This window comes from Verrucosispora sp. WMMA2044 (assembly GCF_027497155.1).
In the GTDB taxonomy this organism is placed as follows: domain Bacteria; phylum Actinomycetota; class Actinomycetes; order Mycobacteriales; family Micromonosporaceae; genus Micromonospora; species Micromonospora palythoicola.
In genome coordinates, this window is record NZ_CP114913.1 from 1 (window position 1) to 57,671 (window position 57,671).

A 57,671-nucleotide genomic window follows, 5' to 3' on the forward strand; every position below is an offset into this window, starting at 1 on the left:
TACGACCTGCGGCCACCGGCGCAGACCACCGAGGAGATCTTCGGTCAGTCCTGGGCGAGCCTGCGCAAGGAGTGCGCCGCGTACGTCCGCAAGGCCGTGCGCTGACCTGGGGCCCTGGCAGGGCCGACATCGACAGCGACTCGTAGCATGTGTCGCGTGCGCCGCTCCGACTCGCCGCGGCTGCCAGCCATGCGGCTCCGTCTGCCCACCGTCCTGCTCGCCGTCACCGTGCTGACCGTCACCACCGCCGCCTCCTGCGGTGGCGACGAACCGTCGATCACCCTCGCCGCCGCTGGCCGAGCGGCCGTGGCGGAGGAGATCGACGCCCCCGCCACCGTCGTCGCGCGTGCGGCGGCCACCCTCACCGCCCCGGCGGACGGCACGCTGGCCCGACTCCGGGTCAAGCCGGGGCAGCAGGTCAAGCGGGGCCAGGTGCTCGCCGTGATCAGCTCACCGTCGGCGCGGGAACGGCTCCGCCAGGCGCGTGACGCGTTGAACGCCGCGAAGCGCGCCGGTGGTGGCGGTGGCGGCGGTGACCTCGTCGGTTCCCTGCGCGGCACCGACCGGGCCGCCGAGCAGACCCACGCCGCCGCCCGCGCCGCCGCGGCGAGGATCGACGACCCGGAGCTGCGTAAGGCGCTGCTCACCCAGGTCGAGGCGGCACAGCGGCGGTACGACGCGGCGGCCCGGGCCGCCGACCGGGCGGTACGGGAGGTGCAGCGCGGCGTGCGCAACCTGAACTCCGCCGTCAGCGCGCTCGCCACCGCCCAGCGACTCCAGGCTCAGCAGGCGTACGACCTGGCCAAGGCGACCGTCGACGCGTTGACCCTGCGCGCCCCGATCGCCGGGGTGGTGCAACCGGGCGGCGTCAGCAGCGGCGGCGGCTCGGCGGGGGCGCTCGCCGGGTTGCTGGAGTCCGGTGGGATGCCGGCGGGCGTCGGTGCGGAGGCCCTCGGCGCGCCGGCCGGCCCGCCGCCCGGGGTGGACACCGCGATACCGGTGGGTGGTCGGGTCACCGCCGGCACCGCGGTGCTGACCGTGGTCGACACCCGCGACCTGGGTCTGCTCGCCGAGGTCGACGAGACGGACGTGCTGCTGGTCCGGCCCGGGCTGACCGGCACCGTCGAACTGGACGCCGTCACCGGTGCCAGCTACCCGGCGACGGTCCGCTCGATCGACGTGCTGCCCAGCACCTCCGCCCGGGGCGGGGTGAGTTACCGGGTACGACTCGCGCTCGGCGCCGGCAGCTTCGGTGAGGCCGAGCCGGCGCCCACCCCGCGCCCCGGAATGAACGCGGTGCTGCGACTGCGGGTCCGGGAGGAGGCGGACGCGGTGACCGTGCCCGCGTCGGCGCTCTTCTCGGTCGACGGCAGGGACACCGTCTGGCTGGTCCGCGACGGCCGTGCCGACCAGGCGGTGGTCACCGTCGGCGTGCAGGGCCAGGACCTGGTGCAGATCGTCGACGGAGTGCAGGCCGGGGACCGGATCGTCGTCCGGGGTACCGACCAGGTCCGCGAGGGCCAGGAGATCGGGTGAGCCGGGGTCCGGCCATCGAGGCGTTCGACGTGTCCCGGACGTACGAGTTGGACGGGGTCTCGGTGCCCGCCCTGCGGGGTGTGTCGCTGACCGTCGGAGCCGGCGACTACGTGGCGCTGATCGGGCCCTCCGGGTCCGGCAAGTCCACGCTGATGCACCTGCTCGGCGGCCTGGACCGGCCCAGCGGCGGCCGGCTGGTGATCGGTGGCCGGGAGGTGGGCAGCCTGTCCGCTCCGGAGCTGGCCCGGCTGCGCAACGAGACGATCGGCTTCGTGTTCCAGGCGTTCCACCTGCTGCCGCGTACCTCGGCGGTGGACAACGTGGCGCTGCCGCTGGTGTACCGGGGGGTGGGCGCGCGCCAGCGGCGGGAGCGCGCCGCCGCGATGCTCGGCCGGGTCGGCCTGGGGCACCGGCTGCACCACCGGCCCAACCAACTCTCCGGCGGCGAGCAGCAGCGGGTGGCGATCGCCCGGGCCCTGGTCACCGACCCGACCGTGCTGCTGGCCGACGAGCCGACCGGGAACCTGGACAGCACCACCGGCGCGGCCGTGCTGGAACTGCTGGAACGACTCAACGTCGAGTCCGGGGTGGCGCTGGTGATGGTCACCCACGACGCGGAGGTGGCGGCCCGGGCCCGGCGGCGCATCGCGATGCGGGACGGTGTGGTCGTCGCCGACAGCGCGGCGGACGGCGGGGCCGGCACATGAGGCTGGCCGAGGCGTGGCGGGTGGCCTGGGACGCGCTGCGGGCGAACCGGATGCGCAGCGCGCTGACCATGCTCGGGGTGGTCATCGGGGTGGCCTCCGTGGTGCTGCTGGTGGCCATCGGCACCGGCACCAAGCAGCGGGTGGAACAGCAGGTGGAGGGGCTCGGCTCCAATCTGCTGCTGGTGGTTCCGGGACGGCTGGACGTGGGCAGCGCGCCGGCGCTGTCCCCACTCACCCTGCAGGACGTGGACGCGGTCGGGCGGGTGGTCGGTGATCCGAACCGGGTGGCCGTGACGGTCGCCTCGGGCGCGACCGTGCGGGCCGGGAACCGGGAGGATTTCACGACCGTCCAGGGGGTGCTGGAGACGACCCCGACGGTCTTCGCCCGGGAACTGGGCCGGGGCCGTTACCTGACCCGTGCCGATGTCGACACCGGCCGGCGGGTGGCGGTGCTCGGCGACGCGGTGGCCCGGTCCCTCTTCCCGGACCGGGAGGCGGTCGGCCAGCAGATCAACGTGGCGGGTGTCCGCTTCCGGGTGATCGGTGTCTTCACCCCGCTCGGGCAGAGCCTCGGGGTCGACCGGGACGACGAGGTGCACGTGCCGGTGACGGCGGCGCAGCGGCTCTACGGCACCCAGCGGGTCGACGCCATCGCGGTGAAGGCGCCGGACCGGGAACGGATCGACGAGTTGGGTGACCGGATTGTGGCCGAACTCAACGGCCGACACCCGGGTACGGAGTTCAGCGCCGTCACCCAGGAGCAGATCCTCGGTGTGCTGGGTGACATCCTCGGCATCCTGACCGGCGTGCTGGCCGCCATCGCGGGCATCTCGCTGCTGGTCGGCGGGGTCGGCGTCTCGAACATCATGCTCGTCTCGGTTCGTGAGCGGACCCGGGAGATCGGGCTCCGCAAGGCGGTCGGGGCCCGACCCCGGGACATCGGCGTGCAGTTCCTGCTGGAGGCGGTGCTGCTGACCTCCGTCGGTGGGCTCACCGGGATGGCCCTCGGGGTGGGCGGCGCGCTGCTGGTGGCCGCGCTCTCACCCATCCCGGCGGCGGTGACCTGGTGGTCGCTGGTCCTGGCCTTCGGCGTCTCGGCGGCGGTCGGCATCGTCTTCGGGGTGGTACCCGCCCAGCGGGCCGGTCGGCTCGATCCGGTGGTGGCCCTGCGCGCCGAGTGACCTCCCCGATACCCGCGGCCGAGGTTGATCGTCGCCAGAATCTTGAGGACGCTACCCGACCAGGGGTTTTTCGCCGCCGCACCGGCACGATCCATGATCAGTTGCAGGAAGGGATCGCGCCGGTCACAGCCGTCCCGCTACCGTACTGGTAACACGCGCGTCGCCGGCCGCGCGGGAGGACCCGTGTGGCGGCACGCGCCGGGCATGGGATGGGTCGGGTGAGCCATGGCCGGGTCGCAGTCCGACGGTCGGCTGTCGGAGGTCAAGTTCCTGACCGTCGCCGAGGTGGCAACGGTCATGCGGGTGTCGAAGATGACGGTCTACCGCCTGGTGCACAGCGGCGAGCTGACCGCGGTGCGGGTGGGCAGGTCGTTCCGGGTGCCGGAACACGCGGTCCACGAGTACCTGCGCGGCGCCTTCCAGGAGACCGCCTGACCCTGGTGCGGCCGGGTCACGCGGGCCCGGTGGAACGGGCATCGAGCGGGGGCGCGTTGGTCCTGCTGACGCAGTTTCGCTACGCTGGACTCCGATCGTGACCGCTGGTGCGCTCCGCCGCCCTTCCCGCCGGTCCGGTCCCTGTCCGCAAGCGGTCGCCGACGCCACGGGTTCGTGGTGTCCTCCCGGTCGCGCCGCACGTTGCATCGAAAGGCTGTCGTATGGGCTCGGTGGTCAAGAAGCGCCGCAAGCGCATGGCTAAGAAGAAGCACCGCAAGCTGCTGCGCAAGACCCGCGTCCAGCGTCGCCGTCTCGGCAAGTGACCGACGCCGGGCCTGGTCCCGGCGTCCGTCCCTTGCCAACTGTCGACCCTCGGAGGCTCAGGTGATCAGGCCGTGGCTGCCCCGGCTCGGTCCCACCTGCCGGGGTGGGTGCGAGACATGACCCCCGGTGGCTCCCAGAGCCCTCCGGGGGTCGTCGTCGTGACCGGGGTCAGTCGCTATCTCGGCGCGCACGTCGCCGCCCGGCTCGCCGCCGACCCGCGGATCGACCGGGTCATCGGCATCGACCAGTCGGAGCCCGGGCCCGAGGTCGACGCACTGCTCGACCAGGTGGAGCGGATCCGGGTCGACGCCGGCTCGGTCGGTGGCCTCCTCGCCGACCTCGACGTGGACACCGTGGTGCACCTGGCCCTGGTCAGCTCCCCTGATCCGCAACACGGTGGCCGGGCGGCGATGAAGGAGCAGAACGTCATCGGCACCATGCAGCTGCTCGCCGCGTGCCAACGGGCACCACGGCTACGCAAGATCGTGGTCCGCTCCTCCACCGCGGCGTACGGCGCCTCGTTCCGCGATCCGGCCGTCTTCACCGAGGAGACCGAGCCGCGTGAGGTGCCGCGGGGCGGCTTCGGCCGCGACATCCTCGACATCGAGGGGTACGTCCGAGGCTTTCGTCGTCGACGCGGTGACGTCACCGCCACCGTGCTGCGCTTCGCACCGTTCATCGGCTCGACGGCGGACACCACGCTCACCCGCTACTTCGCGCAGCCGGTGGTGCCGACCATCTTCGGCCGGGACGCCCGGTTGCAGTTCCTGCACTTCGACGACGCGCTGGAGGTGCTGCACCGGTCGGTCGTCGGTGATCATCCCGGCACCTTCAACGTCGCCGGGCCCGGCGTGCTCGCGCTGTCGCAGGCGATCCGTCGAGCCGGTCGGGTCGCCGTGCCGGTGCTGGAGCCGGGCCTGTCCGGTGCCGTCGCGCTGGCCCGGGTCATGGGCTTCGGTCGCTACGGCCTCGACCAGGTCGACCTCTTCGTGCACGGACGGGTGGTGGACATCTCCCGGCTGGAGCGGGAGTACGCCTTCACGCCCCGCTCGACCGCCGCCGCCTTCGACGATTTCATCCGGGCACATCACGGGCGCGCCGTGGTGACCCGGGACCAACTGGCCGCCGCCGAGCAGCTGGTGCTGGACCAGATCCGGCAGGTTCGGGCCGCCGTCCGGGAGCGGTCGTGACCGGGCCCGAGGAACGACACGACGAGGCACGCCTCGACGGCCGGTACGCCGTGCCGGCGCCGTTGGCTCTCGACCCGACGCGACGCAACGGGCACCGTCCGGCCGCTTCCGACCAGGCGGGCGATGTCTGGGACCGCCGGGTCGCCGCCGGGCTGGCCTTCCTGCGCCGCCGGCTGGCGGGCGACTACGAGGTGGACGAGTTCGGCTTCGACCGCGACCTGACCGGAGCGGTCTTCCATCCCCTGCTGCGCCGGCTCTACCGGGACTGGTTCCGTACCGAGGTCACCGGCCTGGAGAACGTACCCACGGACGGGGCAGGGCTGATCGTCGGCAACCACTCCGGCACCGTGGCACTGGACGCGTTGATCCTCTCCACCGCGCTGCACCACGAGCACCCGGACCACCGCTACCTGCGGCTGCTCGGTGCGGATCTGGTCTTCCGGATGCCGGTGGTCTCCGAGATCGCCCGCAAGACCGGCGGCACGATGGCCTGCAACCCGGACGCCGAGCGGCTGATGCGCCACGGCGAGCTGGTGGGTGTCTTCCCGGAGGGCTTCAAGGGCGTCGGCAAGCTGTACGCGCAACGCTACAAGCTGCAACGCTTCGGTCGGGGAGGCTTCGTCTCGGCGGCACTGCGCACCGGCACTCCGATCATCCCGGTGGCCATCGTCGGCGGCGAGGAGATCTATCCGATGCTCGCCGACATCAAACCACTGGCCCGACTGCTCAAGCTGCCGTACTTCCCGGTGACCCCGACCTTCCCCTGGCTCGGGCCGCTGGGCATGGTGCCGTTGCCGAGCAAGTGGCTCATCGAGTTCTGCCCGCCGATCCCGACGGAGCACCTGATGGACTCCGCGGACGATCCGCTTGTCGTGTTCAACCTCGCCGACCAGGTACGGGAGACTATCCAGCAGACCCTGCACCAGTTGCTGGAGCGTCGGCCTGACCCGTTCGGCCCTTAGACCTCAGGTGCAGGGAGAAGCTGCCCCGCACGGCCGTCACCGTCGCGTCGAACCGGGTGAGCGGTAGTTCCTCATAGACGTCGGCCGAATAGTCCTGCTGGGCCAGCCAGGACAGCAGAGCCGCCGGCTCCTCCGACCGTAGGGCGGGAGCGAGACAGGCGTCGACCACAGCCTTGAGGAACCGCTCGTTGATGTCCACTTTGCTGTCAGGGACCAGGCAGAACAGGGTGGCGACCGACTCGCCGTCGCCGGTTGGACTCTTGAGCACGCCGTAGCGGGTGCGGAGGCCGGTGCCGGGCATCGGCGCGGTGGTGTCGTAGCCACGGCTGGAAGCCTTCGGTGGGGTGTCCCAGCGTTTGCGCCATCCGGCTGCGACGGATTCCACAGTGGTGCCCGGGATGGGCGGCAGCGGCGCGGCGGACGGCGGGTCGCTCGCCTCGCCGCTGGGTGCCGGCTCCGGCACCTGCGGCGTATCGCCTGTCGGTGCGACGGGTGTGAGCCCCGCCGGCCCGGCGGTGCCGGCCGGTTCGCGCTCGTCGTTCCACATTGCCCCGCCGAGGCCGGCCGCGACCACGACCAACAGGGTCAGCCCTGCCAGCAGGATCCATCCGCGCCGGCCAAACCGCGGTGACGGGCGCGCTTCAGCTCCGTCCCGGTCCGTCATGCGTGTCCCCCGTCGTCGTGCACCGTGGCCACATCGGACCCCGTGCGACCGGGCCAAGCTAGCACTGCGTCTGGGTGGGGTCAACGTTGTGTCACGGAGTCAAAGCTGTAAGACTTTCGATGTCTTGTCGGTAGTCACCACACGGGGGAAACGTGAGCGACTTTCGCGCGCACTTATCCTATTTGTCCATTCTTGTCCTTGGGATGTTGTTCCTGCTACCGCCCGCTCCGGCAGCGGCCGCACCCGGCTGTGTCGGAGCCGGGTGCCGCGGCAAGATGGCGGCGGCCGAGGGCTGCCGGGACGGCGCCTTTGCCATCAACGGCTTCACTCTCGTCGATCCGGACGTGACCCAGCCAACGCGCGGCGACCTGTGGTACAGCCCGGCCTGCAAGGCCATGTGGGGTGAGCTGAACGCCCCCGAACTCATCAGCTTCCTGTACGCGCAGCTCTGGACGCAGAGCGAGTACGGCGGCGTCAACGAGGCAGCGGACTTCTTCCAGATGGGCAACGAGGGAAACTACACCACGCCGATGGTCGACTGGCAGCAGTCGGTCAAGTTCTGCGGCAGCCACAAGGGCGTCGACCCGGACATGGACTTTCCCTCCGGCGGCTACAACGCGTGCACCTCGTGGCGCTGACCCGCACCGGCCGTAAGAAGATGACCATCCACAGTGTAATGACGGGGGAATCGTGCGTTCACTGAAGAGGAAACTGCGGCGCCTGATCGCCGCCGCGACCGCTCTGGTCGTGATACCGGCCGCAGGAGTGCAGGTGTCGGCTCCGGCCGGCGCGGCCGAGCCGGAGCGGCAAGCTGCGCCGGCGGCCTTCACCGCACCGGACGAGGCGCTGGGCAAGGCCTGGCGGAAGTCCACCGACGTGCTGGTGACCGGGGCCGGTGACACCGACGGATACCACCTTTACGTGGCCCGGGAGTCCGATGCGTTCGGGTGGTCCACCCTGGCCATCCTGACGTCCAGCTCACTCGCCGTCGGTCCGTGGACGGGTGCCGTCTGCGTCACCGGGTCCGGTCGGTACGCCGTCGCCGTCTTCGCGCCCAAGAAGGCCGCCAACAAGCCGGAGTTGTCCCGCGCGGGTGCCCTCGCGGCGGTGGTGGAGATCGCCACCGGCAAGGCCACCCACGTGGCGACCGGCGTCGAGCTGGCCTACTTCAACCCGGCCTGCGGGCCAGGTGACCGGGCCCTGCTCACCCGATCCGTGGGTGACGACTTCGCGCTCACCACCGAACTGCTCACCGTCGACGCCGCCGAGGGCCGGGTGACCAAGACCCGTCGCGTCGACGGCCAACTCACCACGCCCACCCCGGCGCCTGACGGCGACTACGGCATCCTCGGCGGTCAGCTGGTGCGCGTCGAGGCCACCGGCAAGACCACCCGACTGGCCCGGCCGCAGGGCCAACCGTTCGCCGTGCAGGCCACCGCCGGCAGCGGCATCGACCTGGTGAGCGCGGACGGTGAACAGGCGGTCGCCCAGCGGTTCCGGAACGGCCGGCTGACCGTCACCGCGACCGGCCCCCGAGAGCGGCTCCAGCTCTTCGGGCAGCGCGGCGGTCGCAACGCCCTGGTCGGGCAGGTGAGCATGCGCGGCAGCCAGTCGGAGCTGAGCGTCCTCCCGGCGGTCCGCCAGGTGCGCGCACTCTCCGCCGAGGGGCACCTCCTCGCCGAGGAGGTGGTCACGCAGCAGAGCATGCGCGCGGTCGGCCAGCCGTTGCGGCCCGCGGACCCGGCCGACGCCGGCGACGTACGGGTGGCGGTGCGGGCCACGGTCAGCGGGCAGGGTGCCGTCCACACGCTGGACACCACCCTGGCACCGAAGCTCGACGTCGAACTGGGCGCCGGCACCGCGTCAGGCCGCGCCGCCGCGAGTGCGGCCGACGTCGGCAGCCCGACGTGCGCGATCCCGCGCAACGACCCCCGGGTGCAGCCCCTGCAACCCAGCCCGGACATGGTCGAGTGGGCTGTCAACCAGGCGGTACACGGACGGCTCAACGTCACCCGGCCGGCGAACTACCTGAAGGCCGGCCTGCCCGCGTACCAACCCCAGGGTCTGTTCCCGCTGCGCCAGCTCGTCGGCGGCGGTCGGGTGCCGGCTCAGATCATGCTCGCCGTCCTGGCCCAGGAGACGAACCTGTCCCAGGCGTCGTGGCGGGTCGTACCCGGTGACACCGGCAACCCGTTGATCGCCAGCTACTACGGCAACCATGACAATCTCGACGTCATCGACTACAGCAAGACCGACTGCGGGTACGGCATCGGTCAGGTCACCGACGGGATGCGGGTGGACAGCAACGTGTTCACCGACACGCAGCGCCGGGCGATCGCCGTTGACTACGCGGCAAACCTCGCCGCCGGGCTCAACATCCTGATCGAAAAGTGGAACCAGATGAACACCGAGCTCAACGCGTACAAGAGCTACATGAACAACAACGACCCGACCTGGGTCGAGAACTGGTTCCTCGCCGTCTGGGCGTACAACAGCGGCTACTACCCGTACGACCGTCGCAACACCGACCTCCAGAAGGGCTATTTCGGGATCGGGTGGTTCAACAACCCGGCCAACCCGAGGTACCCGGCCAACCGGGAGCCGTTCCTGCGCGCGACCATGGCCGACGCCGAGCGGCCCAACGACTGGGCGTACCCAGAGCGGATCATGGGCTGGGTGGAGACGCCGCAGATGAAGGGCTTCCCGATCATGACTGAGGCGTACTCGCATCCGGAGTACAGCTCCAACTCGCCCATCTACCCGGACCGCTTCACCAAGGTGCTGTCCATCCCGGACCGCTACGCGTTCTGCTCCGAGGTCAACAGCTGCTCGCCGGCCACCAACGGCTGCCCGGCGGACTCCGAAGCCTGTTGGTGGCACGGCCACGCGACGTCGGGCAACTGCCTGATGGAGGAGTGCGCCCGGGAAAAACTCAGTTACGGGTCCGGCGCCGCCGAGCCGGGAGTGAAGCGCATCTACCCACGCAACTGCGAGACGTTCACCGGCGACAAGAACGGCAACCGCAACCGGAACAAGCGGATGTCGATGGTCTACTCGCTGAACGACACCGGGCAGTACAACCTCGGGTGCGACATCGGCGCGACTGACGGCAAGTTCACCATCCGCCGTGGGTTTCCGGCCGGCGGCGGCACGGCCCCGTACGCCGAGATCGACCTGCACCAGATCGGCGCGGGCTACAAGGGCCACATCTGGTTCACGTATGTCAACAGCAGCAACCCGAAGCGCCGTATCGTCGGCTCCTGGACGCCGAACCTGGATCTGGTACCCGGGGAACGCGCCCGCTACGACATCGTCGCCCACGTGCCCAGCCACGGCGCGGACTACCACAACGCCGAGTACCTGATCACCACGGGCACGATCGGCGAACAGCGAACCTGTGCGCTCGATCTCGCCGAGGAAGCCGGCTGGGCGCTGCCCGGCGGTATCCCGAACCCGAACCCCGCCAACCTCGGCGAGGACAAGTGGGTCTACCTGGGCTCGTACGAGTTGGGTCGGGGAGCGCAGGTGCAACTGAACAATGTCGGGACGGCACACACGCAGAACTTCGACGCGGTCGCGTTCGACACCATCGCGTTCGTGCCGATCGGCAGCAACGCCGGTCACTCCTGCGGCGACGACTACTGACGGCAGCCGGAAAAACCGCTCCGCCGTCTCTCCCGCCTCGGGCATCAGCTCTGGTGTCCGAGGCGGGACCGGTCGGTGGGGTGAGGTCGCCAGGCGAACAGCCGCACCGGTCCGGTGCCTGGCGGGCCATGAGCGCCTGACCGGTCAGGAGCAGGCGGCGGGGATCGGGCCGAGCGTGTCGCTGCTGACGGTGAACTCCCGGCCGCAGCCGATGGCGGCCCGTACGGCGTCAGCCCGCTCGGCGACGGATTCGAGCAGCGCCAGCGACTCGCCGGTGCGCGCCCGGTCGATCCGGGAGCCCCGACCCTCCAGCGCGCTCAGCGAACGCCGCTGGTCGGTGAGGAACGCGTCGACCGCGGCCAGCGCCGCGGGATCCGAGCGCTGCGCGGCCGCCCCGGTGAGCAGGCGTACGCCCTGCCGGGTGTCCGCGTCCATGTCGTCGAGCACCGCCCGGTATCCACCGGGGCTGCCTTTCACCGTGGCCGCCTCGGCCAATCGGGTGCGGGCGAAGTCGAGAAAGAGCTGACCCCGGCTGATGTCGGAGCTGGTGAGCGCGAGCTGCGCCCGTTCGGTGCCACGCTTCATGCCGTACAGCGCGTCACCGGGCACCGCGTCCTCGCTGGCGGCCGAGATGCCGGAAACGGCCACGGCACCGGCGGCGATGCCGATGAGAATCGCACCGCGAGCGCGGGCCCGACGGGCGGTCACCGGGGGCAGCAGCGACCCACGACCGGAAGACGCCTTCTCGGCCGGGCGGGCGGGGGCCGGCGCGCCGACACCCTCCCGAACGGCGGTGGCCAGCAACATCGCCCGCAGGCCGGTGCGGAATTCCGGGTCGACCCCGGCGTCCGGCGCGTTGGCACCGAGCTGCCGGCCGAGCGTGACGAGTGGTGCGAGCTGGTCGTCGTCCCTGGATCGCACGTGATGACGTCTGCCGCCGTTGGCTTCGTCGAGAAGCTGCGCGAAGCGCTCGGCGCGCCGACGGGAGAAGAGGGCGTTGTCCACCGTGGCACCTCCTCTCGCTGGTCACGGCCGGTCGGCCGCGTTTACCGCCAGCGACCGATGACCTCGTGACATCACGGCGGAGGGCCCTCGTCGGCACCGTCGCAGGTCATCCGGAGGCCCCCGAGGGCTCCCGGCCTGTCACCGGTCGCACCCGGAGAAACGCGCCGTGCCGGGGGCGGGTTACGGCCCGGCCGGTGCCGAAATTACGCAAAGTGATCGCTGTCAGGTCTGGGTGCCCAGCAGCCGACCAGGGCGGGCGACCCTCGTGACGGTGCCGGAAGGTCACGGCTGGAAGCCGTCCGGGAGCAGCCGTGCCAGGGCCCGGACCGCCCGGTACTGCAGCGCCTTGATCGCACCCTCGTTCTTGCCCATCGCCCGGGCGGTCTCGGCTACCGAGAAGCCCTGGAGAAAGCGGAGCACGATGCACTCCTGCTGTTCGGGGTTGAGGCGTTTCACCGCACTCAACAGGGCGACGTTCGTGATGTGCTCCACCACCGCCGCCTCCGGGCTGCCCTCCGGGCCTCGATCCTCCCGATCGGCGTCGAGGACGTCGCCGGTGGTGACCTCCAGCCGGTACCGGCCGGACTTGAAGTGGTCGGCGACCAGGTTGCGGGCGATGGTGACCAGCCAGGCGCCGAGGTCGCGCCCCTGCCACGTGAAGCTGCCGATCCGCTTGAGGGCGCGCAGGAAGGTGTCCGAGGTGAGGTCCTCGGCGAGTTGCCGGTTGCCGACCCGGAAGTAGACGAAGCGGAACACCGTGTCCACGTAGCGGTCGTAGATCAGCCCGAACGCCTCGGCCTCGCCGGCCTGGGCGCGTTCGACGAGGGCCCAGACCTCGGTGGCCGGATCGGAGGGATCCGGGCGGCTCGGGAACCCGGTCGAGGTGCCGGTCGTCGCGGGCACCGCGGGAAGGACCGCGGTCTCGGTGGTGGACACCTCGGTGACCGGTGCGTCCCCACTGCGCCGAGCCTGAGCCGGCATCGTCGGGCGGTTCGGGGAGGCGACCCGACCGCCGGCGGGTTTGGCGTTCCCACCGGGCACGGGTGGTCGATGTGGCGGCTCGTTCTGGTGGGGCCGACTGCCCACCCGTCGCGCGGCGCCGTCACCCCGGACGGCGAGATTGGCCGACGCGTCCGGTGCGCCGTGGGCACCGCCGCGTTCGTTGATCGGAGCGCGGGCGGCCGGTCCGGTCAGGCCGACCGGACGCTCGGCGAAGCCGAAGGTGGTCATCGCGCCGCCTCCGTTCCGCCGGTGGCCGCCGGGCTGGCGACGACCGGTCGACCGGTCGGCGCCGCGTCGGGCAGGGGGGCTCCGGGGCGTGCCGACGGGCGGCAGATCCCCTTGAGGTGCTGGTCCAATGCGCTCAACGGCACGGGGGCCTCCTCGGGCTGAGGGGTGTCGACTCACGGCAAATGGGGTGAGCCGACCCGAGTGATGATAGGGCCAACGTCACCCGCGCGTGGCAAGTCCGTTACACAGGGCCGAAGTATTTCCTGACGTGTCGTCGACCCGGCGGACCGGTTGTCCGTCGGGTGTGGTTGACAACAGACGACTCACATGATCCCCATTGGAACCGCTGTTCGTGCAGGTAGCGGGCGGGATCGATGTCGAGTGCCGGGGTCTGGTGGAGACCGGCGACAGCACCGGGCCGGGCACCCGCGGTGCGTCGCCGTCGCACCTGTACCGCACCGTCGGTGACGCGGTCCGGTTCCGTGGACGGGACTCGCGGGCGTGGCCGTGCGGGTCGGGCTGTGCCAGACTCAGCCACCGTGCAGGATCCTGACTCGGTCTCCGGTCCCAACCTCGCCGACCGTCTTCGCCGGGCGGCGGCGCGGTACCCGGGCAAGCCCGCCCTGCATTGGCAGGATCGGACGATCACCTGGTCCGAACTGGACGAGGCGGTGAGCGGTGCGGCCCGGGCACTGGTCGCCGTGCCGGGGGCCGACGCGACCCGGCCCGGGGCGCGGGTCGCCGTGGCGCTGCCGAACGTGCCGGATTTCGTGATCAGCCTGCTCGGCGCGCTGCGCGCCGGGCTGACCGCGGTACCGGTGAACCCCGGCCTGACCGCGCGCGAGTTGCGACACGTCCTGGCCGACTCGGGCGCGTCGGTGTTGATCGGCACCGAGCGGATCCGGGACCTGGCCGGGGAGTTGGACCTGCCCGCGCTGGTCGCGGTGCACACCAGCGCACCGACGGCGGAAGGCGACCGGACGTTTCCGGCCCAACGCGCCGACGACCTTGCGATGCTGCTCTACACCTCGGGCACCTCGGGCTGGCCGAAGGGAGCCATGCTCTCCCACGGTGCGTTGGCGGCCAACCACGAACAGATCGGCCGGATCGACCCGCCGGTGGTCGGCCCGGACGACACCGTGCTGCTGGCCCTGCCGCTGTTCCACGCCTACGGGCTGAACTCCGGGCTGGGTGCGGTGCTCCACCATGGTGCGACCGGGGTACTTGTCGACGACGCGGGCCCCGACGCGGCGCTCGCCGAGATCGCCCGGCACCGGGTGAGCGTCCTGGTGGGCGTACCGTCGATGGTGCAGGCCTGGGCCCGGGCGGGCACCGACACCCTCGCCGAGGCGATGGCCGCGGTGCGGATCGTGGTGTGCGGCGCGGCGCCGCTGGAGCCGGCCGACGCGGCGCGCTTCACCGAGGCCGCCGGGCGTCCGGTACACGTCGGGTACGGCCTGACCGAGACCGCCCCGGTGCTCACCTCGACCCTGGTCGGCGGCGAACCCCGGCCCGGCTCGATCGGCCGTCCCTTGCCCGGCGTGCAGGTGCGGCTGGTCGGTGCGGACGGTACGGAGCTGTGGCGCGACGGAGTCGCCGCGCTCGACGACGATCCGGACGAGATGGACCTCACCGACCCGGCCTCGGGCACCGATCCCGGACAGCTGGTGGTGCGTGGTCCGAACCTGTTCTCCGGTTACTGGCCGGACGGCGCGGGCGGACCGGACGCGGACGGCTGGTGGCCCACCGGCGACGTGGCGTACGCCGACGCCGACGGCGACCTCTTCCTGGTCGACCGGATCGGCGAGCTGATCCTGGTCAACGGCTTCAACGTGTATCCGCACGAGGTGGAGCTGGTGTTGTCGGCCCATCCGGCGGTGGCGGAGTCCGCCGTAGTGGGTGTGCCGCACCCGAGGACCGGGGAGACTGTGCGGGCGTACGTGGTGCCGAGGCCGCAGGCCGCGGTGGCACGTACCGAGCTGATCGCGCACTGCACACGTAACCTGGCCAGATTCAAGTGCCCGACCGAGGTCGAGTTCGTCGACGTGCTGCCGCGCTCGGTGATCGGGAAGGTACGCAAGACCCTGCTCGGTACGACGGAGGAGACCGATGCGTGAACCCCGCCTGACGCTGATCACCCGCCCCGGCTGTCACCTGTGTGAGGACGCCAAGGCGGCGCTCGACCGGGTGGTCGCGGTCACCGGCGACCGGTGGACCGAGCGGGACGTCAGCGGCGACGTGGAGCTGGAACGCGAGTACGGCGACCGGCTGCCGGTGGTGCTGCTCGACGGCAGGGAACACGGCTACTGGCGGGTCGAGGAGGAACGGCTGCTGCGCGACCTGACCACCCCGCAGCTCTGAGGCCGCCGCGCGGGGGTGCGGCCGGATAGGGTGCGGCGATGACCCCTGCGAGCGCTCATCTGGTGTGGGACTGGAACGGCACCCTGCTCAACGACCTCAGCCTCGTGGTGGCCTGCACCAACGCGGTGTTTACCAGCGAGGGCGGGCCGAGCGTCACCCCCGACGAGCACCGGGTGAGGTTCCGCCGACCGATCGCCGACTACTACGCGGAGATCCTCGGCCGAGCGGTGGACGACGACGCCTTCGGTCGGCTGGACAAGATCTTCCACGAGGCGTACCGGGTGGGTCTGACCAGTTGTGAGATGGCGCACGACGCCGTGGACGCGATGGCGGCCTGGTCAGGCAGCCAGTCCCTGTTGTCGATGTGGTTCCACGACGAGCTGATACCCACCGTCGAGACGTACGGCCTGACCGGCCGGTTCGCCCGGGTCGACGGGCTGCGGGCGCAGATCGGTGGCGACCGCAAGGCGGAGTCGCTGGCGCGGCATCTCGACGCGTTGGGTGTCGACGGCCGGTCGGTGGTGCTGATCGGCGACTCGCTCGACGACGCTGACGCGGCCCGGTCCGTCGGCGCCCGCGCCGTCCTCTACAGCGGCGGCTTCACCGATCGCGCCCGGTTGCTCGCCTCCGGCCACCCCGTCGCCGACTCGCTTACCGAGGCCGTGACCCTCGCCACCAGTTCCACCGACCCACTGCGCCGTTCATGACGTTGTCGCGCGGGAAATCCGGCGTGTCGGGGCGACAACTTCATGATCGGCGAATTGGAAGGGGAGTCGGGGCTACGTGTGATTGGTCAGAGAAGTCGGGATTGAGCGATAATCGCGCGGGCGCCGATGGCGAGGTGGTGATCGATCTTGTGGGATGGAGGGGCCGGTGGGGACGCGGGCCGTGCCAGCAAGATCGCGATTTGTGCACGTCTTCACAAGCGCCTACTCTGTAATTCCGACGCGCCCCGCTAGCACAGCCGGCACCATCGGTCGCCGGCGGGAGTCCCGAAACGGCCGACCGGTGGAGTTGGTCGAGGATCGCACCGCACGGAGTCTCATGAGTCAGCACCGTCACCCTGGCGCGCCCGGCCGCGCAGGTGCCGTACCGGCGCTCCCGGACCTGCCCGAGGCGACGGTGGCCCGGCTCCCCGAGTACCTCCGTGCCCTGCACAACCTCGCGGAAACCGGTCACGAGACGGTTTCCAGCGAAGGGCTGGCCAATGCCGCCGGGGTGAACTCGGCAAAGCTCCGTAAGGACCTGTCCCAGCTCGGCTCGTACGGCACCCGGGGCGTGGGCTACGACGTCGGGCTGCTGATCGATCAGATCGAGTACGTGCTCGGGCTCACCCAGCGCCGGGCGGTCGCCCTGGTGGGCGTGGGTAACCTCGGTCACGCCCTGGCCGGCTACGACGGCTTCGCCAGCCGTGGGTTCCGGATCGCCGCCCTCCTCGACGCCGATCAGGAGCGGGTCGGCGAAGAGATCAACGGGCTGGTCGTGCAGCACATCGACGAACTGCCCCGGGTGGCCGCCGAGGAATCCATCGCGATCGGTGTCATCGCCACCCCGGCCGCCGCCGCGCAACGGGTGGCGGACCAGCTGGTCGCCGTCGGCGTGACGAGCATCCTGAACTTCGCGCCGTGCGTACTCTCGGTCCCCGAAGGGGTCGACGTGCGCAAGGTCGACCTGGCCATCGAGTTGCAGATCCTGTCGTTCCACGAGCACCGCAAGGCATCCCTGACCGCGCTGCCCGCCGCCGGTGGGTCCGCCCTGACCGCCCTTCCCGGTGGTCTCGCGGTCACCGAGAGCCAGGAGGCGATCGGCACGTGAAACTCCTCGTCGTGGGCGCGTCCTACCGCACCGCACCGGTCGCCACCCTGGAACGACTCGCGGTGTCACCCAGCGGGCTCGACCGCACGCTGGGTCGGCTGATCGCGCAGCCGTACGTGAGCGAGGCCGTCCTCGTCTCCACCTGTAACCGGGTGGAGGTCTACGCGGCGGTCTCCGGCTTCCACGGCGGCCTCGGCGACATCTGTGCCGTGCTCGCCGAGCAGGCGGGTTGCCAGCCCGCCGCGCTGGCCAACCACCTCTACGTGCACTTCGACTCGGCTGCGGTGGATCACATCTTCCGGGTGGCCGCCGGTCTGGACTCGATGGTGATCGGCGAGGCGCAGATCCTCGGGCAGCTACGTGACGCCTACCACTGGGCCAGTGCGGCCGACACCGCCGGGCGGCTGCTGCACGAGCTGATGCAGCAGGCGCTGCGGGTGGGTAAGCGGGCCCACTCGGAGACCGGCATCGACCGCGCCGGTCAGAGCGTGGTGACCGCCGCGCTGGGACTCGCCGCCGGTCACCTCGACGACGACCTCACGGGTCGACCCGCGCTGATCGTCGGCGCCGGGGCGATGGGCTCGCTGGGCGTGGCGACGCTGTCCCGGCTCGGTGCCGGACCGCTGACCGTGACGAACCGGAGCACCGACCGCGCCGTCCGGCTGGCCGAGTCCTACGGAGCCGGCGCGCGACCGATGGCCGAGTTGGCCGACACACTTGCCACGGTGGACGTCGTGGTGGCCGCCACCGCCTCGCCCGAGCCGGTCCTCACCCGCGAGGTGGTCGCCGCCGCGACCGCCGACCGCGCCCCTGGGCGTGGCCCACTGGTCCTGCTCGACCTCGCGGTGCCGCGAGACGTCGGCCCCGGCGTCGCCGAGCTGCCCGGCGTCGAGGTGATCGACATCGACCGGATGGCGGCGCTGCTCGCCGACGGCCCGGTCGCCGCCGACGCCGCAGCCGTCGAGCGCATCGTGGCCGGCGAGGTCGAGTCCTTCCTCTGCTGGCTGCGCGGTGCCGACGTGGCGCCGACCGTCGCTGCGCTGCGCGGCCGGGCCGACGACGTGGTCACCGCCGAGCTGCGCCGGCTCGCGCAACGCCGTCCCGACCTAAGCGACGACCAGCGCGCCGAGGTGGCCCGTACGGTTCACCGGGTGGTCCAGCGGTTGCTGCACCAGCCGACCGTCCGGGTCCGTCAGCTCGCCGCCGAACCCGGCGGCGACCAGTACACGGCCCTGCTGCGGGAACTGTTCGACCTCCAGGTCCCGCAGACCTCGCCGGTGGACACCGTGCCCGACATCACCCCACCCACCGGAGGCGAGCGATGAACGAGGCCCCACTGCGCCTCGGTACCCGGGGCAGCAAGCTGGCGATGGCCCAGTCGGGGCAGGTCGCCGAGGCGTTGACGGCGCGTACCGGACGTCCCGTGGAACTGGTCGAGGTGGTGACCGCCGGCGACCGGTCCAACGCGCCGGTGCACCGCCTCGGGGTGGGCGTGTTCGTCTCCGCGCTACGTGACGCACTGGTCGCCGGGACGATCGACTTCGCGGTCCACTCCTACAAGGACCTGCCCACGGCGACCGCGGCGGGGCTGCACATCGCCGCGGTGCCGCCGCGCCAGGATCCGCGCGACGCGCTCGTCGCCCGCGACGGCAGGACGCTTGCCGAACTTCCGCCCGGCGCGGTCGTCGGCACCGGCGCGCTGCGCCGGATCGCCCAGCTGCACGCGCTGGGTATGCCACTGTCGGTCACCCCGATCCGGGGCAACATCGACACCCGGCTGGCCCGGGTGCTCGGCCCGGAGGCCGACCTGGACGCCGTCGTCCTGGCCCGGGCGGGCCTGACCCGCATCGACCGCGCCGACGCCGTCACCGAGACGCTCGACCCGATGCTGATGCTGCCGGCCCCGGCGCAGGGGGCCCTGGCGGTGGAGTGCCGGCTCGACGACACCGACCTGGTCGAGTTGCTCGCCCTGCTCGACCACGCACCGTCCCGCGCCGCGGTCACCGCGGAGCGGGCGATGTTGGCCACCCTGGAGGCCGGATGCTCCGCTCCGGTCGCCGCCTACGCCGAACTCGCCGAGGGCGAGCACGGTGATGAGATCTACCTGCGCGGGGCGGTGATCAGCCCGGACGGTACGCACGAGGTCCGGCTGTCCCGCACCGGTACGCCCGCCGACGCGGCGGAGATCGGTAAGGCACTCGCCGCCGAACTCCTCGACCTCGGCGCCGACTCGATCCTCGGCCCGCAAGGACACGACGGCCCGGGGACCCAGCAATTTGGGAGCACAGAATGACCCGCACCCGTAAGCCCGTAGGCCGTATCGCGTTCGTCGGGGCAGGACCCGGCGACCCGGGCCTGCTGACCCGCCGGGCGCACGACGCCCTGGTCGGCGCCGACCAGGTGGTGTACGACCGGGGAGTACCCGAGTCGCTGCTCGACGTCGTCCGGGCCGAGGCCAGCTCCGACGCCCAGTTCACCCCGGCCGAGGGCGCGCCGGGCGACGTGGCCAAGATCCTGATCTCGGCGGCCCGCTCCGGGCAGAACGCGGTGCACCTGGTGGCCGGCGATCCGTTCGGCCACGACTCGGTGGTCAAGGAGGTGCAGGCGGTGGCGCGTACCGCCGCGCACTTCGAGGTGGTTCCGGGAGTCGGCCAGGCCGAGGGGGTGGCCACCTACGCGGGCGTGCCGCTGCCGGGCGTACGCACCGCCGCCGACGTCGAGGACGTCAGCGTCCTGGACTTCGACGCGCTGGCGGCGGCCGTGCAACGCGGTTCGCTGGCGCTGGCGGTCGACGCCGGTGACCTGGCCGCGATCCGGGACGGGCTGCTGGCCGCCGGCGTGAACGGCGCCACCGACGTCGGAGTGACCGGGGACGGCACCGGGGAGACGCAGTACACCACCACGTCGACCGTGGACTCCTTCGTCGCGGCGGCACTCGGTTTCACCGGCCGGGTCGTGCTGACCGTCGGCGACGGTGTGGGTCAGCGGGACAAGCTCAGCTGGTGGGAGAACCGCCCGCTGTACGGCTGGAAGGTGCTGGTGCCCCGCACCAAGGAGCAGGCCGGCGCGATGAGTGCCCGGCTGCGTGCGTACGGAGCGATTCCCTGTGAGGTGCCGACCATCGCGGTGGAGCCGCCGCGTACCCCCGCCCAGATGGAGCGGGCGGTCAAGGGCCTGGTCGACGGCAGGTACGCCTGGGTGATCTTCACGTCGGTCAACGCGGTGCGGGCGGTCTGGGAGAAGTTCGCCGAGCACGGGCTGGACGCCCGGCACTTCGGCGGCGTCAAGATCGCCTGTATCGGCGACGCCACCGCCGACGCCGTCCGGGCCTTCGGCATCCAGCCGGAGCTGATTCCCTCCGGTGAGCAGTCCTCCGAGGGGCTGCTGGCCGAGTTCTCGCCGCATGACGAGGTGCTCGACCCGGTCGGCCGGGTGCTGCTGCCGCGTGCCGACATCGCCACCGAGACACTCGCCGCCGGGCTCACCGAGCGCGGCTGGGAGGTCGACGACGTGACCGCGTACCGGACGGTCCGGGCCGCTCCGCCGCCCGCCGAGATCCGGGACGCGATCAAGTCGGGCGGGTTCGACGCGGTGCTGTTCACCTCGTCCTCCACGGTCCGGAACCTGGTCGGCATCGCCGGCAAGCCGCACACGCGTACCGTTGTGGCTGTCATCGGGCCCAAGACGGCGGAGACCGCGACGGAGTTCGGCCTGCGGGTCGACGTCCAGCCGCCGCACGCGTCGGTGCCCGATCTGGTGGAGGCGCTCGCCGGCTACGCCGTCGAGCTGCGGGAGAAGCTCGCCGCGATGCCGGCGAAGCAGCGCCGCGGTTCGAAGGTCCAGGGGCCGACCGCGCTGAGGTTCCGGTAGCCGGTCCGGCTCCGGCTGGTCGTCAGGGAGGGTTCATGCCGTACCCAGAGATGCGGCCCCGTCGGCTGCGCCGCACCGCGGCGATGCGTCGGCTGGTCTCCGAGACCCGCGTCGACCCGGCCGAGCTGGTCGTGCCGATGTTCGTCAAGGAAGGGCTGACCGAGCCGCGCGCCATCGCCTCGCTGCCGGGGGTGCTCCAGCACTCGCGCGACTCGCTGCGTAAGGCGGCGGTGGAAGCGGTGCAGGCCGGCGTCGGCGGGATCATGCTGTTCGGCGTGCCCGCGTCGCGCGACGAACGTGGCTCCGGCGGCATCGACCCGAACGGCATCCTCAACGTCGCGATCCGGGACGTGGTCGCCGAGGTGGGCGACGCGACGGTGGTGATGAGTGACCTCTGCCTGGACGAGTTCACCTCGCACGGGCACTGCGGGCTGCTCACCCCGGCCGGCGAGGTCGACAACGACGCCACCCTCGCCGCGTACGCCGAGATGGCCGTGGCCCAGGCCGCCGCCGGGGTCGGGGTGGTCGGGCCGTCCGGCATGATGGACGGCCAGGTCGGGGCGGTACGCGCGGCACTCGACGCGGCCGGTCACACCGACGTGGCCGTCCTCGCGTACGCCGTGAAGTACGCATCGGCCTTCTTCGGCCCCTTCCGGGACGCGGTGGAGTCGGCGCTTGAGGGGGACCGACGGGCCTACCAGCAGGATCCGGCGAACCTGCGCGAGTCGCTGCGCGAGGTCGCGTTGGACGTCGCCGAGGGTGCCGACATGGTGATGGTCAAGCCGGCGTTGCCGTACCTCGACGTGGTGTCGGCGGTCCGCGCCGCCGTGGACGTGCCCGTGGCGGCCTACCAGGTCTCCGGCGAGTACGCGATGGTCGAGGCGGCCGCCGCGAACGGCTGGATCGACCGGGAGCGGGTGATGCTGGAAACCCTCACCTCGATCCGCCGCGCCGGTGCCCAGATCATCCTCACCTACTGGGCCGTCGAGGCCGCCCAACTGCTCCGCCAGCGTTACTGACCCTGCTTCGACCCCGAGCACCCGACAAGGCTGACGGCTGACGGCTGCGCTGTTGCGGCGGCCTGTTCACGCGCCAACCCGTCTGCACTGGTGCGACCATCGACCGAACCAGTGTCATCACCCTGAGTATTTTTCCTCCACCTCTGCCCATGTCCTCCCCCCGTCCTTTGCTCTGCTTCAACCCACGCACAGCTTGCGGAGGGTAGTTGCCGGCGTGCGATAGACCGCGATCTTGACTTCCTTCGCCGCTGGTCAGAGCCTGTTGCGCGGGTTGAAGCAGAGCAAAGGGCGCGGAGGTGTTGTGGGAAGGGTCGGAGGGAGATGACACGTCCGCCACTCACCGTGATTGTTGCTGAGGGTAGCGGACCGCTAGCCCTGCCAGGGTCGGGTCGGGTGGGCTGTGAGGGGGTGGGCGGTGCGGAGGGCTCGGGTTATCCACAGGTTTTTCCACAGGGGTTGCCGCGTCGGCTTGGGCAGCGGCAGGGTCGGGTGCATGTCCATCGTCTTCGAGCCGCCGGGCCTCGGCCCCACGGTCGGTCCCTTTCCCATCGCCGGTCTGGTGCGACGTGCCCGCCGGATCGTCGGGCTCAGCCAGCTGCGGATGGCCCGGTTCGCCAAGGTCGCCCCGTCGACCGTCGCGCGGGTCGAGGCGGGCAGCCTGACGCCGAGCCTGGCCGTGCTGGAGCGGCTGCTCGGTGCGGCCGGGCTCTATCTCGTGGTCGTCGACCAGGAGGGGCGGGTCGTGCTGCCGATGAAGGTCTGGGACGACACCCGGGACGGCGCGGACCGGCGCTACCCGGCGCATCTGAACACGATTCTCGACCCCGAACCAGGCGAATGGTGGGCGGACATCTACGGGCTGGCTCGACCGCCGGAGACCTACCACCGTTCCCGGGCCGACCGGGAGGCACGCCGGCGCCGCAGTCAGTGGGAGGTGCGGGTGGCCAAGTACCGTAACGTGCCGCCTCCGCCGGACCCGAGCACCTGGTACCGGAACTGACGGGCGGGCAGCCGACCGGTCAGCGTGTGGCGTCGAGGCGATGGACCAGCTCGGCGACGTCGACGCTGTATTCGCACCAGTCTCGGTCGGTGCGGTAGCCCAGCTCGGCGTTGACCTTGAGCATGGCCTCGTTGGCCTGCGCGTTCCAGGTCTGCACCTCGGTCAGTTGCGGCTCGGCCGAGCGCAGCTCCAACAGCATCCGAGCCTTTATCGCCCGGTCGATGCCGTAGCCCCGGTGATCCTGTACCACGATCGTGTCGTACTGGTCGGCACGGGTCGGATGCTGGGCCGGCACGACCACCTCGGTCAGGCCGGCCACCTCACCGGTCTGCTCGTGCAGGGCGAGCACGATGTACGGCTTCATGCCCCGCCGGTGCAGGCAGTCGAGGCTGTCCCGGAGCCGCTGCGGATCGTACGAGCTGGGTCGTAGCTCGCCGTCCTCGATGTCCCGGATCTCGGCCTTGGCCCGCGCGTACGCCTCGATCAGCTCGTCCGGCGGGCCGCCGGGGTGGAACTGGACGCGGTAACCGGCGCCGAGCCCGGTCGACATCTCCGCCAACTCGGCCCAGTCGACACCGGAGAGGTCGAGGACACTGCGGGTCTCCACGTACTCCCGAATGAAACCGAGTGATTCGTAGAAGGCGACGGCGGGAGTGTCGCCGACCACCTCCACCCCGATCGACTCAAAGCCCTCCTGATAGACCCGGCGGGCTGCGCGCAGGACGAGATCACGGCCCAGACCACTGCGCCGCGCGGACGGATGGACCAGGACCTCCAGCACACCGATGTTGCCGAGCAGCAGCACGTGCACCTGACCGAGGATGGCTCCCGGAGCGCCGTCGACATCTGGATCCTCCTGCGCGATCCAGGAGATCCGCCGTTCGCCCGGCATCACCTCGGCGAGGTATTCCCGCAGGGAACTCTCCCGCCACGGCGGATCCTGCGGAAGATCGGCCGCCAGGACCGCGTTCAGCGTGTCCAGCAGCGACGCGATCTCGGCGGACGACGCGGTCCTGGGGTCCCACTCGCGCACCATCACCCGTCTAGCTTGCCGTCATCCGCAGCCGGGGGGAAGTGTCCAGTTCTCCAATGTATGCGGACGATCACTTCACGTGCGACTGGCCTGTCCGTACCGGTTGGCGGCGTCGAAGACGTCCTGGGCGTACCTTCGGACATCGTTGTACGACAGGATCGCGTTCCACCAGTCGCCCGGAATGGTGAGGTTCCGGCCGCCCTTGCACAGGTACATCCCGGCCGCGAGCGCGGCGTCGTGGATGTTGTGCGGGTCCTTGCGGCCGTCGTTGTCCGCATCGGCGCCGATCTCCTCCCAGGTGGTCGGGATGAACTGCATCGGCCCGATCGCCCGGTCATAGGTGGTGTCGCGGTCCAGCTCGCCCCGGTCGGTGTCGGCGATCCGCATCCGGTTGCCCTGGCCGTCCAACGGCAGACCAATGATCTCCGGGACAGCCCGGCCGTCCGCGCCGAGCTGGGCGTTGTTGGCCTGTCCGTGGCGGGACTCGACCAGGCCGATCGCGGCCAACGTGGTCCAGCTCAGGCCGCAGGCGCGGTCGGTCTCGGCGAGCACCAGCTCGGCGTAGCCGTACGCCTGCATGGCGATCGGGTCGATGCCGACCTTGGCACCGGTGTCTCGGGCCCAGCCGGCCAGGGCGTCGGACGGGCGTCCACCGGCCGGCCCGGCGGTGCCCGGTGGGGTCACGCCGGGCGGGAGGGTCGCGGTGGGGGGCGGGAACTGCCCCGGTGGCGGCACCTGACCGGACGGCGGCAGGTCGCTGGGCAGCGGGTCGGCGGTGGCGTCGACCGCCACCGGACGCGGAGCGCCCAGGGTGGCGGGCACCAGCAGCGCACCGGCCGTGGCGGTCGCGGCGACCAGGACGAGCAGGAACACACCCGGCAGGGTCAGTCGGCCACTCGGCCGGCGCGACCAGGCGCGGGTCGCCCGGGCCGCGGCCCGAGGCCCCGGCAGGCGTACGGCGTGCCCGAAGCGCACCCGGCGGCGCCGGGCTGCCGGTGCGCCGGACTCCGGAGTGGACTCCTCGACAGTGGTCTTCGGCGTCGATTCCGCTGCGGTGGCATCCGTCCTGTCGGGAGTCGTAGCGTCGCTCGTGGTGCCGGCGGCGTTGTCGATGGCCTCCGCCGGAACCGGGTCGGTGGGGGGTGGGTCCGGTGCCGCGTCGTCGGCCGGCTTGCCCGAACTCAGCCAGGGGCGGCGGGGACGGGGCAGCCCGGTTGCCGGCCCGTCCGGGCCGCCGCCGGAGTCGGTGCGCGGCGTGGCCGGTCGCAGGGGCCGCAGGGTGGTGCGCTCTTCGCCGTCTGCCACTCGTCGAGTATCACCCATGTCTTCGCCGACGTCAGGTCCGGTCGTAGGCTGACGGCATGCCCCGGTACGAGTTCCGTTGTCGCGCCTGCGGCGCCACCTTCGAGGTCAACCGTCCGATGGCGCGAGCCGGTGAGCCGGCGCCCTGCCCGCAGGGGCACGCCGACACGGTGAAACTGCTATCCACGGTCGCGGTCACCGGCCGTGGTGGTGGCGGGTCCGGTGCCTCGTCCGCACCCGCCGGCGGCGGCTGCTGCGGTGGTGGCTGCGGCTGCTGACCACGCCGCGACGGTGGTCGAAGGGTGGTACGGGTGGCTGCCGGCCTTGCCCGGACGCAGGGTCCGATGGCACCTTGGGTCGGAGTCTCGGCCGACCGTTCTCACGATGCGTGATGATCCGGTCTCGGGAAGTATGGTGCCGAGACCAGGGGGGAGGTTCCACGCATGCCGCCACGGATCAACCTCCCGACCGGTTGGGTGACATTCGTCTTCACCGACATCGAGGGCTCCACCCGGTTGGCCCAGCTACTCGGGTCCGGCTACCGGCCGGTGCTCGCCGAGCACCGGCGGCTGCTGCGCCGGACGATCGCGGCGGCCGAGGGCGCGGAGCTGCTGACCGAGGGCGACTCGTTCTTCCTGGCCTTCGATGACGCGGGAGCGGCGTTGACCGCCTGTCTGACCGCGCAGCGGGCGCTCGGTGAGCACGAGTGGCCGACGCCCGAGGCGGCCCCCCGGGTCCGGATGGGACTGCACACCGGTTGGGCGGAGCCACGCGACGGCGAGTACGCCAGCCCCGAGGTGCACCGGGCCGCCCGGGTCGCCGCCGCCGCGCACGGCGGGCAGATCCTCTGCTCCGGTGCCACGGCGCGGCGGGCCCGGCCACTGCCGGCCGGTGCCTCCCTGCTCGACCTCGGGCTGCACCGGCTGCGTGGTTTCGACGACCGGGAACGGCTCTTCCAGCTCGTCGCACCCGGCCTGGAACGGCAGTTCCCGCGGCCGCGTACCGCCGACGTGGTGGCGCACAACCTACCGATCCAGGTCACCACGTTCGTCGGGCGGCAGACCGAACGCGCCGAGCTGGCGCGACTCGTGAATCGGCACCGGCTGGTCACCGTGCTCGGCGCGGGTGGCAGCGGCAAGACGCGGCTGGCCGTGGAGTTCGCCACCGACCTGGTGGACGAGTACCCGGACGGGGTGTGGTTCGTCGACATCGCCACGGTCACCGACCCCGGACTTGTCGCCTTCGCCGTCGCCGCGGTGCTCGGCCTGCGCCCGGAGCCGGGCCGCCCGATGGTCGACACGCTTGTGGAGTACGCCGCTCCCCGCCGGATGCTGATCGTGCTCGACACCTGCGACGCCCAGCCGGCGTCCTGCGCCGACGCGGTCTCCCGACTGCTGGCCGGCGGCGGAGGGGTGCGGGTGCTGGCCACGACCCGGGAACCACTGGGGCTGCCGGGTGAGGTGGTGTGGCGGATCCCGCCGTTGAGCGTCGATCCGGCGCCCGACGGCACCGAGAGCGACGCGGTGGCGCTGCTGTTGGATCGTACGGCGGCGGCGCGGGGCGGGCGCCAGCCCGACCCCTCCGAGTCGGCCGACGTACGGCGGGTGGTGCGGCGACTTGACGGTTTGCCGCTCGCCATCGAGCTGGCCGCGGCCCGACTGCGGGTGCTCTCGGTGGGGCAGCTCGCCGAGCGGCTCGACGACGTGCTCGGCACGCTCGACGCCGGCCGTGAGATTCCGTTGCCACCACCGACCGATCGGGGGAACACCGGTAACCAGCGGGACACCGTCGACCTGGCCGCGGCGGCCACCGGCGTGAGTTCCTCGACCCCGGCCACCCGAGCGGCGGCCCGCTCGGCGGTCGAACGGCACCTGACCATGCAGGCGACGGTGACCTGGTCCTACCGGACGCTCGGGCCGCGTGCCGCGCGACTGCTGCGTTGGCTGGCGGTCTTCGCCGGCCCGGTCGACCTGCCGACGGTGGAGTGGCTGCTCGACGACGACCCGCTCGATCCGCTGTCGGTGCTTGTCGACAAGTCGATGGTGCTGGCGGAACCGCACGTGACCGGCTGCACCTACCGGATGCTCGACCCCATCCGGGCGTACGCGGCGCGGCGGCTCGCCGACGCCGGGGAGGAGCAGGCGGCCCGTGACCGGCACGTGGCCTGGTCGGCGCACGCCCTCGAGCGGGCTCACCTCGGCCCGGACGGGCAGCCGGTGACACTGTCGCTGTACGCGCTTGATCCACTCGCCGGTGAGCTGCGCGCCGCGCTGCGCTGGTGCGCCACGGGTGGGAGTGCCCGGGCCGGCCTGCGGCTGGCCGGCGGGCTGGACCAGTGGTGGCGGGAGCGCGGGCTGGCCCGGGAAGGGCGGCTCTGGTTGTTCCGGTTGTACGGCCGGCTGGCCGAGACCGGCGAGGCGGTCCCGGAGGACGAACTGGCGGCGGCCTACCACATGCATTCGCTGCACGCCGGTGGCGACGGCGAGTTCGGCGAGGAGCTGCGCTACTCGCAGCGGGCCGAGGCGGCGGCCCGTCAGGCCGGAGACGCCGGTCTGCTGGCCCGGGTGCTCGCCGGCCGCGCCGCGCCGCTTGTCGACATGGGCCAGTTCGCCGAGGCGGAGCGGGTCTGTCGGGAGGTCATCGACTGGGCGCAGGACCAGGGGGTCGAGTCGGAGGCGCTGTTCGCCGTGCTCCGGTTGGCCGAGCTGCTGTGGCGGCGGGGCGCGCTGGACGAGGCGGCGGAGCTGCTCGGTGCGGCCCGGCCGGTGGAGGCGGCCCGACCGGCCGACCGGGGGCGTCGCTCGGTGGACATGCTGCTCGGCATGGTCGCGCTGGCTCGGGGTGACCTGGTGGCCGCGCACGAGCACCTGCTGGCGGCGCTCCGGTCCCGGATGAATCACGGTTTTCACGGGCGGGCCTGCGACACGTTGAACGCGGTCGCGGTGCGCTGCGCGCTCGGTGACCAGCCGCTGACCGCGGCCCGGCTCTTCGGTGCCGCCCAGGCGACCCGGGCGGGCCTGCGGTCGACGCCGGGCATCTACGAGGCGTACTGGACGCAGCGGCAGGCCGCGCTGCGGCGGGCGCTTGGCGACGCCGCCTTCGACGAGGCGTACGGCGAGGGTGCCGAACTGGGGTTGGACGAGGCGGTCGCGTTGGCGCTCGGGGTCGAGCATCCCGACCTGGCGGCCGATTCAGGGCGGTTCGCCACCGGCACGGGTCGTTCCGCCCCACGTCAGCCCAGCACCGTCGACCGCCACACCGAGCACGCCTGAGCGACGGTCGCCGACCGGCAGGACGCCCGGCCGCGGGTGCTGCCGGGCGTCCGCCGCTGCTCGTCAGGCGCGAGCGCGTCGTTCCGCGTCGGCCTTCATCCGGGCGGCCCGGTCGATGTCGGACTGCTGCACGGCGGCTACCGAGCCGAAGATGGCGACCGCCTGGTAGTACGTCCATGCCAGGCTCAGGCAGGCCGGCCGGACGACGGAGTTGTAGGTGGCGCAGGACCGCTTCAGATCCTCGTAGAAGGCGCTGTCGAGGCGCGGCTTGTTGGCGCTGAACTGGCCGACCGCCTTGTAGTTGCGGTAGCCGAAGTCGTGGCGGGCGCAGGACAGGGTGAACTTGAACCCGAGCGGGTTGTCCGGACTGGACGAGCAGTAGTCGGTGGACCAGTCGAAGTTGTACTCGGCCCAGGGTGCGCGATTCTGGCGGGCGGAGTACCAGGCGTTGTAGCTGCTGACGCTGGTCTGGGTCCAACTGGACAGGACGGACAGCTTCTGCTGCGGGGTGACGGCAGCCGTGGCGGGAGAGGCCACGGCGAGGGCGGTGAGCAGCGCGAGCAAGCCCGAGGCGAGGGTGGTGGCGAGACGTCTGGGCACGGTCATACCTCCGCGGGGGTGTGCGGCAGAGCAGGTTGTTACCGGCGAGTTACCGGGGTTCGATAAGTCTCGATCAATGGCGCGGCCTGCCGGTGTTACCCGCGAGAAATATTGGTGACCGGTGCCGAAACAGACGAATGCCCTGGACACCGTCGGTGTCCAGGGCGCTGGCCGGGCGGCCTAGTCGAAGAAGCGGGCCAGGTGGGTGGCGGAGGGGCCGTCGTCAGCCGGTCCCAGCGGGGTGAGGTCGGCGAAGATGGAGGCGCCGTCGCTGCCGGCGTGCAGGGGGTACCAGCGCGGGGTGCCCGGCGGTCGCATCACGCAGATGCCCTTGACGGTCTGCACGTCCAGCAGCCGCACGTGGGTCGGGTCGGCCACCGCGTTGACATGCCCCCACCAAGGGCTCATCACGTGCAGTACGCCTCCGGGACGGAGTACCCGGTGGCACTCGTCCAGCAGCGGGAGGAAGTCGATCAGGTGTTCCAGGATGTGCACCGCGAACAGCACGTCCACCGAGTCGTCGGCCAGCGGCAGGGAGCCAGACAGGTCGGCGACCGCGTCCACTCCGGGGGCGGGAAAGATGTCGAGCCCGAGATTGCCCGGCCACTGCTTGGTGGCACCGCAACCCAGGTCGACCACCACCGGGTCGCGTCCGCCGACCCGTACCCGACACCAGACGCCGAAGACCCCGGCCAGCCGGCCGACCTGCTCGCGTACCAGTCGCAGCTGGGCCTGCTCGTCGACCTCGCCGGTCAGGTGGGCGACACCCCGGTCGAAGCGGACCTCGACACCGAGCGGGCGCAGCCGCTCGTCGTGGCGGACCTGGTCCGCCCATGCCTCGGTGAGGAACCCGTCCACCGCCCGCAGTCGCTCGGCCGAGGACGGAGAATGTGCCAACGCGACCATGCCGGGCCACCTCCGGCCGGCCGTTACCCGGATAATCGCCCGGTATGCGCAGGTTGTGGCGCAAATTCGCGCGGGGTCAGCGCGGGATGGGCCGCCGGGGACGTCCCGAACGCATCCGCTGCCGCGGCGCGGCCGCCGTCCGGGGCCGCTTCAGGTGGTAGCGGTGCAACTCGTTGTTGCCCGGCAGGGACGGGTCCTCGCTCATCGCGACCAACTCCCAGCCCTGGTCGCCGGCCCGGTTGAGGTGAGCCAGCGCGGTGTCGCCGTACGGCGTGACGTCGATCATGGATCCGTCCGGGCCGTACCAGGAGAAGACGACCTCGAAGCCGAGGTCGTTGGTGGCGGCCTGGCGGCGGCGCACCAACAGGGCGTACTCCCACCTGAGCATGGTGTCATTGTCGCCCCGCCGTCCGGATTCCGCTGGATCAAAACTCGGTGATCCGCCCGGCGTCCACCCGCAACCGCCGGTCGAGACGCACCGCCTCCAGCATCCGTCGGTCATGGGTCACCAGCAGCAGCGTGCCCGGAAAACTGGCCAGTGCCGACTCCAGTTGCTCGATCGCCGGCAAATCGAGGTGGTTCGTCGGCTCGTCCAGCACCAGCAGGTTGACGCCGCGCCCCTGCAACAGGGCCAACGCGGCCCGGGTTCGTTCGCCCGGGGAGAGCGTCGCGGCCGGTCGCAGCACGTGCTGCGCGCGCAGGCCGAACTTGGCCAGCAGCGTCCGCGCGTCCGCCGGGGAGATGTCCGGCACCGCGGCCCGGAACGCGTCCAGCAACGGCGCGTCACCCAGGAACAGCCCACGGGCCTGGTCCACCTCACCGACCACCACGCCCGGACCGAGCGCGGCCTGGCCGGCGTCCAGTGGCAAGCGGCCGAGCAGGGCGGCCAGCAGGGTCGACTTGCCGGAACCGTTCGCCCCGGTCACCGCCACCCGGTCGGCCCAGTCGATCTGAAGGTGCACCGGGCCGAGGGTGAAGTCGCCCCGGCGTACCACGGCGTCGCGGAGGGTGGCCACGACGGCGCCGGCGCGGGGCGCGGCGGCGATCTCCATCCGCAGCTCCCACTCCTTGCGTGGCTCCTCGACCACCTCTAGGCGTTCGATCAGCCGCTCGGTCTGTCGGGCCTTCGCCGCCTGCTTCTCGGACGCCTCGGATCGGAACTTCCGACCGATCTTGTCGTTGTCGGTGGCCTTGCGCCGGGCGTTGCGGACCCCCTTCTCCATCCAGGCCCGCTGGGTACGCGCTCGTGCCTGGAGTCCGGCCCGGGTGTCGGCGTACTCCTCGTAGTCGGCGCGCGCCTGGCGGCGGGCCACCTCCCGCTCCTCCAGGTACGCCGCGTAGCCACCGCCGAAGTGGTTCACCTGCTGCTGGTGCAGGTCCAGCTCCAGCACCGAGGTGACCGTGCGGGCCAGGAACTCCCGGTCGTGGCTGACCAGCACCGTGCCGGCGCGCAGCCCGGTGACGAAGCCCTCCAGCCGATCCAGGCCGGCCAGGTCGAGATCGTTCGTCGGCTCGTCGAGCAGGAAGATGTCGTACCGGCTGAGCAGCAGCGACGCCAGCCCGGCGCGGGCGGCCTGGCCACCGGAGAGGCTGGTCATCTCCAGGTCGAGATCGACGGCGAGGCCCAGTTCGGCGGCCACCTCCTCGGCCCGCTCGTCCAGATCGGCCCCGCCGAGCCCGAGCCAGCTCTCCAGGGCGGCGGCGTACGCGTCGTCCGCGCCCGGTCGGCTGGCGGCCAGCGCCTCCGTCGCCGCGTCAAGGGCGGCCTGCGCCCCGGTCACGCCGGTGCGGCGGGCGAGGAACGCCCGCACCGTCTCCCCGGGCCGGCGCTCCGGCTCCTGGGGCAGGTGCCCGACGCTCGCGCCGGGCGGGCTCACCGCGACGCTGCCGGCCTCGACCGGCAACAGACCGGCGAGCGTACGCAGCAGCGTCGACTTGCCGGCCCCGTTGGCCCCGACCAGGCCGACCACGTCACCGGGGGCGACCACGAGGTCCAGGCCGGTGAAGAGGGTTCGTTCCCCGTGCCCGGCGGCGAGATCCTTGGCGATCAGCGTGGCGCTCACAAGCAGTCGAGCCTACCCGTCGCCGCGCGGCCGCCCCCCGGGACGAGGCAGACTCACGTGCGTGTTGACCACTCTGGCGATCGACTGCGGCGGCGGCGGGATCAAGGCGTCCGTCCTCGACGGCGCGGGCACCATGCGGGCCCAGCCGATGCGCGTGCCGACGCCGTATCCGCTGCCGCCGGATCTGTTCGTCCGGACGCTCGTGGAACTCGGCGGTCGGTTGCCGGCGGCCGGTCGGGTGACGGTGGGTATGCCGGGCATGATCCGGCACGGCGTGGTGGTGGCCACCCCGCACTACGTGACCCGTTCCGGCCCGCGCAGCCGGGTCGACCCGGCACTGCTGGCCGAGTGGTCCGGGTTCGACGCCCGCAGCGCGCTCTCGGCCGCGTTCGGCCTGCCGGCGCTGGTGCTCAACGACGCCGAGGTGCACGGTGCCGGGGTGGTCGCCGGCACCGGCTGCGAACTGGTGCTGACCCTCGGCACCGGGCTGGGCAGCGCCCTCTTCGACGGTGGAGTGCTCGCCCCGCACCTCGAACTGTCCCACGCCCCGGTGCGCTGGGGCACCACCTACGACACGTACGTCGGTGAGCCCGAGCGCCGCCGGCTGGGCGACGCGTTCTGGTCCCGCCGGATCCGCCAGGTGGTGGAGGGGCTGCGTCCGGTGTTCCGCTGGGACCGGCTCTACCTGGGCGGCGGGAACTCGCGCCGGATCCGCCCCGAGCAGCTCACCCGGATGGGTGACGACGTGGTGGTGGTGCCCAACAGCGCCGGCATCGTCGGCGGCGTCCGCGCCTGGGATCTCGCCACCGTGTAGGAGGGTTCTCTCGGGCAGGAAAAGCCGCCGGGAACAGTCGCGGTACGGCCGGTGTTGTGCCAGCGTCGGAGCAGTGGTGCGACACGGAGGGGGTGGCGGCATGGATCTGCTGGCCGAGTACCGGCGGGCGACCCTGTTCTTCGAGGCGGGCGACCCCGGCAGCGCGGCCCGGCTGCTCGAACCGATTATCGAGGCGGAGCCGGACAACGCCTCCGTCCGACAGCTGCTGGCCCGGGCCTACTTCCAGTCGGCCCAGCTCAGCCGGGCCGAGGAGCAGCTGCGGGAGCTGGTCGACCGCAACCCCAGCGACCACTACGCCCACCATGTGCTGGGCCGGACGCTGGAGCGGCTCAACCGCTACACCGACGCGCTGCGTCACCTGCGCATCGCGGCGGCCATGCACTCGTCCAACGACGACTACACCTCGGCCCTGCGCCGGGTCGAGACCCGGGTCGGCGGCGGCCGCTGAGCTAGGAGACAAGCGTCGAGAGGGCAGCCCGGATGGGCTGCCCTCTCGACATCTGCGGGGTCCGGCAGCCGGCGTGGCCACGATGGCCGGGCCGGCGCCCGGCGTGCCTACGATGGCCGTATGAGAGCCGACCGGGCGGTGGACGTGGCATGAAGCTGAAGCTGGACCTGCACGACATCTTCAACAAGGGCCACGACATCGACCGGGCTCTGCGCGGGATCATGGACGAGGCGGTGGCCAAGAAGGCCACCCTCGTCGAGATCATCCCGGGCAAGGGCTCCGGCCAGCTCAAGAAGCGCGTGCTGCGCTTCCTCGACCAGAAGGACGTCAAGCAGCTCTACCACCGGGTCGAGAAGGACTCCAAGAACTTCGGCCGCCTCTTCGTCCACTTCCGCTGGAAGTAGCTGCCCTACAGCGGGTAGGTGCGGGCTACGGCGAGCATCTCGGAGCTGTGCGAGCCGGCGACGCCGACGTCCGGTGGGCGGGGGCGGAAGCCGGGCAGCGTGTCGAGGCCGTCACTGGCGTCCATCGCGCGCAGCGCGATCCGGTCCGCCTTTGGCGTGACGGTCAGCGTGACCTCGATCCCCTCGGGCGGCGGGGCGTGGAAGACCACCCCGAAGCCCCAGCGCCCCTCACGGGTTTCCACCGGCACCGTCCGGCCTGCGACGACGGCGCGCCGGACCTCAGCGGTGGACGTGTCGACGTGCAGGGTGGTCAGGCGTACCTGGCGCTGCGGGGTGAGCCGCAGGGTAAGTGTGCGTTCGCCGTTCGCGGTGGTGTCGGCCAGCACGTCCAGCCGGGGCGCGGGCAGGTCGGCGGGCTGTGCGGGGCCGCCGAGGAGTTCGTCGCCGCCGATGCCGGGGAACTCGTCGGCGACCTGGACCGGGCCGTCCACGTACTCGTCGGTCCAGGGTTGCGGCTCGGTCTCGTGACTGAGCCAGCGGGCCTGGCCGGTGCCGGCGTCCAGCGCGTACATCAGGTGGGTGGGCACGGGGTGCGCGGCGTCGAACCGGTCGACGGCGAGGCCGACCCCGGCGAGGACCACGGTGGCCAGCGTGGCGGCCCCGGCCGGCAGGGCACCGAGTCGGCGGGCCCGCAGCGCCCTCATGCCCCGCTGGCCGCCGGCCTGCGGGTGCAGCAGATCGATCACGGGCAGCGCGGCGAGACCGAGCAGCACCGCGAAGAGCGCCGCGACGCCGCCCATCGCCATGCCGAGCGCCGGAAAGAGCAGCACCACGGTGGGGAGCAGCAGGATCACCGCGACCGCCGCGGCGACGGTCACCGCGATCACCGGTACCGGACCGTCGATGCGGCTGGCCAGCGCCACCAGCCCGCCGATCGCCCCGGCCAGGGCGGGCAGGGTCGCCAGGTACGCCCCACCGGGGGCCAGGAACGCCAGCAGCACGCCGAACAGCGCCAGCCAGCCGAGCCCGCCGACGGCCAGCGCGGCCGGGCCGACCCGGCGTCGGCTCAGCGCGTACCAGGCGAACACGACGGCGGCGGCCAGCGACAGCACGGCCAGCCGGTACCAGGTCGGCCGGTACGGGTCGAGCAGTTCGGCGTAGCCCGGCCGGAGGGCGGCGATCACCGCCCAGAGGAGCTGGGCACCCACCGGCGCCACCACGATCGGCACCAGGGCCAGCCCGAAGCCGGCGGCCAACCGACCGCCGGTGACCCGGTTCCGGCGTCGGGCCAGCCAGCCGAGCGCGACCACGCCGGCCAGTGCCAGCAGCGCCAACGGCAGCACCAGCCAGCCGGGGTAGCGGGCGAGGCCGCCGGGCACGGGGAAGTAGGTGGCGTCGTGGCCGGCGCGCAGGTCGGCGAGGTCGATCCGGCCGAACTCCCGGGCGAGGCCGAGGGTGTTGTCGCCGTGGTGCTGGAGGCTGGCCCGGTCCATCGCCGCCGGGGTGTCCAGCGGCGTGTGGTAAATCGCACCCCCGTCGAGGTACGCCGAGTTCAGCCCGCGGAACCCCTCGTCGAGGAAGGCGGTGAAGTCGGTGTCGTTGGGCAGCGCGCGGTACACCTCCACCGCGAACGAGGTGCCCACCGGGTGCGGTGCCGCCTCGCCGAAGACCTCGACCAGGCGGGCGTTCTCCGGTGACGTCTCGAACATGATCACCGGGCCGGTGCGGCCCCGTGCCTCCAGGTTGAGCACCACCCCCTTGCCGGCGGCCAGCGGATGCTCGGAGGCGAACGCCGAGGCTCCGCAGAGGCACGCCTCCTCGGCGTCGGTGAGGACGAGGACGATGTCGTTGCGGGGCGCCGGGCCGTCGGTCAGCGCGCGGGCCACCTCCAGGATGGTCGCGACCCCAGCGGCGTCGTCGTTGCCGCCCGGCCCGGTCTGCACCGCGTCGTAGTGCGCGACCAGGAACACCGTGCCGGTGGGGTCGGTGCCGGGCAGCCGCGCCACCACGTTGCGGACCCGGGCCAGGGTGGCGCCGCCCGCCGCGCCGCTGAGCTGCCCGGCCTCCTCGGCGACCGTGTCCTGCACCTGCGTCTGCAACCCGAGGCCACGCAGTACGCCTTCCAGGTGGGCGCGCACCTCGTCGTTGGCCGGGCTGCCCGCGACGTGCGGCCGCCCGGCGACCTGCGTCACGTGCGGGTACGCGCGCGCCGCGCTGAACTCGCCGGTCGGCGTGTCGACCGGGCGAGGTGCCGGAGGACGCAGGTCGAGCAGGGCGCTCGCGCCGACGGCGACGAGCGCGACGAGTGCCGCGAGCGCGGCGAGACGACGTCGACGTGGCCGGGTGAGGGCGCGGTCGGTGACGGGGCTGGGGGGTGCGCCCACGGGTGGCTCCTCGCGAGGGGGTGGTCCTGGAGTGGACCATCATCCTCCATGCCACCTGGGGGCGCTCCGTCATGTTGTGTGCGAACGTTGTCTAATACAGGATCAGCAGGGCGCTCGGAAGGAGCCCGACATCACCAGCGATCATCCGCCAGTCACGGCGGTGACCCGGCCGACCCGGGGGTCCGGGATGACCGGTCCCTCCGTCGTGTCGTGGCCGTACCCGCAGGGCGGGCTGGGTGGCAACCCGAACCTGCCCCCCGGGGAGCGGCTGCGGGTGCTGCTGGTCGAGGACGACGAGGGGGACGCGTTCCTGGTCGGCGAGCTGCTGGCCGAGACGAACTCCGGCATCGACCTGCTGGTGGCGACCAGCCTGAGCGAGGCCCGTCGGCGGATCGCGGGGGTCGACTGCGTCCTGCTGGACCTGGGTCTGCCCGACGCGCAGGGGTTGGACGGGCTGCGGCAGGTGCTGGAGATGTCCGGCAGCGCGGCCGTGTGTGTGCTCACCGGTCGCACCGACGAGCACCTGGGCATCGTGGCGGTTGCCGAGGGAGCCCAGGACTACCTGGTCAAGGGCCAGGTCGACGGGGTGTTGCTGACCCGGGCACTGCGCTACGCGGTGGAGCGCAAGCGGGCCGACGAGAACGCCCGACGGCTGCGTGAGGTGGAGCTGCGCCAGGCCGAGTCGGCCCGGTTGGAGCGTGGCCTGCTGCCCCAGCCGCTGATGTCGACCGACCAGATCGCGGTACACACGTTCTACCGGCCCGGAAGGCACGCCGCCCTGATCGGCGGTGACTTCTACGACGTGGTGCAGACCCGTCCGGACCGGGTCGATCTGATCATTGGTGACGTCTGCGGTCACGGCGTGGACGAGGCGGCGCTCGGCGTCGAACTGCGGGTGGCCTGGCGGGCGTTGATCCTCGCCGGGGTGCCGGACGACGAGGTGCTTCCCGCGCTGGAACAGGTGCTGGTGAGTGAGCGCCGGCTGCAGGAGATCTTCGCGACCGTGGCGACGGCCCGGCTCGACCTCGACGCCGGCCGGGCGACGGTGCGGCTGGCCGGCCATCCGCCACCGGTGCTGCTCGCCGAGGGCCGGGTGACTCCGGTGCCGGCACCGGGTGGTCTGCTGCTCGGCGTGCGGCCGCGTCGGCCGGTCGCCTTCGACCTGAAGTTCGACACCGAGGACTGGTCTCTGCTGATGTACACCGATGGTCTGATCGAGGGCCGGGTCGGCGCGGGCGACGAACGCCTCGACGTGCCCGGCCTGACCCGCCTGCTGGCCGAGCCGGCCAGCCAGGCGGTCCCGCTGTCCGACCTGCCGGCCTGGCTGGTCGGTCGGGCGGAACAGCTCAACGACGGTCCGTTCGCCGACGACGTGGCGATGCTGCTCGTCACGCGGGGTGGTGGCCGGTGACCACCACGGGTGCCGGCTGGAGTCTGCGCGGCCGGCTGGCCGTGCTGGTCGTGGTCGTCGGGTTGCTGTTGATCGGGGTGGCCGGCGCGGAGGCGGTGGTCGCCACCCGTAACCGGGCGCACATCGACGCGGTGCTCAACCAGACCGGTCCGCTGCGGGCCCAGTCCCAGGAGTTGCTCGCGGTCCTGGTCGACCAGGAGACCGCGATCCGGGGGTACGCGTTGACCGGCGAGCGGGAGGACCTCGTTCCGTTCGACACCGGCCGGCAGCGCGAGCAGGAACTGGCCACCTCGATGGACCGGCTGCTGGCCGGCTACCCGGAGCTGCGCGACGAGTTCGGCACGGTGCGGCAGCGGGCGGAGCAGTGGCGCCAGGCGATCGCCCTGCCGGTCATCGCCGCCATCGAGACCGGTGGCGCCACCGCCGGCCAGCAACTGCTCACCGATCGGTCGCGGCAGCAGTTCGACCAGATCCGGGTCGCCGTCGACGTGCTGCAGAACGGCATCCTGGAGGTCCGCGACGAGGCTGCCGCCGACGTACGCAGTACCAGCAACCTGCTGGTACTGCTGCTGGTCATCGCGGCACTCGTGGTGCTTGTCGCCGGCGTGGTGCTGCTCACCTCGCTGGAGCGGATGGTGATCCGGCCGCTGACCAGCCTGGCCGGGCAGGTCCGGGAGGTCGCGGTCGGTGACTACGGCCACGGCATCACGGGCACCGGTCCGCCGGAGTTCCAGCGTCTCGGCGCGGACGTGGACGCCATGCGGCAGAAGATCGCCGCGGACCTGGCCGAGGTGCGGGAGGCACGGGAGCGGATCGAGTGGGTCAACACCCAGTTGCAGAAGCAGGCCGAGGAGCTGACCCGGTCCAACCGTGACCTGGAACAGTTCGCCTACGTCGCCTCGCACGACCTGCAGGAGCCGCTGCGCAAGGTGGCGAGCTTCTGCCAGCTGCTCCAACGGCGCTACGCCGGGCGGCTCGACGAGCGGGCCGACCAGTACATCGCCTTCGCGGTGGACGGCGCGCAGCGGATGCAGCGGCTGATCAACGACCTGCTGGCGTTCTCCCGGATCGGCCGGCTCACCACCGGCTTCACCGATGTCGACCTGAACCACCTGATGGCGGAGGTGGCGGCACAGACCGAGCCGGCCCGGCAGTACGCCGACGCCGAGCTGACCTGGGGCGAGCTGCCGGTGATCCGCGGTGAGGAACCCCTGCTGACCAACCTGCTGGTCAACCTGGTGAGCAACTCGGTGAAGTTCCGTCGGGCGGACGTTGCGCCGAAGGTGCACGTCTCGGCCCGGTTGATCGGCGAGGATTGGGAGATCACCTGCCAGGACAACGGCATCGGGATCGAGCCGGAGTTCGCCGACAAGATCTTCGTCATCTTCCAGCGGCTGCACGCCAAGGACGCGTACCCGGGCACCGGGATCGGGTTGGCGATCGTCAAGAAGATCGTGGAGTACCACGGTGGTCGGGTCTGGGTGGACACCGACGTGCCCGAGGGGACGGCGATCCGTTTCACCCTGCCCGCGCTGCCCGCCGACGTCGAGGCCGCCACGAGCACCACCGGGGCGGACGGGGCCGGCGCGGACGTGGACACGGCGGACGGCTCCGACCCGGCGGACGGATCGGAGCCGGCGGAGGCCGGGACGGACGCGGCGCCGGGCCGGGCCGATGACGCGGTCCGGGCAGGTGACGGTACCGTCGGCGCCGAGGCCGGCGGCGGATCGCAACGCCCCTCGGCCGTCGCCGGTTCGTCACAGACCGGCGGTGGGACAGGTGGCATGAAGGAGGCGGTGGGATGACCGCGCCGGCGGACGGCAACAGCCCGATCGAGGTGCTTCTGGTCGAGGACGACCCGGGCGACGTGTTGATGACCCAGGAGGCGTTCGAGGAGCACAAGCTGCGCAATCGGCTCAACGTCGTCTCCGACGGTGCCGAGGCGCTCGCCTACCTGCGCCGCGAGGGCCAGTACGCGGACGCGGAGCTGCCGGATCTGATCCTGCTCGACCTGAACCTGCCCCGACGGGACGGCCGGGAGGTGCTGGAGGAGATCAAGAGGGACGAGCAGCTCCGCCGGATCCCGGTGGTGGTGTTGACCACCTCCCAGGCCGACGAGGACATCCTGCGCAGCTACCAGCTGCACGCGAACGCGTACGTGACAAAGCCGGTCGACTTCGAGCAGTTCATCTCGGTGGTCCGGCAGATCGACGAGTTCTTCGTCAGCGTGGTGAAGCTGCCGCCGCGTGGCTGACACCCTGCTCGACGACGTCGCCGGGCTGTTGCGGGAGACCGCCGACCGCGTCGTGCTGCCCCTGTTCCGCCATCTCGACGTCGCCGACGTGAGCGAGAAGGCCCCCGGCGAGCTGGTCACGGTCGCCGACCGTCGGGCCGAGGAAATGATCAGCGCCGGGTTGCTCCGGTTGCGCCCCGGTTCGGCGGTGGTGGGCGAGGAGGCGGTGGCCGACGACCCCGACCTGCTGCGTCACCTACGGGCCTCGGGGGACGTGTGGCTCGTCGACCCGGTCGACGGCACCGCGAACTTCGCGGCGGGCCGCCGCCCGTTCGCGTTGATGGTCTCCCTGCTCACCGACGGTGAGCCAGCGGCCGCGTGGGTGTTCGACCCGCTCGCCGACGCGCTGGCGACCGCCCGCACCGGCGAGGGCACGTACCTGGACGGCCAGCCGTTGCACCTGCCCGACGGGGCGCCACCAGTGGGTGAACTGCGCGGTGCCGCGATGACGAAGTTCCTGCCGGGGCCGTCCCGGCGCACGGTGGAGGCTGGTGGTGCGCGCCTCGGCGAGCTGCTGCCGGGGCAGCACTGCGCCGGCCGCGAGTATCTCGACGTGCTCACCGGCCAGCAGCAGTTCGTGCTGTTCTGGCGGACCCTGCCCTGGGACCACGGCCCGGGCACCCTGCTGGTGCGGGCCGCGGGCGGCGTGGCCCGCCGCCTAGACGGCACCGACTACCACCCCGCCGACACCGAACACGGCCTGCTGGTAGCCGTCAACGCCGAGGTCTGGACCGAAGTCCACAGCGCCCTCCTCCCGACCTGACTCCCTTCGCCGCGTTGATCATGAGGTTGACGGCAGCCTCAGAGATCAAACTTGCCGTTCACCTCATGATCAACGCGCGGATGGGTGCGGAGGGTGAGGGGGCGGGTACGCAGGGGTGAGGGTTGGTGGGGGTGGGGGGTTGGTGGGGTGGGTGACGGGGCTGGTTCCGGTATCCTGACCGGCGGCCTTCCGCCAGCAGGCCGCCGACCGGCGCCGGCGGGGGTCGCCGCCGCGCAGTGCTGACCATGGGGGCCGGCGGCCGACGAAAGGATGCTTTCGTGCGCAGGTCCATGCCCGTCCGGCGGCACGCCCACCGGCCGCTGATCGCCCTGCTCGCCGCCGTGGCGCTGCTGCTCGGCGTGGGTGCCGTGCCGGCGTACGCCGAGCCCAACGAGGGCGGCAGCAAGAAGCTGCGGGACGCCCTGGAGGCCACCGCGAAGGCGCACATCGACGCCAAGCGCAAGCTGGACGGTTCCAAGAAGCGGCAGAAGCAGATGGCCAAGGAGCTGTCCGCGATGGAGGACCGGCTGGACGAGCTGACCGCCATGGTCGGTGAGGTGGCCGCGCAGTCCTACCGGGTCGGCCGGCTCAGCCCGGCAGCCGTACTGCTGGACAGCGCGACGCCGGAGGCGTTCGTGCAGCGGGCCGCCAACCTCGACATGATGGCCCAGCGGGACGGCCGCCGGATCCGGGAGCTGACCGAGGCCCGTGAGCAGGCCCGGCAGGCCAAGTTGGCGATCAATGCCGAGGTGCGCGAGCAGACCAAGCAGTTGGCCGTGATGGCGAAGAAGAAGAAGGAGGCCGAGGCGGCCCTGGCGGCGGTCAGTTCGGGCAGCAGCGGCGGGTTCAGCGGCGGCAGTTCCACCTCGGCGAAGCCGGCGCCGCGAAACTCCGACGGCTCCTGGCCCGGCGAGTCGTGCTCGGTGAACGACCCGACCACCTCGGGCTGCATCACGCCCCGCACCCTGCACGCGCTCAAGCAGACCCAGGCCGCCGGCTACAAGCGGTATGTCTCCTGCTACCGCAGCGGCGGCTCCGGCGAGCACCCCAAGGGGCGGGCCTGCGACTTCGCCGCCGCCCCGAACGGCTTCGAGGACCGCACGGCCACCGGCGGCGACAAGTCGTACGGCGACAGCCTGGCCGCCTGGCACGTGCGTAACGCCGACCGGCTCGGCGTGCTCTACGTGATCTGGTACCGCCAGATCTGGCACCCGGGCACCGGCTGGCAGGCGTACAGCGGGAGCGGCAGCCCGGCCGCCGACCACACGAACCACGTTCATCTCTCGATGTACTGACCCGCCGGCCCGGGGCTGCTGCGTACCATCGCCACGATGAACTCTCCATCGCCTGACGTGGCGGCCCCGTCCGCGCCCTCCTCGGCGCAGGTGCCCCGGGCCCTGCCCAACAGGCTCGCCGCGTTCCTGGTCTTCTACTCCAGCGGTGCCGTCCTGGTGCTGGAGACCGCCGCGTTGCGCCTGGTCGGGCCGTACGTGGGGGTCACTCTCCAGGTGACCAGCTCGGTCATCGGCATCGCGCTGGCGGCGATCGCGTACGGGGCGTGGGCGGGCGGCTGGCTGGCCGACCGGCGCAACCCGCGTACGCTGCTGGCCCCGGCACTGGTGCTCTCCGGCATCGCCACCGCGATCACCCTGCCGGCGGTGCGGTACGCCGGTGAGGTGCTGCGCGGCGGTGCGGCCAGCGCCGTGCTGCTGCTGGTCGCGGTCGCCGTCTTCGCACCCGCGATGCTGCTCTCGGCGGTCAGCCCACTGGTGATCAAGCTTCAGCTCGCCGACCTGCGCCGCACCGGTCAGGTCGTCGGCCGGCTCTCCGGCATCGGCACGCTCGGTGCCGTCACGGCCACGCTGGTCACCGGCTTCGTGCTGGTGGCCGCCCTGCCCAGCACGGTGATCCTGTTCGGGCTGGCCGCGTCCCTCGGCATCACCGGCATCGCGCTCGGGGTGTACCTGCACCGACAGGACCGCGCCGTCCTGCCCGGACCGGCCCGGGTAAAGGCCGCCCTGGCGGTGCTCGGCCTGGCCGGGGCCGGGCTGACCATGGTCGCCCCGAATCCCTGCGACGTCGAGACGGCGTACCACTGCGCCCGCGTCCAGGCCGACCCGGGCCGGTCCAGCGGGCGGACGCTGCTGCTCAACTCGGCCCAGCACTCGTACGTGGACCTCGCCGATCCGACCCACCTGGAGTACGCGTACACCCGCTGGATCGGGGCGGTGGCCGACGTGCTCGCCCCGTCGGGCCAGCGGCTCGACGCGCTGCACCTGGGCGGCGGCGGGTTCACCGTGCCGCGGTACCTGACCGCCACCCGGCCCGGCACCGACAACCTGGTGTTCGAGATCGACGGTGGGCTCGTCGAGCTGGGGGAGCAGCGGCTCGGCGTACGCCAGGGACCAGACCTGCGGGCGGTGGTGGGCGACGCCCGGATGCTGGTGGCCGACGAGGCGACCGACAGCCGCGACTTCGTGGTGGGCGACGCCTTCGGACACCTGGTGGTGCCCTGGCACCTGGCCACCCGGGAGATGGCCGCCGAGATCCGCCGGGTGACCCGCCCGGGTGGCGTCTACGTGCAGAACGTCATCGACTACCCGCCGCTGCGGTTCATCCGCAGCGAGGTGGCCACCGTCGCCGCCGAGTTCGCGCACGTCGCCCTGATCGCGCCGCCCGAGGCGCTGGCCGGTGAGCGGGGTGCCAACTTCCTGATCGTCGCCTCCGACACACCGCTGCCGCTGGCCGCAGTCCGGGCCCGCCTCGACGGCGCCAACGAGCCGGCGAGCCTGCTCAGCGGCGGTGACCTGACGGACTTCGTCGGGGACGCGCTGGTGCTCACCGACGACTACGCTCCGGTGGACCAACTGCTCGCCACCGCCTGATCGGGTGACATCCGTGACCGAATCAGACCAGAAAGGTGTAGGCGGCCTCACGTCGGGCAACAACGCCGACCATGGGTGATGCGGTGAGCAGGGGAGCGCAACTGCTCGGTGAGCGGTACCGGCTCATCGAGCAGCTCGGCGCGGGCGGCATGTCGGTGGTCTGGCGCGGCTACGACGAGGTGCTCGGTCGGCAGGTGGCGGTCAAGGTGCTCGCGTCCCGGTTGGCCAGCGACCGGGCGTTCCGGCACCGCATCCGGATCGAGGCCCAGGCCGCCGCCCGGCTCTGCCACCCCAACATCACCAACGTGTACGACTACGGCGAGTCGGTACAGGTCGGGTTGACCGTGCCGTACGTGGTGATGGAGTTGATCGACGGCGGCCCGCTCACCGCACGGTTGGCCCGCGACGGACGCCTGCCGTGGCGGGAGGCGGTGACGGTGGCGGCCGAGGTCGCCTCCGCACTGGCCACCGCGCACGCCCGAGGCGTGGTGCACCGCGACGTCACCCCCGGCAACGTGATGCTCACCGCGACCGGTGTGAAGGTGGTCGACTTCGGCATCTCCGCACTCGTCGGTGAGAGCGAGAAGGGGCCCGACGGCACTCTGCTCGGCACCCCGGCGTACCTCGCTCCGGAACGGCTCGACAACGGCCAGGTCAGCCCGGCCACCGACGTGTACGCGCTCGGGCTGCTGCTGTACCGGATGCTCAACGGTCGGCTGCCCTGGCAGGCCGACACCACCACCCAGATGCTGCGCGCCCACATGTACCGCGAGCCGGAGCCGATGCCCGACGTGCCGAACCTGCCCGCCAGCGTCGCCGCCCTCGTCCACCGTTGCCTGGCGAAGCGACCGGCGGACCGGCCGGCCACCGCCGAGTTGGCCCGGGTGCTCGCCGAGGCGGCCGGCAAGGTGCCGACGGTGCCGGTGGGTGCCGGCGCTGCCGACCCGTCGTCGCTGGCCGACGCCGGTACCACGATCCTGCCCTGGTCCGCGGCGACCGACGCGCTGCCGCTGGCCGGCCCGCGCACCCGGCGTCGGCTGAGCCGGCGGCGCCGGATCGAGGCGGTGACGGCCGCCGCCGGGCTGATGGCCGTCACGGCGGCGGTCTGGGGCGTCACGTCGCACAGCCCCGCCAGCGGCGGCATGGATCAACCGACGCAGGCGCGCATCGGCGGCGAACAGGAGGTCCCCTGCCAGGTCACGTACGCGCTGCGCAAGGATTCCGGCAAGGACTTCACCGCGGAGCTGAGCCTGACCAACACGGGAGACCGTGAGCTGCGCGACTGGACCATGAGCTTCGCGTTCCCCGGCGAGCAGCAGGTGACCACCGCGACCCCGGCACCGGTCCGGCAGCAGGGCCGGTCGGTGGCGGTGCAAGCGGTCCCGCAGCGGCCCGCCCTGGCACCGGGTGCCACCGAGAAACTGAACCTGACCGGGCGGTACACCGGGACGAATCCGCTGCCGGTGGAGTTCCGGGTCGGCACGGCGGTGTGCGGGGTGCGGGTCTCCGGGGTGGCCGGTACCGCGCCCACCACCAAGCCGGCACCCACCAGGTCGGCTCCGGCCAAGACGGTGAAGGCGTCGGCGGGCAAGGCCGGCTCCGGCGACACCAGACCCAAGGCGCAGAAGCCAAAGGCCGAGAAAGCCAAGCCGGACGACGGCAAGGCGAAGGGCAAGGGCGGGGGTAAGCCGCAGCCGGGTAAGCCCGGCAAGGGTCCCGGCCGGTGAGCTGACCGCCGGTCAGGACAGCGTGGCGAAATGCTGGATCTGTTCGATCGTCCCCTCGACGATGAGAATCGTGTCATCGGCGAGTTGCATGTCGTCCGCGACGTACCGGTACCGCTGCTCGCCGGACCGCTTCATGCCGACCACCCGTACGCCGTAGCGTTTCAGTAGTTGGATCTCGCTGGTCGGGCGACCCGCGAGCGACCGCGGAACGCGGACCCGCGCCACCGCGAAGGCCTCGTCGAACTCCACGAAGTCGAGCGTCCGGCTGATGATCAGATGAGCGAGCCGCTCGCCGGTCTCCGCCTCGGGGAAGAGCACGCGGTGCGCTCCGACCGATGAGAGGATCTTCGCGTGCTGCCCCGAGGTCGCCCGGGCCCAGATCTGCGGTATGCCCAGCTCCACCAGGGCGAGCACGGTGAGCACGCTGGCCTCGACGGAGGCGCCGATGGCCACCACCACCCGTTGCACGTCGCTCAGGCCGAGTTGGCGTAGGACCTCCTCGTCGGTGGCGTCGGCCTGCGTCACCTGATCGATCATCGACGACCATTTCTGCACCTGCTGGGCGTCCCGGTCGATGGCCAGCACCTCGCGGCCGAGGGCGGCGAGCGACTCGGCCAGATGGCTGCCGAATCGGCCGAGGCCGATCACGGCGATGCCGCCCGTGTCCGTACTTCTATCCGACAATTGGTTGCTCCTCTGGGTAGCGGTAGAGCCGGCGTCGGGTGTTCAGCGCGATCGCCGAGCCGAAGGTGAGCGGCCCGACCCGGCCGACGTACATGAGCACGATCAGCAGCAACTGGCCGCCGTCGGACAGGGACGACAGGACGCCCACCGAGAGTCCGGTGGTGCTGAACGCCGACGTGACCTCGAACAGTGCGGCGTAGAACGGGAGCTTGTCGGTCATCGCGATCAGCGCGGCGGTTCCGGCGGCCACGATCGCGACACTGAGCAGCGCGACGGTGAGGGCCTGCCGCTGGCTGGCGGTGGCGATCCGGCGGTGGCCGACCGTGACGTCCGGCTCGCCGCGGACCTCCGCCCAGATGACGAAGGCGAGCAGGAAGAAGGTGGAGACCTTGATTCCACCGGCCGTGCTGGCGCTGCCGCCGCCGATGAACATCAGCCCGGTCAGCAGGGTGTAGCTCTCCTCCCGCAGCACCTCGGTCGGCACCACCTCGAAACCACCCGTGCGGGCCAGGGCGATCTGCGCGAACGCGGCGACCACCTTGCCGGGTACGTCGTACTGGCCGACGGTCCACGGATTGGCCCACTCGGCGGCCAGGAACGCGACCGCACCGAAGGCGACAAGCGCCGCGCTGCCCCAGATGGTCAGCTTGGTGGCGACCGCCCAGCGGGCCGGCTGCCGCCACTCCCGGACGGCCTCGAACATGGCCGGGAACCCGAGACCGCCGATGATCGCGCCGAGGGCCAGCGGCAGGCTCACCCACGGGTCGCGGGAGAAGGCCAGCAGACCGTCGCGGTAGAGCGAGAATCCGCAGTTGTTGAACGCCTGGATGGAGTGGAACCCGGCGGACCAGAGGGCATCCCAGAACGGTTGGTCGTAGGCCAGCCAGAGCCGCCCGGTGACGATGACGGTCATCGCCAGCTCGCAGGCGAATACCGTGGCGGCGATGCGCAGCAGCAGACGGCGCACGTCGCCGAGCCCGTACTCCGCGGTCTCGGCCTGCAACAGCAGCCGGTTGTGCAGGCCCAGCCGCCGGGACACGGTGAGGATCACCAGGGCGGCACCGGTCAGGATGCCGAGCCCGCCCAGCTGGGTGAGCACGGTGATCAGCACCAGCCCGGAGCCGGACCAGTAGTTCGGGGTGTCGGTGATGGTCAGGCCGGTGACCGAGATGGCCGACGTGGCGGTGAACAGCGCGGTCATGAAGGGTGCGTGCTGGTACTCGATGGTCATCGGGCGCAGCATCAGCAGGCCGGTGCCGATCAGGATCGCCACCAGGAAGACCAGCGGCACGAGCCGCACCGGGTGACGAAAAAACCGACGCACCAGACAATCTTCTGATTCCGCCCGACGTTCCGGGCCGGAACCGGCATCCCGACCCCGTGTCGCCGGCCTCGCCTTGCTCTGCTTCAACGGACGCAACGGCGGAGGATTCACCGGATGGTCAGGCGCGGACCAACTGCCGGTCAGCCCGGGCAGGTCTGCTGAGGCGGTCCCCCGACAAGTCAAGGAGACCGCGTTGCGACGTACCCTTTCCGCCCTCGGTGTGTCGGTGGCCCTGCTCGCCGCCGCCGTGGCCACGCCCATGGTCGCCACGGCGAAGCCGGCCGCCGGCCCGGACCCGGCCCGCGTCGGTGACCAGCCCATCGTCATCGGTCACCGGGGCGCCAGCGGCTACCGCCCGGAGCACACCCTGGAGGCGTACCGACTGGCGATCCGGATGGGTGCCGACTACATCGAACCGGATCTCGTCGCGACGGCCGACGGTGTGCTTGTCGCGCGGCACGAGAACGAGATCGGCGGCACCACCGACGTGGCGGCGCGGCCGGAGTTCGCCGACCGCCGGACCACGAAGACCATCGACGGAGCGTCGGTGACCGGCTGGTTCACCGAGGACTTCACCCTCGCCGAACTGCGGACGTTGCGGGCCAAGGAGCGGCTGCCCCAGGTACGGGTGACGAACACCGCGTTCGACGGGCAGTTCCAGGTGCCCACCTTCCAGGAGGTGATCGACCTGGCCCGGGTCGAGAGCAGGGCGCGCGGGCGGGTGATCGGTGTCTACCCGGAGACCAAGCACCCGACGTACTTCGCCTCGATCGGCCTGCCGCTGGAAGAGCCGCTCGTCGAGGTGTTGCGCCGGAACAAGATGACCAAGCGGAACGCTCCGGTGATCATCCAATCCTTCGAGACGGCCAACCTGCGGCGGCTGGACCGCATGATCGACGTCAAGCTGGCCCAGCTGCTCAACGCCGCCGGCCAGCCCTACGACTTCACCCTGGCCGGGGACACCCGCACGTACCGTGACCTGGCGACCCCCGCCGGCCTGCGCTGGATCTCCCGCTACGCGGACGGCATCGGGGTGCACAAGGACCTGATCGTGCCGCGGAACTCCGCCGGTGGCCTGCTCACCCCGACCACCCTGGTCAGGGACGCACACCGGGAGAAGCTGATCGTGCACGCCTGGACCTTCCGGGCGGAGAACCAGTTCCTCCCGGCCGACTTCCGGATCGGCACCGACCCGAACGCCCGAGGTGACATCCAGTCCGAGTACGAGCTGTTCTACCGCCTCGGCCTCGACGGCGTCTTCACCGACCACCCCGACACCGCAGTCGCCGCCCGCGCCGCCCTACCCCGCCGCTGACCCCGACCGTCACACACGGCCCGCCGTCCACCCCGGCCGGCGGGCCGCCCCTACCCCACGCTGCTTCGCCCCGCCTACCCGTCCCGCCCCGGTCTAGCCTGCAACTTCGGGGATACTGCTGCCTCCGGCGCTGGCGACCCTGCAACTTCGGGGTTGTTGCTGTCTCCGGCGACCACCGCCGGGGTCCGTCGTGCGCAGGATGCCGCAACTCGTGCCGTTAGGCGGGCGGGATACCCCGAGATGCCGCAACCGGTGTACGACGGGTCCGGGCCGGGCGTTGTACGGCCGACGCCTTCCTGAGTCGGGTCGCCGGTGAGCTGGCCGCCGCCCGGCGGGAACTGGTGCTGATCGCCGAGGAGAACGTGCGGATCAAGCGGGCGCTACGCAGCTGGCAGGCGCGGTTCACGCCGAGGATGCGGCGGTGAGCGCCGACCGCTTCGTGGTGCATCTGCCGGTGCGGGTCCGGGACGTCGCCGCCGCGAAACGGTTCGCCCGGACGATCACCCGGGCGCTGAGTTTCTTCGAGAACATCGAGGTGGCCGGGACGACCGTCTCAGCGGAGGACAATCAGGGCGTACGCCACTGGGTCTTCTGCGACCAGCCGCTCGACGGCGGCAGGCGGTGTGCCCGTGACGCCGACCACGACGGACCCTGCCGCCCGCGCTGAGCGGGGCCCGGAAATCGGTCCCGCCTGGCGGACCCGAGCGTGGGGGTGGGCGACACATCGTCAGGGAGGGAGCCTCTGTCGCCTCGGCAGGTCGCCGTCACGTGGTCACCGATGCTGTAACCGGAGCCCACCCCACCCCCGTTACTTGTGTGTTTCGACCACATGGCCCGTGGGTGACGTCACTTCTAGCGTGAGCCGACACATAAGGTTTCCTCCCTCTGAGTCCTCACGTGGAGTCGCAATGACGGTCCGGACGACACGGCGGGTGTTCCTCTCCGCCGCCACGATGATGGCCGCGGCGATCGCCGCCACGGCCTGTGGCAGCCCCCAGGACACCGCCAACGGTGGCGGCGACAGCGCCGCGCCGGTGAAGGTTGGTCTGGTCTACTCCCAGTCGGGAGCGTTGGCCAGTTACGGAAAGCAGTACATCGAGGGGTTCAGGGCCGGCCTGGACTTCGCCACCAACGGCACCAACAAGGTCGGTGACCGGGCGATCGAGATCACCGAGGTCGACGACGCGGGTGACCCGGCGAAGGCGGTCTCCGCGGCCAAGGACCTGATCGGCAAGGGCAACAAGATCATCGCCGGATCGACGGCCTCGGGCGTGGCGCTCCAGGTGGCCCCGATCGCCGCGCAGAACAAGGTGCTGTTCATCTCCGGTCCGGCCGCCACCGACGCGGTGACCGGCGCGAACAAGTACACGTTCCGCTCCGGCCGCCAGTCGTACCAGGACGTGGTGACCGCGAAGTCGTTCATCGGCGACCCGGCCGGCAAGAAGGTCGTGGTGTTCGCCCAGGACGGTGCCTTCGGCGACGCCAACGAGGCCGCGGTCAAGGCCGTCATCGGCGGAGCCGGCGCGAGCGTCAGCGCCGTCCGGGCGCCGGCCAGCGCGACCGAGTTCACCCCGTTCGCCAGCCAGATCAAGTCCGCCAAGCCGGACCTGCTCTTCGTCGCCTGGGCCGGCACCACCGCCCCGGCCATGTGGCAGACGCTGGACCAGCAGGGCGTGCTGACCTCCACCACGGTCGTCACCGGCCTCGACATCCGTGCCTCGTGGCCCACCTTCGGTGCCGCCGGCAGCAAGATCTCCTTCCTGTCGCACTACTTCGACGGCGCCAGCGACACCGAGGCGGCCAAGGCCGCCAAGGCGAAGATCCCCGGCGGCACGCTCGACCTGTTCCACCCGGACGGCTTCGCCGCCGCCCAGATGGTGGTCCGCGCCGTGGCCGAGGGTGGCGACGACGTCGACAAGATGGTCACCGCGCTTGAGGGCTGGAGCTTCGAGAGCGTGAAGGGCAGCATGACCATCCGCGCCGAGGACCACGCGCTGCTCCAGCCGATGTACCAGGCGAGCCTGACCGGCAGCGGCGACACCTTCACCGCGACCGCTCAGAAGGCGCTCACCGCCGACGAGACCGCGCCGCCTGTTCAGGCGATGAAGGGCTGAGGCGCAGATGCTCACCACCCGCGGTCTGACCTGGCGGATCGGTGAGGTGTCCATCGTCGACTCCGTCTACCTGGACCTGGCACCCGGGGAGTTCCTCGGTGTGATCGGTCCGAACGGCGCCGGCAAGACCTCACTGTTCAACCTGATCACCGGCCTGCGCCGGGCCACCGAAGGCCGGGTGACCCTGGACGGCAGGGACATTTCCGACCTGCCGCCGTACCGGCGGGCCCGACTGGGCCTGGGCCGTACCTTCCAGGCGTCCTCGGTGTTCGGCTCGCTGAGCGTGCGGGAGAACGTCCGGCTCGCCGTGCAGGCACACCGCGGGGGTTCGCTCAAGTTGTGGCGGCGGGCGGCGGCCGACCGGGAGGTCGCCGCCGCCGCCGACGCGGCGCTCGACCGGGTCGGCCTGGCCCACCGGGGTACGGCGTTGGCCGGCACCCTCGCCCACGGCGAAAAGCGGAAGCTGGAGATCGCCCTGCTGCTGGCCGGTGAGCCACGGGTGATGCTGCTCGACGAGCCGATGGCCGGGGTCAGCGCCGAGGACGTGCCGGAACTGGTCCAGGTGATCCGCTCGTTGACCGGGGACAGCGGCCGGGCGGTGCTGATGGTAGAGCACCACATGGACGTGATCCTCGAACTGGCCGACCGGATCGCCGTGATGCACCACGGCGCGCTGCTGGCCTGCGACACACCGGAGACGGTGATGGCCAACCCGACAGTTCAAGAGGCCTACCTCGGGGAGTCGCTGTGAGCGAGCCCGTACTGACCGTGGAGAACCTGTCGGTCCGGATCGCCGGGCTGCACATCCTCCAGGGAGTGTCGTTCACGGTCGCGCCGACCGGGGTCACCGTGCTGCTCGGCCGCAACGGGGTCGGCAAGACCACCACGCTGCGCGCCGTCGTGGGGCTGACCCCACGGAACGGGGAGGTGCGCGGCACGGTCCGGACGGGCGCGCAGAGCCTGCTGTCCCAGCGGACCCATCGCCTGGTCCGCGGCGGGCTCGGCTACGTGCCGGAGGACCGCTGCGTCTTCGCCGGGCTCACCGTCGCGGAGAACCTGCGGCTCGCCGAGCGGCGCGGCACCCGCCCGGCGTACGACCGGGTGTTCGCCCTCTTCCCCGAGCTGGACCGGCGTTCCCGGCAGCGGGCCGGCTCGCTCTCCGGCGGGCAGCAGCAGATGCTCGCCATCGGCCGGGTGCTGCTCAACGACAACCGGCTGCTGCTCGTCGACGAGCCGACCAAGGGGTTGGCGCCGAAGGTGGTGACCGAGGTGGCCGAGGTGCTGGAACGGGTCGCGGAGTCCGTGCCGGTGCTGCTGGTCGAGCAGAACCTGGCCGTGGTCCGGCGGTTGGCCCGCGACGCGGTGGTGCTCGCCGCCGGGCGGGTCGCCTGGACCGGCGACGCCCAGGAGTTGTTGTTGGAGACCGCGCTGACCCGGTCCCTGCTCGGCGTCGGCTCGGCAGAGGGCCACCAGCACGCCGCGGTGGCGACCGCCGATCACCCGGCCGCGGCGGCCCCGGAGGACGGTAGCTGATGGACGCGATCATTCTGTTGACGCTCACCGGTCTAGGCTTGGCCGCCCTCTACTTCCTGGTCGCCTCCGGACTGTCGCTGGTCTTCGGCCTGGCCGACGTGCTCAATTTCGCCCACGGGCTCTTCCTCGGCGTCGGCGCGTACGCCACCTGGTGGGCGGCGGGGAACCTGCCCGGTGCCGGCCCGGACGGGCTCGGGTTCGTGGTCGCGGTCGCCTTCGGGGTGGCCGCCGGCACGCTGGTGGCGGTGCTTGTCGAGCTGGTGCTGATCCGGCCGCTCTACTCGCGCACCATCGAGCAGGTGCTGGTCACCGTCGGCCTCTCGCTGGCCGGTGTGGCGCTGTTGCAGGCCACCTGGGGTGCGGACGCCCGACCGTTCCCGCGCCCGGCCTGGACCCGCGAGGTGACCTCGATCTTCGGCGCGCAGGTGCCCAACGGCGGACTGCTGCTCATCGTCGCCGCGGCGCTGGTGCTCGGCGCGATCCTCGCCTTCCTCCGCTGGACCCGCTACGGCCTGATCATTCGGGCCGGGGTGGAGAACCGGGAGATGGTGACCGCGCTGGGCATCGACGTACGCAAGGCGTTCACCCTGGTCTTCGCCATCGGCGGGGCAGCGGCGGCGCTGGCCGGGGCGCTGGGCAGCGTCTACTTCGGCACCGTCTCGCCGCAGCAGGGCGGCTCGTTGCTGATCTTCGCGTTCATCGTGGTGGTCATCGGCGGCATGGGCTCGGTGGTCGGGTCCGCGTACGCGGCGGTCGCGGTCGGGCTGCTGCAACAGTTCGTCAACTACTACGGCACCTCCGGGCTGGGTGACATCTGCGTGGTGGCGCTGCTGGCCGTGGTGCTGCTGCTGCGCCCGCAGGGCATCGCCGGGAAGGCGGTTACGGCATGACCGAGGTCAAGAGTCCCGAAGTTCCCGCGCCGCCGGCGGCGGTGCCCGACGAGTTGACCGAGCAACCGGGCCGTTGGAGTCGGCTCCGGCCGTTTCTGCCGCTGGTCGCGCTGGCGGTGGCGCTGATCCTGCCGTACTCGACGCTGCACCTGCCCGGCATCTTCGAGGGCGCGCTGAACTCGCCGGGCACCCTGCAACTGCTCGCCGTGTGTCTGGTCTTCGGCGGGCTGGCAGCCGGGTACGACCTGCTGTTCGGGCGTACCGGAATGCTCTCCTTCGGCCACGCCCTCTACTTCGCCGCCGGTGTCTACGGCACCGACATCCTGATCACCCGGGTCGGGTTGCCGCTGTGGCAGGCCGCGCCGCTGGCCATCGTCGGCGGGACCATCCTCGCCGGCCTGCTCGGTGCGGTGGCGCTGCGTACGGTCGGTATCGCCTTCGCCATGGTGACGCTGGCCTTCGCGCAGGTCGGCGCGATCCTGGTGGCCCGGGACTTCGGTGGGCTCACCGGCGGTGAGGAGGGGCTGCCGTTGGACGTCAGCGGGCTGCCGGACGGGCTGGTCGGGGTCACCAACACGGTCAACCTGTACTGGTTGGCGTTGGCCTATCTCGTGGTGGTGGTCCTCGTGGTGCACCGGGTCAGTGGCTCGCCGACCGGGCGGGTGCTGGCCGGGCTGCGCGACGACGAGCGTCGCATCGGCGTGCTCGGGCTGGACCCGTACCGGTTCAAGCTGGTCGCCTTCACCCTGGCCGGTGGTCTCGCGGCGGCGGGCGGGGTGGTCTACTGCCTGATCGTCGGCGGTGCCTCGCCGCACATCACCAGCAGCGAACTGACCCTGTCGCTGCTGGTGATGGTGGTCCTCGGCGGGCCGGGTACCCGGTGGGGCCCGGTGCTGGGCGGCATCCTCTACATGTACCTCGACCACCGACTGGTGTCGTTCGGCACCTCCGACGCGGTGAACGCGCTGCCGGCGTTCCTCAGCCGGCCGCTGTCCCAGCCGCTGTTCGTGCTCGGCACGGTCTTCATCCTGGCCGTCTACTTCTTCCCCGGCGGCCTGGCCAGCCTCGCTCCTCGGCTGGCTCTGCTCCGCGACTCCCTGCGTCCCGGCACCCGACGCCAGGGTTGATCACGAGGTCGGCGGGGCGGCACAACGGCGTGTCGTCCCGCTAACCTCGTGATCGGTGGCCCGGACCAGCACTGTGGTCCGGGCCGGCCCGGCGTCCGGGCGGCCACCCTCTCGCTACGGCACAGCGGTGACGGGTCCGGACGGTCGCGTACGGGGCAAGCGGTGACGGGGAGGACGGCATGAGCGAGCGGTTGGCCGTGGTCAGCGGCGGTGGTACGGGGATCGGGGCGGCCGTGGCGCGGGCGCTCGTCGTGGACGGGTGTTCGGTGCTCGTCGTGGGCCGGCGCGCGGAGGTGCTCACGGCGACGGTCGAGCGGATCGGCGCCGAATCCGGCCGTCCCGAAGCGATCCGGGCCGTCACGGCCGACCTCACCGACCCCGACCAGGTGGTCAAGGTGGTCGAGACGGTCGACGGTCGGCCGGTCGACGTGCTGGTGAACAACGCCGGCGGCTACCACAGCGCGGACAGCGCCACGCTCGCCGGGATCGCCGCGAACTGGCGGGCGACCCTGGACACCAACGTGCTCACCGCCGTACTGCTCACCGAGGCGCTGCGACCGGCGCTGCGTCGGCCCGGCGGGCGGGTGATCCTGGTCAGCTCCATCGCCGCGCAGCGCGGTGGTGGCGACGCGTACTCGGCGGCGAAGGCGGCGCTGCACGGCTGGGCGTACAGCCTCGCCGCGCAGCTCGGGCCGGACCAGGTCACGGTCAACGTGGTCAGCCCGGGCTACGTGGCGGAGACCGAGTTCTTCGCCGGCCGGATGACCCCGGAGGGCCACGCGCAGCGGGTGGCCGCGACCCTGGTCGGCCGGGCCGGGGTGCCGGACGACGTCGCCGAGTCGGTGCGCTACCTGGCCAGCCCCGCCGCCGGCTACGTCACCGGCCAGGTGCTCGGGGTCAACGGCGGATCGGTGCTCGGTCGCTGACCGGTCAGTCGTTGAGCATGTCGTACGCGGCGGAAGGGGCCGGCTGGGCCTGCTCCTCGGTGAACGCGACGACCGCTGGCGCCGTACCGAAGTCGTAGTACTCGACCACGTACTCGGATGCCTTCTTCTTGCCGGCGGCCGGAATCTCCAGCGTCAGCGAGGACAGGTTGCCGTCCGCGCCGACCACCGCGCTGAGCGGGAGCTGCCCGTCGGCGTCGCCGAGCGCGGCCAGGGCATCCGCCAGCTCCGGCACGGCGGACAGGTCCACCAAGCCGGTGTACGTCCCGGGCTCACCGGCCTGGACGTCGGTGGCCGCGCGGATGATCGCGTCGGCGTTGCCCGGGTCGGTGCCCTCGTAGGTGGGCAGCGAGTCCGGCCCCTCGATCTTCGCCGGATCCAGCTCCATCCACTTGGTGGGCAGCTTCATCAGCTTCTGGATGTCCTTGGCGCCCTTGAAGTTGACCTTCATCCAGGTGCGTGACTCGACCATCCGGAAGGACATCTCCAGCGTGAAGTCCTTGTCCTTGGTGACGGTGTCGATGTCCATGCCCCGGTTCGCCGGATCGACCACCCCGGAGACGTCGCCCGAGGAGTCGCTGGTGGTGAAGCGGAAGGCCGGGTCCTGCTCACCGGGCACGGCCGCCAGCAACTCCTGCTTCGGGTCCGGTGGTGGGGGAGCCGCTTGCGGGGTGGCCTCGTCGTCGCAGCCGGCAACCAGGGTCGCGGCCATCAGGGCGGCGGCCACGGCCGCGAGACGGCGGGTCGTGGCGGTGGTGCCGGTTCGCTGAGTCATCTCGTCTCTCTCTCGGGTATCGAACGGGAATGGTAGAGCACACTCCCGGACGCGGCCGGGCTCTGCTGCTGCGGCGCTGGTAGAAACGTCGGATGGGCCAGGAACGGACGGCGGTACGGCAGCGGGCCGAGGCGGTGTTGCGGCGGCTGGCCGGCACGCAGGCCCGGCTGCGCGAGGACCAGTGGCGGGCGATCGAGGCGCTGGTGGTGGACCGGCGCCGGGTGCTCTGCGTGCAGCGCACCGGGTGGGGCAAGTCGGCCGTGTACTTCGTGGCGACCGCGTTGCTGCGCGCCCGCGACGGTCAGGGCGGCGGGACCGAACCCACCGGCCCGACGGTCATCGTCTCGCCGTTGCTGGCCCTGATGCGTAACCAGGTCGACGCCGCGGCCCGGGCCGGCATCCGGGCCCGCACCATCAACTCGGCGAACCTGGACGAGTGGGACGCCATCACCGCCGAGATCCACGCCGGCACGGTGGACGTGTTGCTGATCAGTCCGGAACGGCTCAACAACCCGGACTTCCGGGACACCGTGCTGCCGAAACTGGCCGCCACCACCGGTCTGCTGGTCGTCGACGAGGCACACTGCGTGTCGGACTGGGGGCACGACTTCCGGCCGGACTACCGCCGGCTGCGTACCTTCCTCGGCAACCTGCCCGACCACACCCCGGTGCTGGCGACGACCGCCACCGCCAACGCCCGGGTGACCCGGGACGTGGCCGAGCAACTGGGCACCGAACCGAGCACCGCGACCGGGCCGCGACCGGACGTCCTGGTGCTGCGCGGCAGCCTGGACCGGGAGTCGCTGCGGTTGGGCGTGCTCGACCTGCCGAGCCCGGCGCACCGGCTCGGTTGGCTCGCCGACCATCTCGATCAGCTCCCCGGTTCCGGCATCGTCTACACGTTGACGGTGGCCTCGGCGACCGAGACCGCCGAGTTCCTCCGCTCGCGCGGCTGGGCGGTGGCCGCGTACACCGGGCAGGCTGAGGACGCCGACCGCCGCGCCGCCGAGCAGGACCTGCTGGACAACAAGATCAAAGCCCTGGTCGCCACCAGCGCGCTCGGCATGGGCTTCGACAAACCGGACCTCGGCTTCGTCGTGCACCTCGGCGCGCCGCCGTCACCCATCGCGTACTACCAGCAGGTCGGCCGGGCCGGGCGGGCCGTCGAACACGCCGAGGTGCTGCTGCTGCCCGGTGCCGAGGACGCGGCGATCTGGCGGTACTTCGCCTCGTTGGCCTTTCCGCCGGAGGAGCAGGTCCGCGCGGTGCTGGCCGCGCTGCACACCGACCGGCCGCTGTCCACGCAGGCCCTGGAACCCCTGGTGGATCTGCGTCGGGCCCGGCTGGAGCTGATGCTCAAGGTGCTCGACGTGGATGGCGCGGTCCGCCGGGTACGCGGCGGCTGGCTCGCCACCGGCTCGCCCTGGACCTACGACGAGGCCCGGTTGCGCCGCGTTGCCGCCGCCCGTACCGCCGAACAACAGGCCATGGTCGAGTACGCGGCGACCACCGGCTGCCGGATGCGTTACCTGCGGGAATGCCTCGACGACGTGGATGCGGTGGACTGCGGCCGGTGCGACCGCTGCGCCGGGCCCCTGCTCGCGTCCGAGGTGTCGGAGGCCGCGTTGAGCGCCGCGCAGACCTTCCTCGGCCGCCCCGGCGTGCAGCTCGCGCCGAAGAAGCTCTGGCCGACCG

General features: G+C 71.9%; 52 protein-coding genes and 1 pseudogene (1 of these 53 running past the window's edge). 40 read left to right on the forward strand and 13 right to left on the reverse strand.

The window, feature by feature from the left end:
- Positions 1–147 precede the first annotated feature (147 nt).
- The 7 genes from O3597_RS00005 to O3597_RS00035 all read left to right on the forward strand — a co-directional run bounded on the left by O3597_RS00005 (position 148) and on the right by O3597_RS00035 (position 6,335).
- Positions 148–1,536: an HlyD family efflux transporter periplasmic adaptor subunit gene (locus O3597_RS00005; protein ID WP_164448474.1), complete on the forward strand. Its 1,389-nt coding sequence runs from the start codon at positions 148–150 to the stop codon at positions 1,534–1,536.
- Positions 1,533–2,243, forward strand: coding sequence for an ABC transporter ATP-binding protein (locus O3597_RS00010; protein WP_164448473.1), 711 nt, complete (start codon positions 1,533–1,535; stop codon positions 2,241–2,243). The genes O3597_RS00005 and O3597_RS00010 overlap by 4 nt, the downstream gene beginning before the upstream one ends.
- Complete coding sequence (locus O3597_RS00015) at positions 2,240–3,424, forward strand: ABC transporter permease (RefSeq protein ID WP_281602931.1); 1,185 nt, start codon at positions 2,240–2,242, stop codon at positions 3,422–3,424. The genes O3597_RS00010 and O3597_RS00015 overlap by 4 nt, the downstream gene beginning before the upstream one ends.
- Before the next feature lie 225 nt (positions 3,425–3,649).
- Positions 3,650–3,859 carry a helix-turn-helix domain-containing protein gene (locus O3597_RS00020; RefSeq protein WP_007465625.1) on the forward strand — a complete coding sequence of 70 codons (210 nt, stop codon included), beginning with the start codon at positions 3,650–3,652 and terminating at the stop codon, positions 3,857–3,859.
- A 221-nt stretch (positions 3,860–4,080) separates the two neighbouring features.
- Entirely contained in the window at positions 4,081–4,182 is a 102-nt protein-coding gene (locus tag O3597_RS00025; RefSeq protein WP_007465623.1) for an AURKAIP1/COX24 domain-containing protein, read from the forward strand.
- A 117-nt stretch (positions 4,183–4,299) separates the two neighbouring features.
- The gene (locus O3597_RS00030) at positions 4,300–5,373 is read left to right on the forward strand and encodes an NAD-dependent epimerase/dehydratase family protein (protein ID WP_281602932.1); all 1,074 of its coding nucleotides are present in this window, start codon (positions 4,300–4,302) and stop codon (positions 5,371–5,373) included.
- A 62-nt stretch (positions 5,374–5,435) separates the two neighbouring features.
- Positions 5,436–6,335, forward strand: a complete 900-nt coding sequence (locus O3597_RS00035; protein WP_281604660.1) for a lysophospholipid acyltransferase family protein — start codon at positions 5,436–5,438, stop codon at positions 6,333–6,335.
- Here O3597_RS00035 and O3597_RS00040 read toward each other — a convergent pair.
- The gene (locus tag O3597_RS00040) at positions 6,277–6,909 is read right to left on the reverse strand and encodes a hypothetical protein (RefSeq protein WP_164448470.1); all 633 of its coding nucleotides are present in this window, start codon (positions 6,907–6,909) and stop codon (positions 6,277–6,279) included. The two genes, O3597_RS00035 and O3597_RS00040, sit on opposite strands and share 59 nt — an antisense overlap.
- Before the next feature lie 293 nt (positions 6,910–7,202).
- Here O3597_RS00040 and O3597_RS00045 point away from each other — a divergent pair, with 293 nt between their 5' ends.
- Both O3597_RS00045 and O3597_RS00050 read left to right on the forward strand, forming a co-directional pair.
- Positions 7,203–7,637: a hypothetical protein gene (locus O3597_RS00045; RefSeq protein WP_281602933.1), complete on the forward strand. Its 435-nt coding sequence runs from the start codon at positions 7,203–7,205 to the stop codon at positions 7,635–7,637.
- 52 nt (positions 7,638–7,689) lie between these two features.
- Positions 7,690–10,644 carry a hypothetical protein gene (locus O3597_RS00050; RefSeq protein WP_281602934.1) on the forward strand — a complete coding sequence of 985 codons (2,955 nt, stop codon included), beginning with the start codon at positions 7,690–7,692 and terminating at the stop codon, positions 10,642–10,644.
- Between the two features lie 144 nt (positions 10,645–10,788).
- Here the strand turns inward: O3597_RS00050 and O3597_RS00055 are convergent, their stop codons facing one another.
- Together O3597_RS00055 and O3597_RS00060 are read right to left on the reverse strand one after the other, a co-directional pair.
- The gene (locus tag O3597_RS00055; RefSeq protein WP_281602935.1) at positions 10,789–11,649 is read right to left on the reverse strand and encodes a DUF5667 domain-containing protein; all 861 of its coding nucleotides are present in this window, start codon (positions 11,647–11,649) and stop codon (positions 10,789–10,791) included.
- 282 nt (positions 11,650–11,931) lie between these two features.
- A complete protein-coding gene (locus O3597_RS00060) occupies positions 11,932–12,879 on the reverse strand; it encodes an ECF subfamily RNA polymerase sigma factor, BldN family (protein WP_164448467.1) in 948 nt (315 codons plus the stop codon).
- A gap of 539 nt (positions 12,880–13,418) precedes the next feature.
- On the opposite strand from O3597_RS00060, the gene O3597_RS00065 reads away from it, so the two are divergent.
- From O3597_RS00065 to O3597_RS00105, 9 genes are all read left to right on the forward strand, one after another.
- On the forward strand, positions 13,419–14,996 hold the full coding sequence (locus O3597_RS00065) for an AMP-binding protein (protein ID WP_281602936.1): 1,578 nt from the start codon (positions 13,419–13,421) through the stop codon (positions 14,994–14,996).
- Positions 14,989–15,240: a glutaredoxin family protein gene (locus tag O3597_RS00070; RefSeq protein WP_093403479.1), complete on the forward strand. Its 252-nt coding sequence runs from the start codon at positions 14,989–14,991 to the stop codon at positions 15,238–15,240. Before O3597_RS00065 ends, O3597_RS00070 begins: the two co-directional genes overlap by 8 nt.
- 38 nt (positions 15,241–15,278) lie before the next feature.
- Positions 15,279–15,947: an HAD hydrolase-like protein gene (locus O3597_RS00075; protein WP_281602937.1), complete on the forward strand. Its 669-nt coding sequence runs from the start codon at positions 15,279–15,281 to the stop codon at positions 15,945–15,947.
- Between the two features lie 337 nt (positions 15,948–16,284).
- On the forward strand, positions 16,285–17,055 hold the full coding sequence (locus tag O3597_RS00080; protein WP_164448464.1) for a redox-sensing transcriptional repressor Rex: 771 nt from the start codon (positions 16,285–16,287) through the stop codon (positions 17,053–17,055).
- The gene (locus O3597_RS00085) at positions 17,052–18,380 is read left to right on the forward strand and encodes a glutamyl-tRNA reductase (RefSeq protein ID WP_281602938.1); all 1,329 of its coding nucleotides are present in this window, start codon (positions 17,052–17,054) and stop codon (positions 18,378–18,380) included. The genes O3597_RS00080 and O3597_RS00085 overlap by 4 nt, the downstream gene beginning before the upstream one ends.
- The gene (gene hemC, locus O3597_RS00090) at positions 18,377–19,348 is read left to right on the forward strand and encodes a hydroxymethylbilane synthase (RefSeq protein WP_216592845.1); all 972 of its coding nucleotides are present in this window, start codon (positions 18,377–18,379) and stop codon (positions 19,346–19,348) included. The genes O3597_RS00085 and hemC overlap by 4 nt, the downstream gene beginning before the upstream one ends.
- Entirely contained in the window at positions 19,345–20,925 is a 1,581-nt protein-coding gene (locus O3597_RS00095) for a uroporphyrinogen-III synthase (protein ID WP_164448462.1), read from the forward strand. Before hemC ends, O3597_RS00095 begins: the two co-directional genes overlap by 4 nt.
- A gap of 35 nt (positions 20,926–20,960) precedes the next feature.
- Complete coding sequence (gene hemB, locus O3597_RS00100; protein ID WP_164448461.1) at positions 20,961–21,944, forward strand: porphobilinogen synthase; 984 nt, start codon at positions 20,961–20,963, stop codon at positions 21,942–21,944.
- A 493-nt stretch (positions 21,945–22,437) separates the two neighbouring features.
- Entirely contained in the window at positions 22,438–22,944 is a 507-nt protein-coding gene (locus tag O3597_RS00105; protein WP_281602939.1) for a helix-turn-helix transcriptional regulator, read from the forward strand.
- Positions 22,945–22,963: 19 nt separating this feature from the next.
- Here O3597_RS00105 and O3597_RS00110 read toward each other — a convergent pair whose 3' ends face one another.
- Together O3597_RS00110 and O3597_RS00115 are read right to left on the reverse strand one after the other, a co-directional pair.
- A complete protein-coding gene (locus tag O3597_RS00110) occupies positions 22,964–23,980 on the reverse strand; it encodes a GNAT family N-acetyltransferase (protein ID WP_164448663.1) in 1,017 nt (338 codons plus the stop codon).
- A gap of 72 nt (positions 23,981–24,052) precedes the next feature.
- A complete protein-coding gene (locus tag O3597_RS00115; RefSeq protein ID WP_281602940.1) occupies positions 24,053–25,282 on the reverse strand; it encodes a lytic transglycosylase domain-containing protein in 1,230 nt (409 codons plus the stop codon).
- Between the two features lie 56 nt (positions 25,283–25,338).
- Here O3597_RS00115 and O3597_RS00120 point away from each other — a divergent pair, with 56 nt between their 5' ends.
- Both O3597_RS00120 and O3597_RS00125 read left to right on the forward strand, forming a co-directional pair.
- Positions 25,339–25,557, forward strand: coding sequence for a zinc ribbon domain-containing protein (locus tag O3597_RS00120; RefSeq protein WP_164448458.1), 219 nt, complete (start codon positions 25,339–25,341; stop codon positions 25,555–25,557).
- A 165-nt stretch (positions 25,558–25,722) separates the two neighbouring features.
- On the forward strand, positions 25,723–28,551 hold the full coding sequence (locus tag O3597_RS00125; RefSeq protein ID WP_281602942.1) for an adenylate/guanylate cyclase domain-containing protein: 2,829 nt from the start codon (positions 25,723–25,725) through the stop codon (positions 28,549–28,551).
- Between the two features lie 63 nt (positions 28,552–28,614).
- Here the strand turns inward: O3597_RS00125 and O3597_RS00130 are convergent, their stop codons facing one another.
- The 4 genes from O3597_RS00130 to O3597_RS00145 all read right to left on the reverse strand — a co-directional run bounded on the left by O3597_RS00130 (position 28,615) and on the right by O3597_RS00145 (position 32,120).
- Positions 28,615–29,151, reverse strand: a complete 537-nt coding sequence (locus O3597_RS00130; protein ID WP_164448457.1) for a phospholipase — start codon at positions 29,149–29,151, stop codon at positions 28,615–28,617.
- Positions 29,152–29,331: 180 nt separating this feature from the next.
- On the reverse strand, positions 29,332–30,057 hold the full coding sequence (locus O3597_RS00135) for a methyltransferase domain-containing protein (protein WP_164448455.1): 726 nt from the start codon (positions 30,055–30,057) through the stop codon (positions 29,332–29,334).
- Positions 30,058–30,133: 76 nt separating this feature from the next.
- Positions 30,134–30,445 carry a hypothetical protein gene (locus O3597_RS00140; RefSeq protein ID WP_164448454.1) on the reverse strand — a complete coding sequence of 104 codons (312 nt, stop codon included), beginning with the start codon at positions 30,443–30,445 and terminating at the stop codon, positions 30,134–30,136.
- A 37-nt stretch (positions 30,446–30,482) separates the two neighbouring features.
- The gene (locus O3597_RS00145; protein WP_281602943.1) at positions 30,483–32,120 is read right to left on the reverse strand and encodes an ABC-F family ATP-binding cassette domain-containing protein; all 1,638 of its coding nucleotides are present in this window, start codon (positions 32,118–32,120) and stop codon (positions 30,483–30,485) included.
- A gap of 61 nt (positions 32,121–32,181) precedes the next feature.
- Between O3597_RS00145 and O3597_RS00150 the strand changes: the two genes are divergently transcribed.
- The 3 genes from O3597_RS00150 to O3597_RS00160 all read left to right on the forward strand — a co-directional run bounded on the left by O3597_RS00150 (position 32,182) and on the right by O3597_RS00160 (position 33,807).
- On the forward strand, positions 32,182–32,934 hold the full coding sequence (locus tag O3597_RS00150) for an ROK family protein (protein WP_093403500.1): 753 nt from the start codon (positions 32,182–32,184) through the stop codon (positions 32,932–32,934).
- A gap of 100 nt (positions 32,935–33,034) precedes the next feature.
- Complete coding sequence (locus O3597_RS00155; protein ID WP_164448452.1) at positions 33,035–33,403, forward strand: tetratricopeptide repeat protein; 369 nt, start codon at positions 33,035–33,037, stop codon at positions 33,401–33,403.
- Positions 33,404–33,552: 149 nt separating this feature from the next.
- The gene (locus O3597_RS00160) at positions 33,553–33,807 is read left to right on the forward strand and encodes a Smr/MutS family protein (protein ID WP_013736060.1); all 255 of its coding nucleotides are present in this window, start codon (positions 33,553–33,555) and stop codon (positions 33,805–33,807) included.
- Positions 33,808–33,812: 5 nt separating this feature from the next.
- Here the strand turns inward: O3597_RS00160 and O3597_RS00165 are convergent, their stop codons facing one another.
- Complete coding sequence (locus tag O3597_RS00165; RefSeq protein WP_281602944.1) at positions 33,813–36,191, reverse strand: M28 family peptidase; 2,379 nt, start codon at positions 36,189–36,191, stop codon at positions 33,813–33,815.
- 160 nt (positions 36,192–36,351) lie between these two features.
- Here O3597_RS00165 and O3597_RS00170 point away from each other — a divergent pair, with 160 nt between their 5' ends.
- The 7 genes from O3597_RS00170 (at position 36,352) to O3597_RS00200 (ending at position 45,270) form a co-directional block, all read left to right on the forward strand.
- Positions 36,352–37,602, forward strand: coding sequence for a fused response regulator/phosphatase (locus O3597_RS00170; RefSeq protein ID WP_216592847.1), 1,251 nt, complete (start codon positions 36,352–36,354; stop codon positions 37,600–37,602).
- Positions 37,599–39,407, forward strand: a complete 1,809-nt coding sequence (locus tag O3597_RS00175) for a sensor histidine kinase (protein ID WP_281602945.1) — start codon at positions 37,599–37,601, stop codon at positions 39,405–39,407. Before O3597_RS00170 ends, O3597_RS00175 begins: the two co-directional genes overlap by 4 nt.
- Positions 39,404–39,856, forward strand: a complete 453-nt coding sequence (locus tag O3597_RS00180; RefSeq protein WP_164448451.1) for a response regulator — start codon at positions 39,404–39,406, stop codon at positions 39,854–39,856. Before O3597_RS00175 ends, O3597_RS00180 begins: the two co-directional genes overlap by 4 nt.
- On the forward strand, positions 39,849–40,658 hold the full coding sequence (locus tag O3597_RS00185) for an inositol monophosphatase family protein (protein ID WP_164448450.1): 810 nt from the start codon (positions 39,849–39,851) through the stop codon (positions 40,656–40,658). Before O3597_RS00180 ends, O3597_RS00185 begins: the two co-directional genes overlap by 8 nt.
- 290 nt (positions 40,659–40,948) lie before the next feature.
- The gene (locus O3597_RS00190) at positions 40,949–41,953 is read left to right on the forward strand and encodes a hypothetical protein (RefSeq protein ID WP_281604661.1); all 1,005 of its coding nucleotides are present in this window, start codon (positions 40,949–40,951) and stop codon (positions 41,951–41,953) included.
- Positions 41,954–41,989: 36 nt separating this feature from the next.
- Entirely contained in the window at positions 41,990–43,543 is a 1,554-nt protein-coding gene (locus tag O3597_RS00195; RefSeq protein ID WP_281602946.1) for a fused MFS/spermidine synthase, read from the forward strand.
- Positions 43,544–43,626: 83 nt separating this feature from the next.
- Positions 43,627–45,270 (forward strand): serine/threonine-protein kinase, encoded by a 1,644-nt coding sequence (locus O3597_RS00200; protein WP_281602947.1) that lies wholly within the window; start codon positions 43,627–43,629, stop codon positions 45,268–45,270.
- Between the two features lie 12 nt (positions 45,271–45,282).
- Here the strand turns inward: O3597_RS00200 and O3597_RS00205 are convergent, their stop codons facing one another.
- Both O3597_RS00205 and O3597_RS00210 read right to left on the reverse strand, forming a co-directional pair.
- Entirely contained in the window at positions 45,283–45,954 is a 672-nt protein-coding gene (locus O3597_RS00205; RefSeq protein WP_281602948.1) for a TrkA family potassium uptake protein, read from the reverse strand.
- Positions 45,944–47,278, reverse strand: coding sequence for a potassium transporter TrkG (locus tag O3597_RS00210; protein WP_281602949.1), 1,335 nt, complete (start codon positions 47,276–47,278; stop codon positions 45,944–45,946). Before O3597_RS00210 ends, O3597_RS00205 begins: the two co-directional genes overlap by 11 nt.
- A gap of 193 nt (positions 47,279–47,471) precedes the next feature.
- On the opposite strand from O3597_RS00210, the gene O3597_RS00215 reads away from it, so the two are divergent.
- The 9 genes and pseudogenes from O3597_RS00215 to O3597_RS00255 all read left to right on the forward strand — a co-directional run bounded on the left by O3597_RS00215 (position 47,472) and on the right by O3597_RS00255 (position 55,183).
- Entirely contained in the window at positions 47,472–48,593 is a 1,122-nt protein-coding gene (locus O3597_RS00215; protein WP_281602950.1) for a glycerophosphodiester phosphodiesterase, read from the forward strand.
- 287 nt (positions 48,594–48,880) lie between these two features.
- Positions 48,881–49,018, forward strand: a pseudogene (locus O3597_RS00220) (DivIVA domain-containing protein); the annotation flags it as partial.
- Positions 49,015–49,260, forward strand: coding sequence for a hypothetical protein (locus O3597_RS00225; protein ID WP_281602951.1), 246 nt, complete (start codon positions 49,015–49,017; stop codon positions 49,258–49,260). The pseudogene O3597_RS00220 and the gene O3597_RS00225, both read left to right, overlap by 4 nt.
- 241 nt (positions 49,261–49,501) lie before the next feature.
- Complete coding sequence (locus O3597_RS00230) at positions 49,502–50,707, forward strand: substrate-binding domain-containing protein (protein ID WP_164448444.1); 1,206 nt, start codon at positions 49,502–49,504, stop codon at positions 50,705–50,707.
- Positions 50,708–50,714: 7 nt separating this feature from the next.
- Positions 50,715–51,458, forward strand: a complete 744-nt coding sequence (locus tag O3597_RS00235; protein ID WP_281602952.1) for an ABC transporter ATP-binding protein — start codon at positions 50,715–50,717, stop codon at positions 51,456–51,458.
- Positions 51,455–52,240, forward strand: coding sequence for an ABC transporter ATP-binding protein (locus O3597_RS00240; RefSeq protein ID WP_164448440.1), 786 nt, complete (start codon positions 51,455–51,457; stop codon positions 52,238–52,240). The genes O3597_RS00235 and O3597_RS00240 overlap by 4 nt, the downstream gene beginning before the upstream one ends.
- A complete protein-coding gene (locus O3597_RS00245; RefSeq protein WP_164448439.1) occupies positions 52,240–53,130 on the forward strand; it encodes a branched-chain amino acid ABC transporter permease in 891 nt (296 codons plus the stop codon). The genes O3597_RS00240 and O3597_RS00245 overlap by 1 nt, the downstream gene beginning before the upstream one ends.
- The gene (locus O3597_RS00250; protein ID WP_164448438.1) at positions 53,127–54,257 is read left to right on the forward strand and encodes a branched-chain amino acid ABC transporter permease; all 1,131 of its coding nucleotides are present in this window, start codon (positions 53,127–53,129) and stop codon (positions 54,255–54,257) included. Before O3597_RS00245 ends, O3597_RS00250 begins: the two co-directional genes overlap by 4 nt.
- A gap of 179 nt (positions 54,258–54,436) precedes the next feature.
- Positions 54,437–55,183: an SDR family oxidoreductase gene (locus O3597_RS00255; RefSeq protein WP_281602953.1), complete on the forward strand. Its 747-nt coding sequence runs from the start codon at positions 54,437–54,439 to the stop codon at positions 55,181–55,183.
- A gap of 4 nt (positions 55,184–55,187) precedes the next feature.
- On the opposite strand, the gene O3597_RS00260 is transcribed toward O3597_RS00255, so the two are convergent.
- A complete protein-coding gene (locus tag O3597_RS00260) occupies positions 55,188–55,976 on the reverse strand; it encodes a hypothetical protein (RefSeq protein WP_164448436.1) in 789 nt (262 codons plus the stop codon).
- A gap of 92 nt (positions 55,977–56,068) precedes the next feature.
- On the opposite strand from O3597_RS00260, the gene O3597_RS00265 reads away from it, so the two are divergent.
- Positions 56,069–57,671 carry the 5' portion of a DEAD/DEAH box helicase gene (locus O3597_RS00265; protein ID WP_281602954.1) on the forward strand. The gene runs 572 nt beyond the window's last position, so 1,603 of the gene's 2,175 nt are visible here — the first part of the coding sequence; the start codon lies at positions 56,069–56,071; its stop codon lies beyond the right edge, outside the window.

Coding starts and splice junctions, on each gene's coding strand:
- O3597_RS00140 (WP_164448454.1), bottom strand. CDS start 30,445: ATGCTCAGGTGGGAGTACGCCCTGTTGGTGCGCCGCCGCCAGGCCGCC.
- O3597_RS00195 (WP_281602946.1), top strand. CDS start 41,990: ATGAACTCTCCATCGCCTGACGTGGCGGCCCCGTCCGCGCCCTCCTCG.
- O3597_RS00255 (WP_281602953.1), top strand. CDS start 54,437: ATGAGCGAGCGGTTGGCCGTGGTCAGCGGCGGTGGTACGGGGATCGGG.
- O3597_RS00250 (WP_164448438.1), top strand. CDS start 53,127: ATGACCGAGGTCAAGAGTCCCGAAGTTCCCGCGCCGCCGGCGGCGGTG.
- hemB (WP_164448461.1), top strand. CDS start 20,961: ATGCCGTACCCAGAGATGCGGCCCCGTCGGCTGCGCCGCACCGCGGCG.
- O3597_RS00075 (WP_281602937.1), top strand. CDS start 15,279: ATGACCCCTGCGAGCGCTCATCTGGTGTGGGACTGGAACGGCACCCTG.
- O3597_RS00110 (WP_164448663.1), bottom strand. CDS start 23,980: ATGGTGCGCGAGTGGGACCCCAGGACCGCGTCGTCCGCCGAGATCGCG.
- O3597_RS00235 (WP_281602952.1), top strand. CDS start 50,715: ATGCTCACCACCCGCGGTCTGACCTGGCGGATCGGTGAGGTGTCCATC.
- O3597_RS00105 (WP_281602939.1), top strand. CDS start 22,438: ATGTCCATCGTCTTCGAGCCGCCGGGCCTCGGCCCCACGGTCGGTCCC.
- O3597_RS00120 (WP_164448458.1), top strand. CDS start 25,339: ATGCCCCGGTACGAGTTCCGTTGTCGCGCCTGCGGCGCCACCTTCGAG.
- O3597_RS00005 (WP_164448474.1), top strand. CDS start 148: ATGTGTCGCGTGCGCCGCTCCGACTCGCCGCGGCTGCCAGCCATGCGG.
- O3597_RS00135 (WP_164448455.1), bottom strand. CDS start 30,057: ATGGTCGCGTTGGCACATTCTCCGTCCTCGGCCGAGCGACTGCGGGCG.
- O3597_RS00080 (WP_164448464.1), top strand. CDS start 16,285: ATGAGTCAGCACCGTCACCCTGGCGCGCCCGGCCGCGCAGGTGCCGTA.
- O3597_RS00180 (WP_164448451.1), top strand. CDS start 39,404: ATGACCGCGCCGGCGGACGGCAACAGCCCGATCGAGGTGCTTCTGGTC.
- O3597_RS00070 (WP_093403479.1), top strand. CDS start 14,989: ATGCGTGAACCCCGCCTGACGCTGATCACCCGCCCCGGCTGTCACCTG.
- O3597_RS00230 (WP_164448444.1), top strand. CDS start 49,502: ATGACGGTCCGGACGACACGGCGGGTGTTCCTCTCCGCCGCCACGATG.
- O3597_RS00125 (WP_281602942.1), top strand. CDS start 25,723: ATGCCGCCACGGATCAACCTCCCGACCGGTTGGGTGACATTCGTCTTC.
- O3597_RS00095 (WP_164448462.1), top strand. CDS start 19,345: ATGACCCGCACCCGTAAGCCCGTAGGCCGTATCGCGTTCGTCGGGGCA.
- O3597_RS00045 (WP_281602933.1), top strand. CDS start 7,203: ATGTTGTTCCTGCTACCGCCCGCTCCGGCAGCGGCCGCACCCGGCTGT.
- O3597_RS00260 (WP_164448436.1), bottom strand. CDS start 55,976: ATGACTCAGCGAACCGGCACCACCGCCACGACCCGCCGTCTCGCGGCC.
- O3597_RS00060 (WP_164448467.1), bottom strand. CDS start 12,879: ATGACCACCTTCGGCTTCGCCGAGCGTCCGGTCGGCCTGACCGGACCG.
- O3597_RS00015 (WP_281602931.1), top strand. CDS start 2,240: ATGAGGCTGGCCGAGGCGTGGCGGGTGGCCTGGGACGCGCTGCGGGCG.
- O3597_RS00160 (WP_013736060.1), top strand. CDS start 33,553: ATGAAGCTGAAGCTGGACCTGCACGACATCTTCAACAAGGGCCACGAC.
- O3597_RS00155 (WP_164448452.1), top strand. CDS start 33,035: ATGGATCTGCTGGCCGAGTACCGGCGGGCGACCCTGTTCTTCGAGGCG.
- O3597_RS00190 (WP_281604661.1), top strand. CDS start 40,949: ATGCCCGTCCGGCGGCACGCCCACCGGCCGCTGATCGCCCTGCTCGCC.
- O3597_RS00020 (WP_007465625.1), top strand. CDS start 3,650: ATGGCCGGGTCGCAGTCCGACGGTCGGCTGTCGGAGGTCAAGTTCCTG.
- O3597_RS00245 (WP_164448439.1), top strand. CDS start 52,240: ATGGACGCGATCATTCTGTTGACGCTCACCGGTCTAGGCTTGGCCGCC.
- O3597_RS00025 (WP_007465623.1), top strand. CDS start 4,081: ATGGGCTCGGTGGTCAAGAAGCGCCGCAAGCGCATGGCTAAGAAGAAG.
- hemC (WP_216592845.1), top strand. CDS start 18,377: ATGAACGAGGCCCCACTGCGCCTCGGTACCCGGGGCAGCAAGCTGGCG.
- O3597_RS00030 (WP_281602932.1), top strand. CDS start 4,300: ATGACCCCCGGTGGCTCCCAGAGCCCTCCGGGGGTCGTCGTCGTGACC.